At 65.8% G+C, this 57,671-nt stretch carries 44 protein-coding genes (2 of these 44 cut by a window edge); 22 read left to right on the top strand and 22 right to left on the bottom strand.

Annotated features, from left to right (window positions below):
• Positions 1–566, top strand: the 3' portion of a protein-coding gene (locus tag EDF57_RS20620) for a DPP IV N-terminal domain-containing protein (RefSeq protein WP_243841175.1). 1,633 nt of this gene lie to the left of the window's left edge; the window shows 566 of its 2,199 coding nt (coding positions 1,634–2,199); its start codon lies off the left edge, out of view; its stop codon occupies positions 564–566.
• 137 nt (positions 567–703) lie between these two features.
• Here EDF57_RS20620 and EDF57_RS20615 read toward each other — a convergent pair whose 3' ends face one another.
• Positions 704–1,165: an EF-hand domain-containing protein gene (locus EDF57_RS20615; RefSeq protein WP_134095604.1), complete on the bottom strand. Its 462-nt coding sequence runs from the start codon at positions 1,163–1,165 to the stop codon at positions 704–706.
• Positions 1,166–1,176: 11 nt separating this feature from the next.
• Positions 1,177–2,001: a DUF4198 domain-containing protein gene (locus EDF57_RS20610; RefSeq protein ID WP_166675332.1), complete on the bottom strand. Its 825-nt coding sequence runs from the start codon at positions 1,999–2,001 to the stop codon at positions 1,177–1,179.
• 185 nt (positions 2,002–2,186) lie between these two features.
• Here EDF57_RS20610 and EDF57_RS20605 point away from each other — a divergent pair, with 185 nt between their 5' ends.
• From EDF57_RS20605 to EDF57_RS20580, 6 genes are all read left to right on the top strand, one after another.
• The gene (locus EDF57_RS20605) at positions 2,187–2,900 is read left to right on the top strand and encodes a 2OG-Fe(II) oxygenase (protein WP_134095602.1); all 714 of its coding nucleotides are present in this window, start codon (positions 2,187–2,189) and stop codon (positions 2,898–2,900) included.
• Positions 2,890–3,546 (top strand): DNA oxidative demethylase AlkB, encoded by a 657-nt coding sequence (alkB, locus tag EDF57_RS20600; protein WP_134095601.1) that lies wholly within the window; start codon positions 2,890–2,892, stop codon positions 3,544–3,546. The genes EDF57_RS20605 and alkB overlap by 11 nt, the downstream gene beginning before the upstream one ends.
• Complete coding sequence (locus EDF57_RS20595) at positions 3,528–4,121, top strand: DNA-3-methyladenine glycosylase I (protein WP_132265861.1); 594 nt, start codon at positions 3,528–3,530, stop codon at positions 4,119–4,121. The genes alkB and EDF57_RS20595 overlap by 19 nt, the downstream gene beginning before the upstream one ends.
• Before the next feature lie 65 nt (positions 4,122–4,186).
• Positions 4,187–4,531, top strand: coding sequence for a DNA-directed RNA polymerase subunit omega (gene rpoZ, locus EDF57_RS20590; protein WP_132265859.1), 345 nt, complete (start codon positions 4,187–4,189; stop codon positions 4,529–4,531).
• Between the two features lie 286 nt (positions 4,532–4,817).
• Positions 4,818–5,606, top strand: coding sequence for a ParA family protein (locus EDF57_RS20585; protein ID WP_134095727.1), 789 nt, complete (start codon positions 4,818–4,820; stop codon positions 5,604–5,606).
• Between the two features lie 74 nt (positions 5,607–5,680).
• Complete coding sequence (locus tag EDF57_RS20580) at positions 5,681–6,721, top strand: DUF3667 domain-containing protein (protein ID WP_134095600.1); 1,041 nt, start codon at positions 5,681–5,683, stop codon at positions 6,719–6,721.
• 4 nt (positions 6,722–6,725) lie between these two features.
• Here EDF57_RS20580 and EDF57_RS20575 read toward each other — a convergent pair whose 3' ends face one another.
• The 12 genes from EDF57_RS20575 to EDF57_RS20520 form a co-directional block, all read right to left on the bottom strand.
• Entirely contained in the window at positions 6,726–7,109 is a 384-nt protein-coding gene (locus tag EDF57_RS20575; protein ID WP_134095599.1) for a hypothetical protein, read from the bottom strand.
• Positions 7,110–7,338: 229 nt separating this feature from the next.
• The gene (locus EDF57_RS25850) at positions 7,339–9,897 is read right to left on the bottom strand and encodes a TonB-dependent receptor (protein WP_208324913.1); all 2,559 of its coding nucleotides are present in this window, start codon (positions 9,895–9,897) and stop codon (positions 7,339–7,341) included.
• A gap of 459 nt (positions 9,898–10,356) precedes the next feature.
• A complete protein-coding gene (locus EDF57_RS20565) occupies positions 10,357–11,484 on the bottom strand; it encodes an alpha-hydroxy acid oxidase (protein ID WP_243841174.1) in 1,128 nt (375 codons plus the stop codon).
• The gene (locus EDF57_RS20560; protein WP_134095597.1) at positions 11,481–12,161 is read right to left on the bottom strand and encodes a Fe2+-dependent dioxygenase; all 681 of its coding nucleotides are present in this window, start codon (positions 12,159–12,161) and stop codon (positions 11,481–11,483) included. Before EDF57_RS20560 ends, EDF57_RS20565 begins: the two co-directional genes overlap by 4 nt.
• A gap of 101 nt (positions 12,162–12,262) precedes the next feature.
• Positions 12,263–14,668, bottom strand: coding sequence for a TonB-dependent receptor (locus EDF57_RS20555; protein WP_134095596.1), 2,406 nt, complete (start codon positions 14,666–14,668; stop codon positions 12,263–12,265).
• Between the two features lie 125 nt (positions 14,669–14,793).
• Positions 14,794–15,693 (bottom strand): FAD:protein FMN transferase, encoded by a 900-nt coding sequence (locus EDF57_RS20550; RefSeq protein ID WP_134095595.1) that lies wholly within the window; start codon positions 15,691–15,693, stop codon positions 14,794–14,796.
• A 137-nt stretch (positions 15,694–15,830) separates the two neighbouring features.
• Complete coding sequence (locus EDF57_RS20545) at positions 15,831–16,706, bottom strand: DUF4198 domain-containing protein (protein ID WP_134095594.1); 876 nt, start codon at positions 16,704–16,706, stop codon at positions 15,831–15,833.
• Between the two features lie 57 nt (positions 16,707–16,763).
• Entirely contained in the window at positions 16,764–17,249 is a 486-nt protein-coding gene (locus EDF57_RS20540; protein WP_243841173.1) for a DUF2271 domain-containing protein, read from the bottom strand.
• 33 nt (positions 17,250–17,282) lie between these two features.
• Positions 17,283–17,930 carry a PepSY-associated TM helix domain-containing protein gene (locus EDF57_RS20535; protein ID WP_134095592.1) on the bottom strand — a complete coding sequence of 216 codons (648 nt, stop codon included), beginning with the start codon at positions 17,928–17,930 and terminating at the stop codon, positions 17,283–17,285.
• Between the two features lie 370 nt (positions 17,931–18,300).
• On the bottom strand, positions 18,301–19,815 hold the full coding sequence (locus EDF57_RS20530; RefSeq protein WP_243841172.1) for a glycoside hydrolase family 27 protein: 1,515 nt from the start codon (positions 19,813–19,815) through the stop codon (positions 18,301–18,303).
• 56 nt (positions 19,816–19,871) lie between these two features.
• Positions 19,872–21,290, bottom strand: coding sequence for an amino acid permease (locus EDF57_RS20525; protein WP_134095591.1), 1,419 nt, complete (start codon positions 21,288–21,290; stop codon positions 19,872–19,874).
• Positions 21,291–21,310: 20 nt separating this feature from the next.
• Positions 21,311–21,967, bottom strand: coding sequence for a GntR family transcriptional regulator (locus tag EDF57_RS20520; protein WP_132265838.1), 657 nt, complete (start codon positions 21,965–21,967; stop codon positions 21,311–21,313).
• A gap of 264 nt (positions 21,968–22,231) precedes the next feature.
• On the opposite strand from EDF57_RS20520, the gene EDF57_RS20515 reads away from it, so the two are divergent.
• Positions 22,232–23,452, top strand: coding sequence for an FAD-binding oxidoreductase (locus EDF57_RS20515; RefSeq protein ID WP_134095590.1), 1,221 nt, complete (start codon positions 22,232–22,234; stop codon positions 23,450–23,452).
• Positions 23,453–23,464: 12 nt separating this feature from the next.
• Entirely contained in the window at positions 23,465–24,655 is a 1,191-nt protein-coding gene (locus tag EDF57_RS20510; protein ID WP_134095589.1) for a Xaa-Pro peptidase family protein, read from the top strand.
• A gap of 15 nt (positions 24,656–24,670) precedes the next feature.
• Here EDF57_RS20510 and EDF57_RS20505 read toward each other — a convergent pair whose 3' ends face one another.
• The gene (locus tag EDF57_RS20505; protein WP_132265832.1) at positions 24,671–26,443 is read right to left on the bottom strand and encodes an SLC13 family permease; all 1,773 of its coding nucleotides are present in this window, start codon (positions 26,441–26,443) and stop codon (positions 24,671–24,673) included.
• A gap of 270 nt (positions 26,444–26,713) precedes the next feature.
• On the opposite strand from EDF57_RS20505, the gene EDF57_RS20500 reads away from it, so the two are divergent.
• The 6 genes from EDF57_RS20500 (at position 26,714) to EDF57_RS20475 (ending at position 34,335) form a co-directional block, all read left to right on the top strand.
• Complete coding sequence (locus EDF57_RS20500) at positions 26,714–28,435, top strand: GGDEF domain-containing protein (protein WP_243841171.1); 1,722 nt, start codon at positions 26,714–26,716, stop codon at positions 28,433–28,435.
• 116 nt (positions 28,436–28,551) lie between these two features.
• On the top strand, positions 28,552–30,153 hold the full coding sequence (locus tag EDF57_RS20495; protein ID WP_208324912.1) for a hypothetical protein: 1,602 nt from the start codon (positions 28,552–28,554) through the stop codon (positions 30,151–30,153).
• 101 nt (positions 30,154–30,254) lie between these two features.
• Positions 30,255–30,779 carry a spore coat U domain-containing protein gene (locus EDF57_RS20490; protein ID WP_132265828.1) on the top strand — a complete coding sequence of 175 codons (525 nt, stop codon included), beginning with the start codon at positions 30,255–30,257 and terminating at the stop codon, positions 30,777–30,779.
• Positions 30,780–30,814: 35 nt separating this feature from the next.
• Complete coding sequence (locus EDF57_RS20485) at positions 30,815–31,540, top strand: fimbria/pilus periplasmic chaperone (protein WP_166675331.1); 726 nt, start codon at positions 30,815–30,817, stop codon at positions 31,538–31,540.
• 12 nt (positions 31,541–31,552) lie between these two features.
• Entirely contained in the window at positions 31,553–33,859 is a 2,307-nt protein-coding gene (locus tag EDF57_RS20480) for a fimbria/pilus outer membrane usher protein (protein ID WP_134095586.1), read from the top strand.
• Positions 33,856–34,335, top strand: a complete 480-nt coding sequence (locus EDF57_RS20475; protein ID WP_134095585.1) for a spore coat U domain-containing protein — start codon at positions 33,856–33,858, stop codon at positions 34,333–34,335. The genes EDF57_RS20480 and EDF57_RS20475 overlap by 4 nt, the downstream gene beginning before the upstream one ends.
• A gap of 15 nt (positions 34,336–34,350) precedes the next feature.
• Here the strand turns inward: EDF57_RS20475 and EDF57_RS20470 are convergent, their stop codons facing one another.
• The 4 genes from EDF57_RS20470 to EDF57_RS20455 all read right to left on the bottom strand — a co-directional run bounded on the left by EDF57_RS20470 (position 34,351) and on the right by EDF57_RS20455 (position 42,816).
• Entirely contained in the window at positions 34,351–35,577 is a 1,227-nt protein-coding gene (locus tag EDF57_RS20470; RefSeq protein WP_134095584.1) for a glycoside hydrolase family 27 protein, read from the bottom strand.
• 23 nt (positions 35,578–35,600) lie between these two features.
• Positions 35,601–38,039, bottom strand: coding sequence for a glycoside hydrolase family 3 protein (locus EDF57_RS20465; protein WP_134095583.1), 2,439 nt, complete (start codon positions 38,037–38,039; stop codon positions 35,601–35,603).
• 9 nt (positions 38,040–38,048) lie between these two features.
• Complete coding sequence (locus tag EDF57_RS20460) at positions 38,049–39,602, bottom strand: tryptophan halogenase family protein (protein ID WP_134095582.1); 1,554 nt, start codon at positions 39,600–39,602, stop codon at positions 38,049–38,051.
• 97 nt (positions 39,603–39,699) lie between these two features.
• Positions 39,700–42,816, bottom strand: a complete 3,117-nt coding sequence (locus tag EDF57_RS20455; protein ID WP_134095581.1) for a TonB-dependent receptor — start codon at positions 42,814–42,816, stop codon at positions 39,700–39,702.
• A 216-nt stretch (positions 42,817–43,032) separates the two neighbouring features.
• On the opposite strand from EDF57_RS20455, the gene EDF57_RS20450 reads away from it, so the two are divergent.
• Both EDF57_RS20450 and EDF57_RS20445 read left to right on the top strand, forming a co-directional pair.
• On the top strand, positions 43,033–44,277 hold the full coding sequence (locus EDF57_RS20450; protein ID WP_132265812.1) for an ROK family protein: 1,245 nt from the start codon (positions 43,033–43,035) through the stop codon (positions 44,275–44,277).
• A gap of 171 nt (positions 44,278–44,448) precedes the next feature.
• On the top strand, positions 44,449–45,363 hold the full coding sequence (locus tag EDF57_RS20445) for an ROK family protein (protein WP_134095580.1): 915 nt from the start codon (positions 44,449–44,451) through the stop codon (positions 45,361–45,363).
• 4 nt (positions 45,364–45,367) lie between these two features.
• On the opposite strand, the gene EDF57_RS20440 is transcribed toward EDF57_RS20445, so the two are convergent.
• Genes EDF57_RS20440 through EDF57_RS20430 form a run of 3 tightly spaced genes read right to left on the bottom strand, consistent with a single transcriptional unit; the run spans position 45,368 to position 50,981 of the window.
• Complete coding sequence (locus tag EDF57_RS20440; protein ID WP_243841170.1) at positions 45,368–46,819, bottom strand: carboxylesterase family protein; 1,452 nt, start codon at positions 46,817–46,819, stop codon at positions 45,368–45,370.
• The gene (locus EDF57_RS20435) at positions 46,816–47,604 is read right to left on the bottom strand and encodes a GDSL-type esterase/lipase family protein (protein WP_347876959.1); all 789 of its coding nucleotides are present in this window, start codon (positions 47,602–47,604) and stop codon (positions 46,816–46,818) included. Before EDF57_RS20435 ends, EDF57_RS20440 begins: the two co-directional genes overlap by 4 nt.
• A gap of 2 nt (positions 47,605–47,606) precedes the next feature.
• The gene (locus EDF57_RS20430; RefSeq protein WP_208324911.1) at positions 47,607–50,981 is read right to left on the bottom strand and encodes a sugar-binding domain-containing protein; all 3,375 of its coding nucleotides are present in this window, start codon (positions 50,979–50,981) and stop codon (positions 47,607–47,609) included.
• A gap of 248 nt (positions 50,982–51,229) precedes the next feature.
• Between EDF57_RS20430 and EDF57_RS20425 the strand changes: the two genes are divergently transcribed.
• From EDF57_RS20425 to nirB, 5 genes are all read left to right on the top strand, one after another.
• A complete protein-coding gene (locus EDF57_RS20425) occupies positions 51,230–51,811 on the top strand; it encodes an ANTAR domain-containing protein (protein WP_132265806.1) in 582 nt (193 codons plus the stop codon).
• On the top strand, positions 51,808–53,022 hold the full coding sequence (locus EDF57_RS20420) for an ABC transporter substrate-binding protein (RefSeq protein ID WP_132265804.1): 1,215 nt from the start codon (positions 51,808–51,810) through the stop codon (positions 53,020–53,022). The genes EDF57_RS20425 and EDF57_RS20420 overlap by 4 nt, the downstream gene beginning before the upstream one ends.
• A gap of 276 nt (positions 53,023–53,298) precedes the next feature.
• The gene (locus tag EDF57_RS20415; RefSeq protein WP_134095577.1) at positions 53,299–54,576 is read left to right on the top strand and encodes a nitrate/nitrite transporter; all 1,278 of its coding nucleotides are present in this window, start codon (positions 53,299–53,301) and stop codon (positions 54,574–54,576) included.
• 67 nt (positions 54,577–54,643) lie between these two features.
• Complete coding sequence (locus EDF57_RS20410) at positions 54,644–55,849, top strand: hypothetical protein (protein WP_134095576.1); 1,206 nt, start codon at positions 54,644–54,646, stop codon at positions 55,847–55,849.
• 220 nt (positions 55,850–56,069) lie between these two features.
• Positions 56,070–57,671 carry the 5' portion of a nitrite reductase large subunit NirB gene (nirB, locus tag EDF57_RS20405; protein WP_134095575.1) on the top strand. The gene runs 915 nt beyond the window's last position, so only the first 1,602 of its 2,517 coding nucleotides appear in the window; it begins with the start codon at positions 56,070–56,072; its stop codon lies off the right edge, out of view.

Genomic DNA, 57,671 nt, shown 5'->3' with positions numbered 1-57,671 from the left:
TCGTCGTGCAGATCGACGGCATGGGCACCGCCAACCGGTCCAAGGCTTTCCAGGACGTGGCATGGAAGAACCTCCAGGATTCGGGCTTTCCCGACCGCATCCTCTGGCACAACGCTCTCGCGGCGAAAGACCCGGCCTACGACATCGGCCGCGTCGGCATCTACGGCGCTTCGGCGGGCGGGCAGAGCACGCTCAACGCGCTGCTGTTCCATGGCGATTTCTACAAGGCCGGCGTCGCCATGGCGGGCTGTTACGACAACCGCATGGACAAGATCAGCTGGAACGAACAGTGGCTCGGATGGCCGGTGGACAAGAGCTATGCCGATGCCTCTGGCGTCGACAATGCCGCTCGGCTCCAGGGCAAGCTGTTCATGATCGTGGGTGAGCAGGACAGCAATGTCGATCCCGCCTCGACCATGCAGGTCGCCGATGCCCTCATCAAGGCGGACAAGGACTTCGACCTGCTGGTGGTGCCGGGCGGCGAGCACAGCGTCGGGCGGTCGACCGGCCCGATCGACTATGTGACGCGCCGCCTGTCCGAGTTCTTCATCCGCAGCCTGCAGTGAGGTGGCTCTGGCTGGCTTCGTTCCGCTCGGAATGATGGACCCGGACTGGACGCCGCCTCAGGCTCGGCGCGGTACCTCAGCGGAGCGGCGATAGGGCGGCCACCACGCCGCCCTATCGCGCCGCTTCGCCGGCCCGATCAGTCGGCGTCCTTGGCAGGCGTGTCGTCGGCCGAGACGAAGCCGTCGTGGTTCGTGTCGTGGCGCAGGAACATGCCCCAGCCGGTGGCGGCGAATTCCGCTGGGGAGATGCTGCCGCTCTTGTCGCTGTCGAGCACGCCGAAGCGCACTTCGGCCTGACGGAGCTGGCGGGTACGCTCTTCGGCGCGGTCCTTTTCGGGGCGCTGCGCCAGTTCGCGCTCCAGGCGTTCCCGGTAGTCGCCGACATATTCGTCATGCGAGAGCACGCCGTCGCGGTTGCGGTCCATCCGGGCGAATTCGGCGTCGCGGCCGCGCTGGAACTCTTCCTTGCTGACCTTGCCGTCACCGTTGAGATCCTGCTCCTTGATGAAGGTGGCGAGATCGTGGGAGGCAGCATGGGCCGCCGTGCTGCCAGCGAGGGTCGCGGCGATCAGGGAGGCCGCGCAGATGGCCGTCTTCATGGTATTCATCCTCAGTTGGTAACCGAATAAGTCAGGGCGTAAGTGTAGCTTCGCGCGGGCTGCGCGCCCATCACCCCGACGCGGTGGCGCGTCATCGCAAAGTAGAGACCAGGCTCCGGCGCGGTGATGGTGAAGCGTCCGCGGGCGTCGCTGGTGATGATCGGCAGCCTTCGGTTCTCGACCTGCCCGGCGCGGGCTTCTTCCACTTCGACATCGGCATTGGCGAGCGGCTTGCCGTCGAACAACAGCTCGAATTCGGCGGGCTGTCCCGCGCGAATGAGCGAGGGGTGGGTCAGCGCGCGATATTCGATGCCCTTGCCGGAAGGCGCGAGCGCGGCATCGCCGGGCTTGCCGCGCGTCACATAGGCTTCGGCCTTGGTCACGCTCTGCATGTCGACCGGGACGACGCCGGCAGGAAGCGGCCGGTTCGGCGCCACGAATTCCCATGTGCCGTCGATCAGCGCGGCCTTGGCGACGCGGCCCTGCCGCTCTCCGCTGGTCAGGCGGTAAGTGCCGTCAGCGGGCAGCGGGGCTTCCAGGATCACGAGATCGCGCAGGGCCACGGGTTTCAGCGGCACGGCCTTTCCGTCCGGTCCTACCAGGTGAAAGTCATCGGACTGCATGGCGATGGTCGGCACGAAGACGTGCTCGCTGAAAGAGGCTTCCACGGTGACGTGATCCTCCTTGTCGAGCGCGAAGCCGTTGGGCAGCAGGTATGGTGAATGGGCAAGGGCCGGCGAAGCCACGAGGGTGGCGGCGGCGAGACTGCCGAGGACAGGGGCGATCGTGCTGAAGCGGTGAGAGAAGGGCATCCGGTCTTTCTCGATGATAGGCATGGCGAACTCTTGGCCATATAATCTAATGCGAATCAATAGCGATAATTGTATCCGGAGAGCAATATCGCCTTGCGGTTGCGGCATCCTCGGCACCGGCAGGCAACTCCCGGCCCGGCCATCTGCAAAGAAGTTTGACCGCAAGGATCGGATCGCTATCGCCGGGCGATGAGCTTAGGCGCTGCCCGATGATCGAAAGCACGTACTTTTCCGAGGACGCCGCCGCCTGGGCGAATGCCGAGGCCCAGCTCGACGGCGAAGGATGGGCTTTGCTGCCTGGCCTCCTGGATCCAGCCGAATGTGCGCCGATCGCGGCGCTTTACGATGTTTCCGGCCCGTTTCGCAGCCACATTCACATGGCGCGGCATGGCTTCGGGCTGGGGGAATATCGCTATTTCGCTTATCCCTTGCCGGATCCGGTGCAAGCCTTGCGCAAGGCGCTCTACGCCCGCCTGGCGCCGCTTGCGAACCGCTGGAACGAGCGCATGGGCCTGACCACCTGCTTCCCGCCGGACCACGAGAGCTTCATCGCCCGCTGCCATGAGGCTGGCCAGCGCCGTCCCACGCCGCTGCTGCTGCAATACGGGCCGGGCGACTATAATTGCCTCCACCAAGACCTTTACGGCGAACATGTCTTCCCGCTGCAGGTAGCGGTCCTGCTGTCCGCGCCCGGCCGGGATTTCACCGGCGGAGAATTCGTCCTGACCGAGCAGCGACCGCGCATGCAGTCGCGGCCGATCGTGGTGCCGCTGGCACAGGGCGATGCGGTGGTCTTCGCCGTCAACAATCGGCCGCAGCGCGGATCGCGCGGGGACTACCGCGTGACCATGCGGCACGGCGTTTCCAAGCTGCATTCCGGCAAGCGGCATACTCTGGGGATCATCTTCCACGATGCAGCCTGACCTGTTCGCCGAAAGCCGCGAAGCTATCCCGCTCGGCCCCGGCGCCGTGCTGCTGGGCGGTTTCGGACTGGCCGAGGCTTCCCTGCTGCTTGCCGAGATTCCCCGCCTCGCCGCTATTTCACCGTTCCGGCACATGACGACCCGCAGCGGCGGGCGTCTGTCGGTCGCGATGTTCAATTGCGGCGAGACCGGGTGGGTCAGCGATCGCAAGGGCTACCGCTATCAGCCGCTCGATCCGGAAACGAGGTTGAACTGGCCGCCCTTGCCGCAGGCCTTCCTGTCGCTGGCCGGGCGTGCCGCAGCGAGGGCCGGATATGATGGCTTCCTGCCCGATGCCTGTCTCGTCAACCGGTACGATGCGGAGACGCGCCTCTCGCTGCACCAGGACATGGACGAGCGCGACCGGGAGGCGCCGATCGTTTCGGTGTCGCTGGGGCTTTCGGCCAGCTTCCTCTGGGGCGGCCTCGCGCGCGGTGACAAAGTCCGGCGGCACCGCGTGCACCATGGTGACGTGGTGGTCTGGGGCGGGCCCTCGCGACTGGTTTTCCACGGACTGGACAGCGTGGAGCGCGGGCACCATCCTGAGACAGGACCCTGGCGCTACAACCTCACATTCCGGAAAGCCCGATGCCGAGAGACCTCGTGACCGAAACGATCCACCGCTGCCGCTGGGCCGAGGGCGATGACCGCATGCGGGCCTATCATGACGAAGAGTGGGGCGTGCCCATCCGTGATTCCCGTGCGCTTTGGGAAAAACTGGTGCTGGACACGTTTCAGGCGGGGCTGTCGTGGCGAACGATCCTTCACAAGCGCGATGCCTTCCGTGCCGCTTTCGAGGGCTTCGATCCCCTTCGCATCGCCGCCTATGGGCCTGCCGAGATCGAGCGGCTGATGGGCGATGCCGGTATCGTCCGCTCGCGCGCCAAGATCGAGGCCACTATCCGCAACGCCCGCGGTTTTCTGGACATGCAGGAGCGGGGCGAGGATTTTTCGGCTTTCGTCTGGTCCTTCGTGGACGGCGATCCTGCCATGGGTGACGGGACCGGCAGCGCGGCGCGGTCGGCTGCGGGCGATGCGCTGTCGGCGGCGCTCAAGAAACGGGGCTTTGGCTTCGTCGGCCCGGTGGTCGTCCATGCCTGGCTGCAGGCGGTGGGCGTGGTCAACGACCACGAGACGACGTGCTTTCGCAGGGACGCTGTGGCCGGCGCGCAGATTTCTTGACTTTGCCCGGATCGGGGCTTATCGGGCCAGGTTCACCGATCCACCAGATTTTATACGGAGTGCCCATGGCGCGCGTTACCGTCGAAGATTGCGTCGACAAGATTCCCAACCGCTTCGATCTGGTCCTTCTTGCCGCGCAGCGCGCGCGCGAGATTTCGGGCGGTGCGGAACTCACCCTCGAGCGCGATCGTGACAAGAATCCGGTCGTCGCCCTGCGCGAAATCGCCGAGGAAACCGTCACCCCTTCGATCCTCAAGGAAACGCTGGTCACCTCGATGCAGCGCGTCCTGCCGGATGACGATGACGAGATGGACGAAATCGGCTCGCTCAGCCAGTCGGCCGAAGCCCTGCGCATCACGGCCTCGGCTCCGACCCGTAACACTTCGCTGGGCGGCGACTACGACGGCTGATTTTCCGGGCTGACCGGGAAACCGGATTCAGCCCTTTCAGTCGATCCCGCGGCATTTTCGGCCCGCGCTTCCTTCCGGTTCTCCCATGCAGTGCAGACTGCGAGAGACCGGATGAAAGCGCGGGCCGTGCCCGTTTGGCCGGGTGGCCATTCGTCCCGTTCAAATGCCCTGGGCCATAATACCAAGGTTCGCGGTTGACGGATGGGCCGTGACGGGCAACGATCTCCGCGTGGCTGGAAAGAAGAACAAGTTGCCCCGGATCGCCGGCGGATCGGCGCGGGCGCGGATGCTGTCGGCAGTCGCGCGTGAGGACGAGGATGAGGGGCCACGTCCGGAAAACAGCGCGACGATCGCCATCTACAGCGTGAAAGGCGGCGTCGGTAAAACGACGTTCGCTGCCAACCTGGCCTGGTGTTCGGCGCAGGACGGGCATTCGACCTTGCTCTGGGACCTCGATGCAGCGGGCGGTTCCGGGTTTCTCTATGGCCTCGAACCTAAGGGTTCGGGACTGGCCGAGGATGTTTTCTCGCGCGATCGATCGCCCACGCGCCTGATCCAGCGCACAGCCTGGGACGGGATCGACGTTCTTCCTGCAGACGAAAGCATTCGCGCGCTCGACGCCCAGCTGGTGCGCATCGGCAAACGTCGGCGCCTGGCCAAGCTCACGGAGGAACTGGCCGGAAACTACGCCCGGATCGTGCTCGATTGCCCTCCGGTGATGAACGAGCTGTCCGCGCAAGTGGTCCGCGCGGCCGATCTGGTGATCGTGCCGCTGCCGCCATCGCCGCTTTCGGCACGCGCCTTCGATCTGGTCGTGCGCGAGATTGCGGGCAATACCCGGCGTCATCCGCCGATCCTGCCCGTGCTGTCCATGCTGGATCTGCGGCGCGCCCTTCACAAGCAGGCGCGCGACGCCAACCCCAATTGGCCGACCGTGCCTTATGCCAGCGCGGTGGAACAATGCGCGGTGCACCGCCAGCCCGTCGGCGCGCATGCCCCGCAAAGCCCCGCGGCGCAGCAGTTCGCCCGGCTGTGGAATGCCATCGAAGCCAAACTCGCCGAGCGGCGGGCCTGACGCGGGCTTCTCTGGAACGACTGTTCAGGGCGGCGACAACGCGGTAGGTTCATCGGCGTTTCAGGGGGAAACGCATGAACGGGATCTCGGAAAGTCTCGCGGAAATCGGCCAGGGCACTTTGACTGCCTCTGCCGTGGACCCGGCGCAAGCGAGCCAGAGCCATACGCATGAGACGGCCTGCCTCAATTGCGGCACGCCTCTGATCGGTACGCATTGCCACGCTTGCGGCCAGGCGGCCCATGTCCATCGCAGTCTGGGCGCTTTCTTCCACGACCTGCTGCACGGCGTGTTTCATTTCGAGGGGAGGATCTGGCGGACGCTGCCGATGCTCGCCTGGCGGCCGGGGCGGCTGACCCGCGAATATATCGACGGACGGCGCGCCAGCTATGTCTCGCCGATCGCGCTGTTCCTGTTCAGCGTGTTCCTGATGTTCGCGGTTTTCCACGCGCTCGAAGGCAGTGAGGGCGGCGAAACGCCGGCCGTTCGCAGCGGCGATCTCGACAAGGCGATCACCGGCACCGAGGCCGAACTCGGCGTCTTGAAGGCACAGCGGCAGAAACTGAAGGACAGCCGCGCCGATACAGGCGACTTGGACCGCCGTATCGACGGCAGGGAGCAGGCGCTGGAGGCGATGAAGGACACCCGCTCCGCCATTGCCGAGAATATTCCCGATACGCGGCGGTTCAGCGATTTCCACCAGATCGACAAGGCCATCAGGAAGTTCAAGAAGAACCCCGAACTCGCCGCCTACAAGCTGCAGACTTACGCCTACAAGTACAGCTGGGCATTGATCCCGATTTCTGTGCCGTTCCTGTGGTTGCTGTTCCCGTTCAGTCGGCGGTTTCACCTATACGACCATACGGTTTTCGTCACTTACTCGCTCTGTTTCATGACGATGCTGGTGATTCTCGGCATGGTGATGGACTGGCTCGGCGCCAATGCACTGCTGGCCGTGCTGTTCTTTCTGCCGCCGATCCACATGTTCAGGCAGTTGCGCGGGGCTTACGGCCTGGGCCGCTTCGGCGCATTGTGGCGGACGGTGCTGCTCGTCTGGTTCTCCTCGACGGCGCTGATCATCTTCTTCGTGATGATCATGGCACAGATCAGCCTCTGATCGGTCAGGATGGGCTTTCGGTGAGCGCTCTGGCCCGGCGGGTCTGCTTGAGCGTCAAGGCGACCATGATCCGGGTCGAGCGGATCGCGAGATCCAGCAAGCGACCGCGCGGCTCTTCGCAGGGGAGGGCGGCGGCGCGGGTGGCCGGTCCTTCCAGCAGAGCCACCATCAGCCGTTCGTCCGGGGAGAGGCTATGCGACCTGCCCACCCGGAACGGGCGGCCGAGCGCGCCTTCGAACAGGAGGCAGAAACTGTCGATCACCGGCGCCAGCACGACGCAGTCCAGTGTATCCAGGCACGAGGCGAGGGACGGCTGTGTGGGGCGATCCTGTCGTCGAGCGTGCCGCCAGCACCGCGCCGCATCGACCAGCACGCTCGGTGGCAGCATGGCCGAGAGGTGAGCAGGTGCGAGCGGAGCAGGTGCAGGCCGGATTGGTGAAGGCCGGATTGGTGAAGGAAAGTGCAAGGTCATCGTCAGGCACTCCAGATCGCCAAATCAATGCTATTGCAAATCATTCGCAAATACCAGCCTTAACTTTCCCTTCCCGATGCCGTTCGCTTCAGGCCTCGATCCGGCGAGGCGAAGGCGGCGGATCGGGCCGCCTTCGCCCTGTCGTTCAGAACCGGGTGTTGCCGCCCGAGCGCTGCTGGCCTCCAGGAGGTCCCGTGAAGAAGAGCTTGCGGAACGTGATCTGGAAAGCCCGGCCTACCGGGTCGAGGTAGTAGGGCGAATAGGCCAGCGGCGTATTGCCGTTGCCGTCCCGCACTTTCTGGCGCGCATCGAACAGGTTGGCGACGGAGAACGTCACCCGCGCCCCGCGCAGGAAGGGTATCTTGTCCACCAGCTTGGGCTGCTGGCCCAGGTCTGCAAAGAGGCGCAAGTCGAACTTGGCGAAATCCTCGAAGCGGAGTTGGGTGGTGGGATAGCCGTCCACGCCGTCGACCGTGGTGCCGCTCTGCCAGCTGCCGGTGAGGCGCAGGCCCAGCCCGCTCTGGGAATAGCCGCTCTGAAGTTCCAGCTTGTGGCGCGGGGTGCCGCCGCTGCTGGCGCCGATCGTGCCGCCGTCGAGCAGGTCGATCTCGGGTTGCCCTTCGCGCAGCACGACGCGGTCCGAGAAGACCCAGGTGTGATAGAGCGAGAACGTCAAGCGTCCGCCGCGTCCGCCGCCACCGCCGAACCCGCCGCCGCCGAAACCACCGCGACCGCCGAAACCACCGCCGCCTGGGCCGCGTCCTTCGCCGCCACTCCGGCCTTCGCCGCCTCCCGCCTCGGTTCCGCCGTTGTTGCCGGGAGCGCTCGCCGCTGCATCGGGCGAGGCGCCGCCCGGCGCGTCACGCCCGGCTGCGGCGGTGTCGCCCTCGCCGGGCGGCGGCGGGGCATCGTTGTCACCCCCGCGGCGACCGGGAAAGCCGTTCGGGAAGCGCTTGCGCATGCTTTCGCGCATGGCATCGATCTGCGATTGCGGCGTCTTGAGCGACTTGGTGAAGGTGATGCCCATGCGCAGCTGGGACTTGTCCTCGCTGGCGATGTTGATCGGTCGCAGGTCCACGGCGACCAGTTCGCCGTCGGCATCGCGGGCGAAGCGTTCGGGGAAGGCGGCGACAACGGCCGGGGTCGCGCCGGGCAGGGCGGTCACCTGATTGCGCTGCCAGGTGCGGTTATAGTCGAGGTTGAGCGTGATGTTGGGATCGTTCAGCCGGAACGTCCCGCCCAATCTGAAATTGCGCATGCCCGCCGCCTTCAGGTCGGGATTGCCGCCGGTCACTGCCGTCACCCGCACGGATTCGCCGCGCGTATAGTCGAAGATGTCGACATTGGCCGTGGTGATAACGGCGCCGCCGAGCTGTGCGGCCGTGGGGGCGTTCTGGTCGTCGCGGTAGCTGGCGATCAGGCTGAACTGGCTCGTGGGGTTCCATGTCAGGCCGCCGCCGAACGTGCGCAAGGTCCCGAAATCGCCGATCTGGCGCACGGCGGCATTGGCGTTGAGCGAGATCCGGCCCGCACCCGGGAACAGCGGCACGGCGCGGCTGCTGAGCGGAATGTCGATGTTGATGGAGGCCTCGCCCTGGTCGCGGCCGACGCTGGTGGGCTGGGAGATGCCGAGGCGGGTCACCGTGCCGTCCGAACGGTCGAGATTGCCGCCCAGCTTCATCGTCGTGTTCACGGCGCCCGCGGGCAGTTGCAGGGGCGAGGTGGTGGCGACGAGGTTGAGTTCGGCGCTGTCGGTGGAATTGCGCGTCTGGTTCACCGGCAGGAAGTCGAGGAATTCCCCCGCAACCGGCAGGGAGGGATCGGCCAGCGGATCGCCCGCGGCTACGGCAGCAGCATAGTCGGCCAGGTTCAGCGGGCGCTGCTGGATCGAGCGGGTGTCGCTGTGGTCGTAGTTGCCGATGACGCTCCACTGCCATTTCTGGGTGGTGCCGTTCAGCGTCAGCCCGAGGTGGCCGGTCTGGGTGCTGTTGCTGTTGCGCAAGGGCGAAAGCCCGTCGACGGTCGGCAGGAAGGTCTCGTCCGCGGTGCCGCTGGCATAAGGGCTGCCGCCGGGGATGGTGACGTTGGGCACCGCGCTGCCGCGCAAAGCCTGGGTGTCGGTGGTGGTGGCCTCGCCGTTGAGCGTGGCGATCCAGACATGGGATAGCGGCTTGGCCCAGGTTCCGGTGAGCGTCAGCGCTTCCGATTCCGGGCGAAGCGTGCGGTTGTTGCCGTCGCCGCCACTCGTGGCCAGGCCGCGCTGGGCCTCGGTGATCGGATTGGCGTGCGAATAGTTGGCGTCGATATTGACGCGTTCGCCGCGGCGGATCGCCAGGAAATCGCCCTTGGTATTGACGCCCAGCCCGTCCCCCTGGGTGCCCAGCTTGCCGCCGCCTTCGACGGCGAAGGCGCGGAAACGCTGGCGCAGGATGATGTTGACGACCTTCTGATTGGCCGAATAGCCGTACTTGAGGGCCACTTCCTCGGGCAGGATCTCGACGCGCTGGATCGCCTCGGTCGGGATCGTTCCAACTTCGCGGAAGCTGGCGATGCGACGACCTTCCAGCAGCACGACCGGCGCACCGCCGCCTGCGCTCTCGGTTTGCGGCGCCAGTTCTTCGAGCAGCTCGGTGACACTGGAAACACCCAGGGCGCGCACGTCGCCGGCATTGAAGGTCACTTCGGGCGCGATATCGCCGATCACCGAGCCGCGCGGCTTTTGCCCTGCGACGACGATCTCGAATTCTTCGCCGCTTTCTTCGGGGGCGGCGTGGACCGGAGCGCTCGTTGCAGGGGTGCTCGCTACAGGGGCGCTCGTCGTGGGAGCATTCGCCGCAGGTCTATTCGTCGCAGGTGTTTGTTGGGCCGGTGTGGACGCCGAATTCGCGGCAGTGCCGGAAGTCGATTGCGCATGAGCAGAGACGACAGGCCATGCCACCAGGGCGGCCGACGCCAGCAGACCGAAACGGAGTCGCACCACTTTCGTAATTCCCTCATCTTGTTTTGTTGCTGCCATGACAAAGTTCGCGCCCTTTGGGGCGTCTCAATTTGTATTAATTGGTGACAGCGCCGCACCACTTGCCGCCTCGCCTAACCGAGCGGCGGAGGTGGCATGCCTTTGCGGAGATTTACGGGAGATGAGTGGGTGCAGGAAAGCGCGGTATCACGCGCCGGAAAGGGTAATGACTCGCTCCCGCGTGATATCGGCAAGCCTGGGGCAGCCGAGCCCTGCCATGGTCACTTCCAGCTCGGTGCGCAGCAGGTGGATCGCATGGGCGACCCCCGGCATTCCGGCGACTGCCAGGGCGTGCATCTGCGGCCTGCCGATCAGCACGGAGCGGGCGCCGAGCGCCAGAGCCTTGACCATGTCCGTGCCCGACCGGAATCCGCCATCCACCAACAGCGGTATGCAGCCGTCCACCGCGGCCGCCACATCCTCGATCATGTCGAGCGCAGTCGGCAGCCCGTCGAGCACCCGGCCGCCGTGGTTCGAGACAATCAGCCCGTCCGCGCCGAGGTCCACGGCGCGGCGGGCGTCTTCGCCCAGGACCATGCCCTTGACCAGGATCGGCAGGCGCGTCGCTTCGCGAAGCCAGGCCAGGTCCTCCCAGCGCGGCGCGGCATCGGCCAGCGGCGTGCCGAGCAGGATGCGCCCGCCCGGGGTGGCGGTATGGCGGGGCATAGGCATGCCGGCGAGGTTCGCCGCGGAGACCCCCGGCGGCAGGGTCATGCCGGAAAGCTTGATCGCCGCATCTATGGTGAGCACGATCGCTTCGTAACCGGCGGTTTCCGCGCGCCGGACCAGATCGAGGCTGTGGCGGCGGTCCGGCTGAAGGTAGAGCTGGAACCACAAGGGCGCTCCGTCCTTGCCGAGTTCCCCGGCGAAGGAACGGCCCGCTTCGGCAATTTCCTCCAGCGTGAAGCTGGCAAGCGTGCTGACGATCATGCCGGTGTCGAGCGCCGTGGCGGCGCGGACGATCGCCAGTTCGCCGTCGGGATGGGCCAGGCGCTGATAGGCCAGCGGGGCCAGCATCAGCGGGGCTGCGTGACGGCGTCCGAACAGGTCGAGCGCAGTCTCGCCGCCGCGCAGGTCCGCCATGGCGCGGGGGAGCAAACCCCGGCGGGCGAAGGCGGTGCGGTTGAGGCGCAGCGTCTGCCCTTCGCCCGAGCCTTCCTCCAGATGGTGCCAGGCCTCGACCGTGAAGTGATCGGCCGCGCGGCGGGCATAGTCGGCAAGGCTGCGCAAGTCCGCCGGGATCTGCGTCAACGGCGGCAAGGGCCCCTCGCTCACGTCGAGGACCATTGGCGCAGGAGGTTGTGGTAGACCTGCGTGAGCGTATCGACCGAGGCGTGTTCCGGATGATCGGCGGCGACGCCCTGGATCGCGCCGTCGAGTTCGAGCAGCAGCCGGCGGCGTTCGGGCGAGGCGACGAAGCTCTGGGTCCAGAAGAACGAAACGAGACGCGTGCCGCGCGTCACCGGGGCGACGCGGTGCAAGCTGCTGCCGGGATAGACGACCAGGTGCCCGGCCGGCAGCTTGACGCTGTGGGTGCCGAACATGTCCTCTATCACCAGCTCGCCGCCGTCATAGGTCTCGGGGTCGCTGAGGAACAGGGTGCCGGAGATGTCGCTGCGCAAGTGCTCGCCGGTGCCGGGGATCGGGAAGATCGCGTTGTCGACGTGGTTGCCGTAATGCCCGCGCCCGTCGTAGCGGCTGAAGCGGGGCTGGAGCACCCGCTGCGGCAGGGCGGCGGCGATGAACAGCGGCGTCTGCATGAGCCGCGCCAGCACGCGGTCGGCCAGCTGCTTTGCCAGGGGGTGGCCGAGCGGAAGCTGCTCGTTTTCCTTGACCTGCGCCGCGCGGTGACCGGCGGTGGCGCGGCCGTCCGCCCAATCGGCGCCTTCGAGTGCTGTGCGAATTTCGCGCACTTCCTGGGGCGAGAAAAGCTCTGGAATTTCGATGACCATGCGGCTTCTCTTGCCGAATTCCCGGGCGCTGGCAATCGCTGCGAATGAATTGCAGGAACCCGGCGGACGCCCGAGGGCGCCCGCCGGGCCGTTGGGACCTGTTACATCTTCGCGGTGAGGGTCAGTACTGCAGAGCGGGCATCGCCGGGCGTGGCCCAGCCTACACCGTTGCCGCGGATGCGGGTGTAGTAGAGCTTGTCGCCGATGTTCTTGACGTTGAGCTGCGCCGAGAAGTTGGGCGAGAAGTCATAGGCCAGGTAGGCCTGGTGGATCAGGAAGTCGTCGGACTTGACGGCACCTGCGGTCGGCGTTGCCACGGCGAGGACGAAGCCGTCCTGGTACGTGAGGCCGTAGCCCACGGTGAGGCCGAAGGGCAGGCGGTAAGTGGTGAAGAGGCTGCCCGAGTTCTTGGGCGTCTGCGGCAGGTACTGCCCGCTGCCCGGGTTCGAATTAGTAGGGCTGTTGGTGCAGGTTCCGGTTCCGGGGTTCGCGAGGCACGCATCGGAGACGGACTGCAGCAGCTTCGACTTGAGATAGGTATAGTTCGCCGTGATCGTCCAGGCCGGGGTAATCGTGCCCGAGGCGCCGAGCGCAATGCCGTCCACGCGCGACTTGCCATCGAGCTGCTGGTCGGGAACGGTCGGATCGCCGGAGATGACGGCGTATTTGTCGCGCTCGTTGCGGAAGGCCGAGGCGGTCAGCAGCAGGCCGCCGTCGAACAGCTCGCCCTTGACGCCGATCTCATAGTTTTTCGCCGATTCCGGATTGACGTTGCAGGTCGAGGAGGTCGCCCCGTTCTCGCCGGAATTCGTGCAGGCACCGTTGACCGAGTTCTTGGAAGGGGTGCGGGAATTGCCGTAGGCCGCGTAGATGCTGACGTCTTCGACCGGCTTGTAGTTCAGGCCCACGCGGTAGGAGAACAGCGTATCGGCGTTGCGGGTCCTGATGCCTGGCGTCACCTGGCCCTGGGTTACGGTCGCCGTGGTGGAGGGCGCTATCGCATCGGTGCGGGTGGTGCCCACATTGCGCTCCACGCGGGCACCCGCGCTGAGTTCGAACTTGCCCAGCTTCATCGTGTCGAACAGGTAGCCTGCGACGTTGGTCTGCTCCCCCACGGTGTGGCCGGTCCGGATGAAATTGACCGGGCCGGTGTAGACATTGCTGCCATACGTGAAGTTCGCAGAGGCCGGGCCGGCGATGACCTCGTTAGGATTGTCGATATTCATGAGCGGCAGGCGGGTGAAGGCGGCCGTGCCATCGGCATTGCGCAGGACATTGCCATTGTAGAGGTCGTACTTCTCCCAGGTCGCCGCGCCGCCGATGTCGATGGTGTGCTCGATCGCGCCGGTGTTGAACACCGCCTTGAGGTCGATCTGGTCGAACATCAGCTGGTTGCGGGTATCGCGCGTCGTGCCGCGCGGCCCGGTGGGATAGTAGTAGCCCGCCGGAACCGGTGTCGAGATCCCGGTGACCGTGCAGGCCGCGCCGGTCGGGGTCACGCCGCTGGCCAGGCACCAGGTGCCCTGCGGCGGATCGACTTGCGTCAGCTGGCGCGAATCCTGCCAGCGGGCAAGGTTGCGGACGGAGACGGTGTCGCTCACCTCATGCTCGAAGATCGCGGTGAGCTGGTCGACGTTGATGCGCTGCTTGTCGACATTGCGGAAGCCGAAATAGTCGCTGCGATGAACGCCCGGCAGACCTGATCCCGCGTAGTAGGGCACACCGTACTGGGGAATGTTCCGGTCTTCCTGGTGGTTGTATTGCAGCGTGAGGCTGGTCGGGCTGTCGATGCCGATCGTGACCGAGGGCGCCACGCCCCAGCGCTTGTAGTCCTCGACATCCCGGCCTGGCACGTCGTTGCGGTGCCACATGGCGTTGAGGCGGAAAGCCACGAGGTCGTTGACGCGCTTGTTGAGATCGACGGTGGCGCGATAGTAGTTGTCAGTGCCGATCCCGGCCGTCGCCAGGTACGCATCGTCAGGCTTCGGCCGTTTGGTGACGATGTTGATGTTGCCGCCCGTCGAACCGGCGCCGGAAATCACCGAATTGGCGCCGTTCGTCACCTCGATCTGTTCGAGATTGTAGGAATCGGTGCGGGTGATCTGGGCGCTGTCGCGCACGCCGTCGACCGTAATGTCGTTGCTGGCGCTGTATCCGCGGAAGGTGATGTTGTCGCCGGGGCCGGTGCCGCCTTCGCCGGCGCCGAAGGTGATGCCGGGAACCGTCGAAAGGACGTCGCGCAAGGTGAGCAGGTTCTGCTGCTCGATCACTTCACCCGAAAGCACGGTGATCGTCTGCGGCGTGTCGAGGACGGGGCGCGTGCGCTTCGGCGATTCCAGCACGCGACCGGGCTTCTCGTCGATTGCGGTATCGCTGACGGTCACGCCGCCCAGCACGCGCTGTCCATCAGCCTGCTGGGCCTGCGCGGCGGGGGCAAGAGCCGGGGCGATACACGAAAGCGCGAGGAAAGTGCGGCGCGCAGCCGCCGACGAAGGCTTGAAAGACATAATTCCCCTCATGACCGGATAATTCCGTTGCTGCGTCCGATAATGAGAGTCATTCGCATTCGCAATATGCTTTGTTACATTTGTATCGCTTTTGTTGCAAACGCGCCCCGGCGTTGGCTGACGCTTCAGGAAAGGGCGGCTTCGTTGTCGTCGACGATGAGTTCTTGAAGCGCCGGGCTGAGCCATTCCTCGATCCCATCGGCACTGCGGGTCAACGCACGGACCGCAAGGTTCTGCCGCAAGGCCAGAGCGCGCATGGCCTCCGCAGGCTCGACGCAGAGCGCGGTCGCCCAGGCATCGGCGAGCATGGCGGAGCGATGGACGACGCTGACCGCCATGGCCGTCTCGACCGGAATTCCGGTGCGCGGATCTATCGTATGACGCCCGCGAACGTAGTCGCCCGATGTGGCGACGGCGAGTTGGTGCAGGGCGATGCGCAAAGGCGCGACCCCGGCTGCGGGCGTCTCCAGGTCGACCCACCAGGGATCGCCGTCCGGCCGCAGCCCGGCGCCCACCAGTTCGCCGCCGATCTCGACGAGGAAATGGCTGCAACCCCGTCGCCGCAGGAGCGCGGCCAGCGCGTCGACGGCATAGCCCTTGGCAATGCCCGAGAGATCCAGGCGCAGGCCGCCCGGTTGCCGGAGCCGCTGCCGATCGTGGTCGAAGTCCAGGCGGCGATAGCCCGAGAGCTGGCGCGCACGGGACAAGGCCTCGGCAGAGGGCGGTCCGGCGACCCCCGCTGGCCCATGGCCCCAGAGATCGACGAGGCACCCGATGGCCGGATCGAAAGCGCCCGCGCAGACTTCGGCGACCGCCAAGGCCGCCGTCATCACGGCAGCGAAGTCCTGCGGCAGCGCGGTCCAGGTTCCGGCGGCAGAGCGATTGAAGCCGCCGAGCACGGAGTCCGCCCGCCAGTGGCTCATCTGCGCGAGAATGTCTTCAAGCCGGGCAGCGATGGCGGCGTCCAGTCCGGCCCGGTCGAAGCCGGCGGGAGCGGCGAGGCGCAGGCGCCAGTTCGTCCCCATCGTCTCTCCGGCGAGATCGACGACGGGAGCGTCCTGAAGCCAATCGGCCAGGCAGGCGGCGTCGATCTCGAGCGGAACGGCCAGGCGCGGGATCGTCCCCGCGCCTGATGCGATCGGCCTGGAAGTGTCGTTGCCGATCAGGGCGCGACGACTTCCACGGTGGCCGTGTAGCTCATCCGGCGCTCGCTCGCGCGCTTCTCGCTGGGCTTGGCGTCTGCGGCGCTGGCGTTGATCCAGTACATCCCGGCAACCGGCCACTTGACGTGCAGCACGCCGTCGGCGCCCGTCGTCAGTTCCTGCGCCTGCTCGGCCTCGCGGTACTTCTTGCTGCCCGGCACGACCGTGACTTTCACCCCGGCGGCGGGCTTGCCGTCTACCAGGAAGCGGAACTGGCCTTCCTCGTTGGAGACCAGTTCGTCGGGGTGCGTGATCGGCTCGATCTCGAGGCCCTTGGCGGCTGCCGTGAACACGGTCTTGGTGGGGGCGTCGGCAGTGACGTAGATGTAGTTGGCGGCAAGCGTCTCGACGAGCTTCACGTCGGTGGCATTGGCGGGGATGTCGGCGACATTCTCGATCCGCCGGGCAGGAGCGGCGCCCTGAGCGCCGGGGCCACCGGCGCCGGGCGCACCCATCGGCCTGCCGCGGCCGCCGAGGCGCCACTCCTCGCCATTCACTTTGAAGGTGCCCATCACGCCGGAGCGCTGAGTGCCGATCTTCCACGTTCCGGGCTTGTCGATCTTGACGTCGAAGGTCGAACGGTAACGCCCCGTGGCGGGGTTCTCGAGCTTGCCCACACTGCCGTCCGGTGCCCAGACGGTGACCTGGTCGGGGCTCATCGGGAAGTGATCGGGGTAGAACAGGTCGTTGGAGACGGCGGCGTCCACGGTCACGTATTCATCGGTTCCCGCTACCGTGGTCGTAGACGGCAGAAGCCACTGGCGATGGGCCGAGGCAGGCGAAGCGAGAACCGCAGCGACGGCGGCGGAGGCGATCAGGATATGGTTTCTACGCATTGAAAATCCTTGAAGATCGTATTCCATTATACTGGAAAATAGGGAAAATTGCGCTGATCAACGTACCGTGACGGCACCCAGCTCGCTGCTGCCGGAGGCCGAGCCGCCCTTCTTCACGGGAACCGAAATCGGCACCGAAACGAGTTCGCGTCCGCCTGTCTCGCGCGCAGCTTCTACCTTGAGGACATAATCGCCGGGCGCGAGGTTGGCGGGGAGAGGGACCTGATAGGTGCCCGGTGCGCGGGTGGCGCCGCTAAGGCCATCGGCGGGGAGCTGCATCGAGCGGCCGCCCTTGCGCCACCAGGTGCGCAAGTCGGCCAGCCACTTGGTGCCGGACTCGCGACCGGCCTTCTTGACGTCGTACCAGACGAAGACCGTTCGCGCGGCGCCTCCGGCGGCCGGTTCCAGCCAGCCGACCACGTAAGGCCGGTGGTATTCCGCGACATTGACGCGCGGGATGGTGATGCTGACCGTGGCGGCAGCGGCCGGGGCGGTCATCGTGCCGGCGACGAGCGCCGGGGCCATCAGGGAAAGCGCGGGCATTACCTTCGATGTCGTCATCGGTGCCTTCTTGTCTCAGTGGATGAATATCAGGGCGATCGCGAGCGGGATCAGCAGGCTCAGCCCCACCAGCGGCCAGGTCGAGGGCCGATGCCTGGCGTGAAGCTGGAGCAGGAACAGGCCCGTCACCGTGAAGATCACGCAGGCCGCCGCGAAGAGATCGATGAACCAGAACCACACGGAGCCGGTGTTGCGGCCCTTGTGCAGGTCATTCAGATAGGAAATCGCGCCGCGCCGCGTCACCTCGGCGGAAATGGCGCCGTTCGAACGGTCGATGCTGACCCAGGCATCGCGGCCCGGGCCGGGCATGGCGACATAGACCTCGTCTTCGGCCGACCAGTCCGCCGCGAAGCCCGAGGGATCGAGTGGAACGGCTGCCGCCACGGCTTTCGCCACCTCGGGGGGAAGTGCCCCGTTCCCGTCGCCCGGGGGCGGCAGGCGGCGCAGGAGTGAAGGGGCGATCTTGCCCTGGCTTTGCACGACTTGCGGTTCGGCGCCGATCGAGGCGGCGTGGTTGAGCGTGATTCCGGTGATCGCGAAAAGGAACATTCCGGCCAGCGAGACGGCCGCGCTTACCCAATGCCACGTATGCAGCTGCTTGAGCCAGAAGGCGCGCGCCTTCTTGTTTTTCTTCTTGCTCGAAGCGCTCTGCTGGGCAGGCATCGTCGAGCGACCGGAAGATGCGTGTGATGCGGGCGAAGATGCTCTGCCTAGCCCGTCGGAGGACTCCGAGTCCACCTTGTCCAGCACTTCGAGAGTTTCGCCCTGGCCGCCCAACTCGCTCGTTTCCCTCATGAAGAGGGGGCATGCGCGGCGATGCGAATATCGAATCCCGGCCCCCTCATGGCCGAGCCATTACTGCAAGTGCGAATGCCTCGCAATAACAAAGACTGCTGTGATGATAAGGATCGCTGCTGCGACCCTGGACCAAGGTGACATGCCGACCCACGCAGGGAGGGCTTGCTCCCGCGCGGGTCGGCATGTCAATTTTAGAAAGTCAGTTAGAAAACAACCTGAAATAACTGATTTGAATTCATTGTTTCAAAGTCAGCATCACGGCGCCGCGGGGTGGAACCGTGTAGCTGGAGGGTAGCCTGGACGATTTCGCGCCGGTCCAAAGATCCTCGACCTGAGAAACGGTAGCAAGAGCGGCATCGGCCGGGGTAAGGGCCAGCGAAGCGGCGGTATCGCCGCGGTTGAACAGGGCCAGGGCGACCTGACCATTGGCCAGCGGCTTGGCCCATACTTCCATGGAGCCCACTTTGCGCACGGCCTTGCCCTGTACGCCCTTGGCATCCTGGTCCACTGCGATGACGCGGCGATTGGTAAGCATCGCCAGCGTGGCGGCATCGGTTTCGCGCAAGTCATGGCCCATCATCAGCGGCGCGGCGGACATGGCCCAGAGCGTCATGTGGGTGCGATATTCGTCCGCCGACATCCCGCCATTGCCGACCTCCAGCATGTCCGGATCGTTCCAGCCATGCGGACCGGCCCATTCGGGCTTGCCGTTCTTGTCGAACCCGATCTTCGCCATCGTCGGATAGTCGTCGGTAATGTCGCCCGTCGTGCGCCACAGCTGTCCGCCAACATCGCGGCCCCAGCTGCCCACGTCGAAGCGGCCATATTCGCAGAGCGAGAAAATGAACTCGCGGCCCGTGGCCTGGAGCGCCGCGCCCATCTCATAGTAGCTGCGCTTCACGGTGTCCGCGTCGTCATAGAACCATTCGCCGGAGCACAAGTCGTACTTCAGGTAATCGAAGCCCCAGTCGGCGAACGTCCGGGCGTCGGTCTTGACGTGGCCGTAGCTGCCTTCGAAGCCTGCGCATGTGCGGGGCCCTTGCGAAGAGTAGATGCCGATCTTCAGGCCCTTGGAATGGACGTAGTCGGTCAGGGCCTTCATGTCCGGGAACTTGGCGTTGGGCTGGAGCACGCCATTGGCGTCACGCTTGCCTTGCCAGCCGTCATCGATGTTGACGTAGAGGTAACCGGCATCGCGAAGGCCCGATGAAACCATGGCATCGGCCATGGCGCGCACGGTCTTGTCGTCGATATGTTCGGCGAACTTGTTCCAACTGCTCCAGCCCATCGGCGGGGTGGCGGCGAGCGGGCTGGGGATCGGGGCGCCGAGCGGTGGCAGTGCCGCGAACTGGAAGGCGCGGGTTTTTGCCTCGGCAGCCTTGCCGCGACGGCCCTTGCTGTCGACGTCGGTTTCCCAGATCCGCCCCTTGAGGTGTGCCTGGCCGTCCTCCAGTGCGACGCTCCAGGGGCGGGTGAGGTGTTCCTTGTCGTTGAGGTTTCGGGCCTCGAACTTCAGCTCGCCGTTCTCGACGCGCGGGTTGATCATCTCGACCGGGCCGTACCACTTGGTGGTGACTTTGCCCTCGATCCTGCCGCCCCGGGAGGTGACTTCCATCATCGTCACGCCGGGTGTGGGCGGGGTATCCTCGAACACCCAGACTCCGTCATAGGTGGTCTTTGCCAGGGCTGGCGAGGCAAGGGAAAGGCTGGTGCCGAGAAGGGCAGCGGCCATGAAAAGGGCGCGTTTCATCGCGATCTCCTGGAGACTTGCAGGGAACTGTTGAGAAGGATTCGAGGTTCGCCGCGTCAGACGGTCGCGGCGGCTTCCCGGCCTGCCTCGCTGCGGCGACGGCCGTAGAGGAAGTAGACCAGCAGGCCGATCACGTTCCAGGCGCCGAAGCGGACGAGCGTGCTTTCGGGCAGGCTGAACAGCAGGTAGGCGCAGCCCAGGATCGTCAGGGTGCCGATAAGATAGGGCTGCGGGCAGCGGAACAGGCGGGTCAGTTCAGGCGAACGACGCCGCAGGATCATCAGGCAGGCACCGACCGAGATGAAGGCGATCAGCGTGCCGGCATTGGCCAGCTCCGCGATCTCGTCGAGCCGGAAGATGCCGGCGACGATGGCGATCGAAATGCCGGTCATCAGCGTGATGCGGGTCGGCGCACCGGTGCGCGGGCTGATCTTCGCGAGGCTGCGGGGCAGCAGGCCGTCGCGGGCCATGACGAAGAACACGCGGCTCTGGCCATACATCATGACGAGGATCACCGAGGGCAGGGCGAGCACGGCGGCCAGCGCGATCAGGTGCGCGGCGACGGGCTGGCCGAGCTGGCGCAGGACGAGAGCCAGCGGCTCGGGCGAATTGGCGAGCTGCTGGAAGGGCAGGGCGCCGATGGCAGTGATGGCGACGGCCATGTAGATGAAGGTGCAGACCACCATCGAGCCGACGATGCCGATGGTCAGGTCGCGCCCGGGGTTCTTCGCTTCCTCGGCCGAAGTGGCGACCGCGTCGAAGCCGTAGAAGGCGAAGAAGACGATGGCGGCGGCGGCCATCACCCCGCGCTTCTGGCCTTCCACTTCGGTGCTGCCGAAGCCGTAGGGCATGAAGGGCTCCAGATTGCCGCCATGGAAGGCCGGCAGGGCCATGACGACGAAGATCGTCAGCGCCACGAGCTTGATGATGACCAGGACGATGTTGAGCGTCGCGCTTTCCCGCGTGCCGGCAATCAGCATGCCCATCACCGCCAGGGCCACCAGCACCGCAGGCATGTTGACGATGCCGCCGCCATGCGGGCCGACCAGCAGCGCGTGCGGCAGGTGAATGCCTGCCGACTCTATCCAGCCGACCAGGTAGCCGGACCAGCCGACCGCCACCGTGGAGCAGGCCAGCGAATATTCGAGGATGAGGCTCCAGCCCACGATCCAGGCGATCGTCTCACCCATGGCAGCATAGGAAAACGTATAGGCGCTGCCGGCGGCGGGGATCATCGTCGCCATTTCGGCATAGGCCAGCGCCGCGCAGGCGCAGACGGCCCCGGCGATCGCGAAGGCCAGGATCACGGCCGGGCCGGCACGCTCGGCGCCGACGCCGGTGAGGGTGTAGATCCCGGTGCCGACGATCGCGCCGACGCCGAGTGCAATCAGGTGAGGCCAGCTCAGGGTCTTGGCCAGGGAATGCCCGGATTCGCGTTGTGAGAGTTTTTCTATCGATTTACGCGGTCCGAGCATGGATCCCCCTGGTTATGGTCTCAGCCTGTCTGGCTGGCGGTAAAATGAGCGCGCAAGTCGTCGAGCGTGCTGGCGATGTGCTGGGTGAGCAGTGTCTTCACCTGCTCCGCATCCGCGGCGAGCCAGGCGTCGAGCAGGTCACGGTGTTCCATATGCGCGCGGTCGCCGCGCCCGGCCGGTTCGAGGTGGGCGATGACATAGCGCTCCGCGAGCACTTCGAGGCGTTCGACGAGCTGCGTGGTCAGCAGGCGCTTGCCGGGGCGCACCAGCGAGACATGATATTCGCGGTTGCGGACGGCGACGTCGCTGAGATTGTCCTTGGCGGCCGCGTCGAGCACTTCGAAAGCCTTGACCGCGGCCTTGCGGTCCTCGTCGTCGGCCTGGGTGCAGGCATAGGCGGCGGCGGCCGGTTCGGTCGCGAGGCGCAGCAGGTAGATCTCCTCCGCCTGGTCGCTGGACATCGGGCGCACGAACCAGCCGCGATTGGCTTGGCTGGTCAGCAATCCCTCGTGTTCGAGCCGGGCCAGAGCCTCGCGCAGCGGTATCTTGCTGACGCCGAGTTCGGCGGCCAGGGCATCCTGCCGGACCGGCTCCATGACGGGGAGCTTTCCTTCGACGATCCTTTCGCGGATCACGTCGAAAATGCGTTCGGCAAGGGTGCGGACGACGATTGTCACCAGTGAATCTCCATACAGGTCTCGACGGCGCGAAACGCCGTCGATCTAACGTATACGGTAGATGATCGCCAATGGTGCTGCAATCGGACCTTTTCTGCCGAGCCATTGCCTTTTGTTAATCCCGACCGGACACCGCCCCGGCGAACCGGGGGGCGGAGATTTCGGTGGATCGAGACGTTCATGGCGCGGTGCAAAGCCTTGTGCGAACGGGCGGTGATTGATATATGGTATACGATATAGTCTGACTTATGCAACGGAGTTTTTGTGGCGTCGATTGGAATTGTCGGTGGCGGGGTGGTCGGGCTTTGCGCGGGCATCGAATTGCTCGATGCCGGGCGCCAGGTTGCGATCGTCGATGACGACGCCGCCGGCGCCTCGGCCTCCTGGGGCAATGCCGGGCATATCGCGGTGGAGCAGGTGGAGCCGCTGGCCTCCATGAGCATGGTGCGCAGTCTTCCGCAGCGGCTGTTCCTGCGCGGCGGCCCCTTGGCCTTTCCTCCGTCGGCTCTGGCGCAGTGGGTGCCTTTCGGCTTGCGATTGCTCTCGGCTGCTCGTCCCGCCAACTTCCGCAAGGGCTGTGAGGCTCTGGCACCGCTGCTGGCCGGATCGATGCCGGCCTGGGTCGCGACCGCCGAGCGCATCGGTGCACCCGATCTGCTGCGGCAGGACGGGCACTTCGTCGTCTGGCAAGACGCGCGCGCCGCACGCGAGGGCCATGCTTCGTGGCAAACGTCCGAGACCGGCTCGGCCGAGGTCCACGCCGCCACGGAGGCCGAACTGGCGCTGCTGTCCGGCTTGACCGATCGACCGGCGGCCGGCGCGATCCGCTTTTCGGGAAGCGGCCAGATCGCCGATCTCGAAGAGTTGCGGCAGGCCCTGCGCAAGGCCTTCACCGATCGCGGCGGTATCCTCGTAGCGCAGCGCGGCGAACTGCGCCTTGCCGGCCAAAGGGTGGAAATCGGCGGGGTCGATGCCGATCAGGTGCTGGTCTGCGCGGGCGTGCGCTCACGCGAACTGATGGAATACCTTGGCCACAAGGTGCCGATGATCGCCGAGCGCGGCTATCATGTCCGCGCCGATGCCAGCCGCTGGCCCGCGGATTTGCCGCCCGTGGTCTTCGAGGAGCGCTCGATGATCGTCACGCGCTATCGCGGCGCGGTTCAGGCCGCGAGCTTCGTGGAACTGGGCAAGGTCGACGCCCCGGCCGATCCGCGCAAATGGGAGCGCCTGGAGCGCCACGTTTCGGAACTGGGCCTGCCGATCGAGGGACCGTTCCGTCGCTGGATGGGCTGCCGCCCCACTTTGCCGGACTATCTTCCCGCCATCGGCCGCTCGACGAAGGCATCCAATCTCTTCTATGCCTTCGGCCATCAGCACCTGGGGCTTACACTGGCGCCGATCACGGCGCGGCTGGTCACGGCGATGGTCGCAGGCGGGCAGCCGGAACTGCCGCTCGCGCCCTTCGACATCCAGCGTTTCGCATAAAGGAAGAATGACATGATTGGCGGATCGACCGCAGACATCGAACTGGCCGGCCTCACGGCCTGGGCCGACCGCGCCCCGGCCATCGCCGTGCCGGAGCGCGAGGCGCGGATGGAGCGCGCCCGCGAACTGACCGACCGACTGGGCGCCGATGCTCTGCTCGTCAATGCAGGCGCCTCGCTTCGCTACTTCTCGGGGCTGCCCTGGGGGCAGACCGAACGCTTGGTGGCCATGATCGTGGCGCCCGGCCGCCAGCCGATCATGATCTGTCCGCATTTCGAGATCGGTACTTTGGAGGCGGATCTGGCGATCCCCGTGGACATCCGCTCCTGGCAGGAAGACGAGGATCCGGTCGCGCTGGTGGTCGGCGTCCTGGCCGAACTGGGCGCGAAGACGGTGGCGATCGATCCCGAGCTGCCGTTCCATTTCGCCGAGCGCATCCGCCAGGGCAGCCCGGCCCGGCCGGTCGACGCCATGCCGGTGATCAAGCAGTGCCGCATGGTCAAGTCGGCCGCGGAACTGGCGCTGATGCAGCAGGCGAAGAACATGACGCTGCTGGTCCATCAGGCTGCAGCCCGCATCCTGCGCCCCGGTATCCGGCAGAGCGAAGTGGTCCACTTCATCGATGCGGCGCACCGCAAGCTGGGCGCCAGCGGCTCCAGCTTCTGCATCGTCCAGTTCGGTGAAGCGACGGCCTATCCGCACGGGCTTCCGGGCGACCGCGAGCTTCAGGAAGGCCAGCTCGTGCTGGTCGATACCGGCTGCACCATCCAGGGCTATCATTCCGACATCACCCGCACTTACGCGTTCGGCGCGGTTTCCGACGAAATCCGCCGCATCTGGGATATCGAAAAGGAAGCGCAGCAGGCCGCCTTCGACGCCGTGCGTCCCGGCGAGCCTTGCGAGTCGGTCGATCATGCCGCCCGCTTGGTGCTCGAAAAGGCGGGACTTGGCCCCGATTACGCCCTGCCGGGCCTGCCGCACCGCACCGGCCACGGCATCGGGCTCTCGATCCACGAGCCGGCCTACCTCGTGCGCGGCGACAAGACGCCGCTGGAGCCCGGCATGTGCTTCTCGAACGAGCCGATGATCGTCGTTCCGCAGAAGTTCGGCGTGCGCCTGGAAGACCACATGTACGTCACCGAAACGGGCGCGCAGTGGTTCACCCGGCCGCAGGTCTCGATCGACCGTCCTTTCGCGGCGTGAGGATGGTGGCTGCGGTCACAGCGGCCAGCAATACATGATGAGGGGCGTCCCCAGCAGGAGCACGAGCACCGAAAGGGGCGCCCCCAGCCTGGCATAGTCGCCGAAGCGATAGCCGCCCGGCCCCATTACCAGCGTATTGCACTGGTGGCCGATCGGCGTGAGGAAATCGCATCCCGCGCCGATCGCCGTGGCCATCAGGAAAGCGTCGGGCCGGTAGCCGAGGTCCTTGGCGAAGACGGCCGCGATGGGCGCCACGACCAGGACCGTCGCGGCATTGTTGAGGAAGGGCGTCACCGCCATAGAGGCGGCGAGCACCATCGCCACGGCGCCCCAGGGCGGCATATCCCGCGCCAGGTGTGAGAGTTCGGTGGCCAGAATGTTCGAGGCTCCGGTGGTCTGCAGCGTCTCGCTGACCGGGATCAGCGCCCCCAGCATGATGAGGATCGGCCATTCGACGGCCTCGTAGGCATCGTTCACGGGCAGTGCCCCGGTGATGATCACGGCGCCCGCTGCGGCGAAGAACGCCACGGCCACCGGCACCAGCCCCAGCGCCGTGGTGAGCATCGCCGTGGCCAGGATGACAAGGGCCAGCCAACTGCTGCGATTCATGCCGAGCCGAATCTGCCTCTGCGCCAGCGGCAGGACGCCGAGCTGGCGCAGGCGGCCGGGCATCTCGCTGAGCACGCCCTGTAGCACGATGACGTCGCCGGCCTGGATCACGACATTGCCCGGCTTGTTGCGCAGGATCTGCCCGCGCCGAGAAATGGCCACGAGGCGCAGGCCCATCCTCTCCTTGAGCATCAGCCGTCCCGCGGTGCTGCCCACGAAGGCGGATTCCGCCATGATCACGCCTTCGATCACGCCGATCTCGTCTCGGGCGCCGGCATGTTCGTCGTCGTCCTCGTGGTCGTCGAGCGTGAGCTGCGAGCGGGCGATGGCGCGTTCCAGGGCGTCCGGATCGCCCGAAAGGATCAGTACGTCGCCTTCGACTATGTGCATGGCCGGATGAACGTCGCCGCGTAGACCCGAACGCAGCACGGCAGTGACTTCGATTTCGTTGTCGTGACTGGCAGTGAAGTCCTCGATGGTCTCGCCGATGGCCTTCGATTCCTCCGAGACGGTCGCCTCGGTGGTGTAGTCGGAAATGTTCAGCGCTTCGCCCATGGTCGCGGCGGCGCGGCGGTCGGCCGGGACGAGGCGGTAGCCGAAGCGCAGGAACAGCAGGCCCATCACCAGCATGCCCAGGCCGGTGGGAAGATAGTCGAACATGCGGAAGGGTTCGCCGGTCATTTCCTCGCGCACCCGGCTGACAATGATGTTCGGCGAAGTGCCGATCATCGTCGTCAGGCCGCCCAGCAGCGAGGCGAAGGCCATCGGCATCAGGAAGCGCGAAGGGTTGGTCTTGCTGCGCCGCGCGAGTTGGGACGCGGCAGGCATCATCATCGCCAGCGCGCCGATGTTCTTGATGAGGCCCGACGCCACGCCGACGGCCGAAGTCAGCACGAACAGCTGCGAGCCCGGCTTGTGTACCCATTGGCTGACGAGCGTGACCGCACGCTCCACCAGCCCGGTCCGCTGCACGGCCGCCGAGAGCACCAGCGCCGAGGCGATGATGATGACGATATCGTCCGCGAAGCCGGTAAACGCCTTTTCCGGTGGCACCAGCCCCAGCGCAAGGGCTGCCATCAGGGCTATGATCGCCGTGACGTCGTAGCGGAAACGACCCCAGATGAAGAGAATCATCATGCCGCATAGGGTGGCGACGGAAAGCCACTGGTTCAGGGTCATTCTATCTCGCTTTGGTTCGGCCGGTCGTCCGGTACAGACGCTAAATGCTCGAAAGCGCAGCCGGTGCCGCATGACGGAACGGCCTTGATGATATGGCGCAAAGAGGATGAGGGCCCAGGACAGATCCGAAGCCGGAACGCGGCAGTCCATCGTCATCGGCGGAGGCTGACAATTAGCCGAACCTGGTTAATCCGGTAACCTTGTTGAAGGCGCAAATGTGCCATAGGTCGCGGCGCAATGGTTTGCGACTCGCCCTTTTTGCGCTTTTTTATGCGTACCTTGACCCTCCTTTGCGCCGTGGCGGCCATGGGATGGACAAGCGCGGCTTCGGCCGAAGTGCTTCGTATCGGCCATCCCCTGTGCCATGCCGTGAGCCCTGCCGTGCCGGGCAGCGATGCCATTCCCGAAAATTTCGCCTGCAACGGTCAGCCCGAGGGGTACCAGAAGGGCACGCTCTGGCTTCATGCGCTCCTTCCGCCGGGGGCGGACGAGCGCGACGATCTTTCGCTGATCATTCACAGCTCCCGGTTCGACCGACTGGTCGTCTACTTCTCCTATGCCGATGGCGCGATCGAGCGACAGGATGTGCGCAGCGGCGATTTCGGCACGCACTGGCGCGCCGGCGGTCAGCTCGCCTTTCGCGCGCCGCACCGCGACGTGCCGCTGGTCGGCGTGACCATGCGTTTCGACAAAGTGGCGAGCGCCGGCCTGCTGCGGATGCGCCTGGTCGCACGCGGTGAAGAGAGCACGCAGACTACCGGCCTTGCCACGTCGATCGGTGCCGCGCTGGTTCTGCTCCTGGCGGGGGCGATCTACAATGCCTCGCTGGCGGTGGCGGTGCGGCGGCAGTTCTCGGCATGGCAGGCGGGCTGGGCGGCCTGCATGATTCTTTGGGGCGGCTGCTGGTCGCAGCTCCACCTGTTCTTCTTTCCGCGCATGGCCGGCGCGCTTTCCTCACAGATCTGCACGGGCCTGTCTTGCCTGGCGATCTGTCTGGCGACGCTGAGCGCCGTCACCGCGCTTGACAGCCAGAGCGTCAACCGCTGGTTGCGCCGCGCCGCACTCTGGCTGACGGGCGGGGTTGCCGCGCTGGGCCTGCCGCTCTCGCTCATGCGCTCCGGGCCGATCGAGACACTCGGAAGCCTGCTGGGGGTGCTGATCCTGGCCAACCTGCTCGCGGTGGCCTGCTGCATCGGCCAGGCCTGGAGGCGCGGAAGCGCCGAGGCGCGCAGCTTTGCAGGCGCCTGGTCGGTGCCGATGCTGGTGCTCGCCTCCACCGAATTCGTCGACACGGACAGGATGTTCTGGGGCGGGGGATCGCAGATCCTCGTGCTTTTCGCCGCAGCCTGGCAGACGCTCTGGCTCTCGATCGCGGCATCGCGCTCCCATGCCCGCCTGCGGATCGAGCGCGACATGGCGCGCCGCGCGGAAGCACAGGCCCAGGAACTGGCGCGCCGGGATGCGCTGACGGGCCTGCCCAACCGGCGCGGCTTCATCGAACGGGTCGGCACCGTTCTGGAAACCTCGCAGGAGCAGGGGCAGGTCGTAGGTTTGCTGCTGATCGACGTGGACTGGTTCAAGTCGATCAACGACGTCTACGGCCATGAGGCGGGAGACGTGGTGCTCGCAGCAATCGCGCGGCGCATCGCGCCTTACGAAAGCCCCAGTTGCACGGTCGCCCGCCTTGGCGGCGAGGAATTCGCGGTCATGGTCGCCGGGCTAGAGGGTTTCGCGCTGCTACGCTTCGCCGAGACGCTGCGGCAGGAGATCTCCGCTTGCGAGCACGGCGATCTCATCGGCCAGCGCAAGGTCACGGTCAGCATCGGCATCGCGGAAGCCTCGACGGGCGGCGATTTCCGCTCGCTCTATCGCTTGGCGGACGAGGCGCTCTACGAAGCGAAGCGACAGGGCCGGGATCAGGTCGCCATTCGCCTGCTGGACGAACCTGAGCCGGCGACAGACGATCTCGGCCAGGTCGCGCTCGGCAGTTGAGTCGGCGCCGCGCAGCAGATGCTGTTCAAACCGGATCCATCGCCGCTTGCATGCCTTCGACGGGTCGGTAAATAACCCACGGATATTACCGGGGGGTGATTCAAGTAATGCGATCGATGATCATGGCCTGTCTGCTGGCCCTGTTCCTGTTTCCGGGCACGGCGCGCGCGGAATGGCTGGAAGCATCCAGCGACCATTTCGTCATTTATGCCGAGGACAACGAGCGCGACTTGCGCAAGTTTTCCGACCAGCTCGAACGCTACCACGCCGCGATGGCGCTGCTGTTCCACGTCAAGGCGCCGCCGCCCAGCCCATCGAACCGGGTCACGGTCTATGTCGTGGGCAGCGAGCAGGCGGTCAGGAAGATCTACGGCGCCAACAGCAAGTACATCGGCGGTTTCTATCTTCCGCGCGCCGGTGGATCGCTGGCGATCATACCCCGGGTCGATGCCGCGAAAAGCGCTACTGACGGGTCGATGACCACACTGCTTCACGAATATGCCCATCACTTCATGATCTCGGCCACGGCGATGCAGCGGCCGAAGTGGTTTACGGAGGGCGCGGCGGAGTTCTTTTCTTCCAGCAGCTTTTCGTCGGACGGCAGCATGATGGTGGGCCGCCCGGCGCTCCACCGTGCCGGGGAACTGTTCTACGCGCCCGACGTCAAGGTGGCCGATCTTCTGGATCCGACCGCTTACGACAAGCGCACTCATCGCAACTATGACGCATTCTACGGCAAGAGCTGGCTGCTCTATCATTACCTGACCTTCGACCCGTCCCGCCAAGGCCAGTTCTCGCGCTATCTTCAACTGCTCGATCAGGGGAAGGGGCAGCGCGAAGCAGCAGCAGAGGCCTTCGGGGATTTCGAAAAGCTTGAGAAGGATGTCGAGCGCTACCTCATGCGGCCGAAGATGAGCGCTCTGCCGATAGCAGGGGACAGGCTCATCGTCGGCCCGATCACCGTACGCAGGCTGACTGCGGGCGAAGCCGCCATCATGCCGGTGCGGATCCGGTCCAAGCGCGGCGTGGACGAGGACAGCGCCAAGAGCGTGGTCGCCGAGGCCCGGGCCATCGCCGCCCAATATCCGCGCGACGTCGCCGTGCTGGGTGAACTCGCCGAAGCCGAATATGACGCGGGGAACGACAAGGAAACGATTGCCGCGGCCGATGCGGCCCTGGCGGTCGATCCGTCGCAGACGAATGCCTACATCCAGAAAGGCTATGCGCTGTTCCGCGAGGCCCAGGACACGGATGGAGACAAGGCGCTTGCCTATCGCCGTGCCCGGGCGCCGTTCGTGGCGCTCAACAGGCTGGAGAACGATCATCCCCTGCCGCTGATCTATTATTATCGCAGCTTCGTGGAGCAGGGGGAGCAGCCCCCGAAATTGGCCATCGACGGGTTGATCCATGCCGTGGAACTGGCGCCCTTCGATTTCGGCCTGCGCATGAACCTGGGCTGGGCGCTGATCCGCTTGGGGCGCGTTGATGATGCCAAGATCATTCTGGCGCCGGTGGCCTTCAATCCGCACGGCGGCGGCATGGCCCAGCGCGCCACGGAAATGATCGCGCGGCTGGACAAGGACCCCAGCTGGAAGGGCCCCGAAAGCAGTGCCGGTCTCGATGACGATGGCGAAGACGGAGAAGGCGAGGATTCCGGCGGCGCATCGAAGCCCGGGGCAAGCACACCCAAGGGGGCGACAGCGCCCTCCGGATCGTGAGCCGCGCGCCTTCGATCTGAAGCAAGTCCTACCGGGAACTCCGCAAAAGCCGAAATGCCGGCCCCACGGATTCTCAAGGGCTTTCCAATAGATGCGTCCTCATGAACAAGGACCGCATCTCACTTCGCCGAGGAGCCGGCGCCGCTGCGGCAGCATTCGCGGCCGTGCTCGCTTCCTCGATTTCGACCAATGCCTTCGCGGCGACGGCCACGGCCCCCATGGCCGTGACGGCCACGGTGCAGTCTGCCTGCATCGTCGCCGTCACCCCGCTGGCCTTCGGGGCCTATGACCCCACATCGGGTTCGGCCAAGGACGGCACCAGCACGATCACGGTAACCTGCACCAGCGGCACGTCCTTCACGGTGGGGCTGAATGGCGGATCGACCAGCGGCGCCACGGTCACGACGCGCCAGATGGTCAATGGCGCCAGCCGCCTGAACTACGCCCTCTATAGCGACGTCAGCCATTCGACCAACTGGGGCAACACCCCTGGCGGCGACACGCCGACTGCCACCACGGCCACCGCGGTGCCGAGCATTCTCACCGTCTATGGCCGTGTCGGCGCCTCCCAGAACGTCCCGGCGGGGGCCTATACCGACAGCGTTACCGTCACGGTCAATTATTGACGATGAATCCCGCCCCGTCCCGGTACTGGCGTCTCTTGCGGCGGTTGCTGGCTGCGCTCGCCCTCGCGGCAGGACTGTTCGCGCCGGGCTCGTCCGCGGTTGCCAGCGCCTTGCGGGTAACGCCGATCCGGATCGAGTTGCAGCCGGACAAGCGGTTCTGCGCCCTGACCCTGGCCAACGACGGTGACCTTCCCGTCAGCGTGCAAGTGCGCGGCTTTCGCTGGTCTCGCGGCGAGCAGGGAGAAGACCTGCTCGAACCCGTGGCAGGGTTTCTGATCAATCCCACGATCGTCACCCTGGCGGGACAGGAAACCCGCCTGATCCGGTGCAGCCTGCCCGCGGCCGAAGGGCCGGCGGAGCAGACGTGGCGCTTGTTGTTCGACGAACTCGCCACGCCTGACACGCCCGTCGGGCCGGGTGAAATTCGCACCCTTCTTCGCATCAGCGTGCCGATTTTCCGGGCGCCGCGCGGGGCCGAACCCGCGCTGGACTGGACTGTCCGGCACGATCCCGGTGGCGGGATTGTGGCCGTGATCGTCAATCGCGGACAGCGTCACGTCAGGGCGCTGTCCATCTCCATGACGGCGACTTCGGGCGAGACAGTCCGTCTCGACCGCGGCGGCTACATCCTCGCGGGCGGCCGCCTCGCCTTTCCACTACCACCTTCGTTCCCCGTCTCGATTGCGGAACTCCGGCTGCAGACGGATGAAGGAAACCTCATTCCGACCCGGCTCGCCGAAGCGACCGGCACGGGCCAGTGAGGACCAGCCGGCATGCGGCTGCCTTCGCGGCTATGGCCGGGGCTGGCGGTCTCGGCCCTCGCGCTTGGCGTCGCGGTTCCCGCGGTTCGCGCCCAGGAGAGTACCGGCCCCTTGCCGGTCGACGTCGTGCTGAACGGGCGTGACATGCAGCGGCCAGCGCTGGCCGTGTTGCAAGCCGGACGCGTGCTCGTGCGGATCGAGGATTTACGGGATCTCGGCATCGTAACGGTCTTCGACGCTGATCTCCTGATCGAGGGTGAGCGCTATCTCGATGTCGATGGGGAAGCCGGACTGTCGGCAAGGCTGGATCCGCAGGGCACCGCGCTGCTTCTCGACGTCGATCCTCGCCATTTGCCGCGCAGGCATGTTGCCGCGAAGGAACGAGGCGTGCCGGTGGCCGCGGCGGTTCCCGTGGCGTTCATCGACTACGACCTCAACTTCTCCGACCAACGAGGCCATACCCAGGCATCCGCCGTTCTCGATGCCGGTGTTTCCGGCGCCTGGGGAGTGATCGGCAGCAGCGCACTGATCGACAGCCAGCGTACGGGCGTGGTCCGCCTCGACACGGCTTTCGTCCGGGATTTCCCCGAGCGAAACTTGCGCCTCACCGTGGGCGATACATACACCCGCGCTTCGCCCTGGAGCCAGCCCGTCCGCTTCGGCGGCATCCGGTTCGGCACGGACTTCTCGCTGGACCCTTCGCTGATCACTTATCCGGTTCCGTCGCTGGCGGGCAGTGCGCTGTTGCCCTCGACCGTCGAACTGGCATCGCGCTCGTCCCGCCAGTCCCTGTCCGTCGAGCCGGGCCGCTTCGCCTTCGATTATCGGCCGCGCTTCACCGGGGCGGGCGAGGTGACCATGATCGTGCGCGATCTCACCGGAACCGAGCGCACCGTTACCCGCAGCTTCTATTCGAGCACCGCGCTCCTCCGTCCCGACATATCCGAGTTCTCGCTGGAGGCCGGCGCCCTCCGACAGGACTACGGCTGGAGCAGCCTTTCCTACGGTGCGCCCTTCGTGGCGGCGTCTTACCGGCGCGGGCTGTCAACGGTGGTGACGCTGGAAGGGCGCGCCGAAGCCGATGCTGCCACGCGCATGGCCGGGGCGGGCCTGACCTGGGCGATTCAGCCTCTCGGCGAACTGCGTGTGGATGCGGCGGGATCGCAAGGCGAGGCAGGGTGGGGTGGGCTCTATCAGGTGCAGTTTCAAAGGCTTGCACCGGGTTACTCGGTAACAGCGAGCTACCGCGGGGCGGGGGCCGGTTTTCGCCAGGTAGGCGATCTGCGCCGGGGTCGAGCGGCGACACGCGAACTGGCCATATCCGGCAGCATCGTGATGGGCCGGTTCGGAGGGATCAACGCAAGCTATCTGCGTAGTGAAGAAGGGAAAGACCGGCGCTCGATCGCCTCGGCCGGCTATTCGGTCAATCTCGGGCGCGCGTTCCTCTCCATCGGCGCGCAGCGTTTCGATCGCGGCGATGGCACCGACATGTCCGTTTTCGGCAGCCTTACCTTGCCGCTCGGGGGACGCCGACATGCCGGGTTCTTCGCCGACAACGACCGCATGGCCGCCATGTTCGAGAAAGTCGCTCCGGCAGGGACAGGGCTGGGCTATCGGGCGGCTGTCGGGCGCGAAACGGGAAGGGGGGCATGGTTCGAGGGCGCGGCGACCCTGCGTTCGTCGGCCGGACAGTTGGACATGGCGGCGACGCGGCGCAGCGGCGCCGTCATGACGCGCGTGGAAGCGCGCGGCGCGCTGGTGGCGACCGGCGGCCTGCTGATGGCGACGCCCAGTGTCGACGATGGACTGGCGATCGTCGAAGTGCCGGGAGGCGAGCGCATTCCGGTCTTCCTGGAGAACCAGCCGGTGGCCGCAAGAGCGGGCGGCGGCCGGCCGGCGATCGTCACCGGTCTCCAGCCTTATGTCGCCAACCGGATCTCGGTCGACCCGGAAGCCTTGCCGATCACCGGCGAACTGGGCGGGGTGGAACAAGTGGTGGCGCCGGGGTGGCGTCAGGCTGCCCGCGTCGTGTTCGGTGCCCGCGAGGTTCATCCCGCGCGGCTGCGGCTCGTGGACGAGAACGGCTCGACCCTGCCACCGGGCTTGGTAGTGAGCTTGGGATCGGGGGAGGAGCCGACCGTTACGGGCTATGACGGCGAAGTGTTCCTGAACGATTTCGAGCCTGGCGCCCCGCTGGTTGTGCAGCGCAGCGGCGTGACCGCCTGCCGTGCAGTGCTTCCCGCAGCGATGGTGCAGGATCCCCTGGCAAGGGCGACGCAGGTCATCTGCCGATCGCATTCGAAGGAGTCGCAAAAATGACGCGCAAGTTTATGATGATAATCGCATTTTGCGCCGTCATTGCACCTGCAGGCTCGGCTTGGGCCTTGTGCGTGCTCTGCTCGTGTTCGGCGTCGACACCGGGGCTTGCTTTCGGTCCTTACGATCCGACATCGAACAGTCCGCGCGATTCCAACGCGACGGTCTCGATCAACTGCACAGGCGTGGCGGCCTTGCTGGGGACGATCGATATTGCGCTGAGCCCCGGAGGATCGAACAGCATTCCGAACCGCAGGCTGATCCAGGGCGCGGACAGGCTGACCTACAACATCTATTCGGATTCCAACTATACCACACTCTGGGGTGACGGTTCAGGTGGCACCACCGGCGTGAGCCTCCCGTTCAATGGGCTGCTGACGTATGCCGCCACCGTCACGGCTTACGGGCGCATCCCCGCGCATCAGTATGTGCGCGCGGGGGCCTATACCGATACCGTGACGATCACGGTCACTTATTGAGCAGGCGCCGGCCGATCACGGCGTCAAGGTGACCATCACCACATCGTGGGGGGCGACCGTGGCAGAATAGCTGCCCTTCATCGCGCCCAGCTCCCTGTGGGCCCAGAGATCCCGCAGCTTGAGCGACTGGTCGGCCGGATAGTCCAGCTGCGCCCAGTTCACCGTCAGCTTTACAGGCGCCTCGCCGCGATTGAACAGCAGTGCGGCGCGCTTGCCGTCGGCCAGCGTGCGGATCCAGACTTCACCGTTCCCGTCCTTGGCGATGCGGCGGCCCTGGCGGCCCAGCTTGTCCTGATCGACGGCGATGACATCCCTGTTAAGCAGGATTGCCTTCGTCTCCGGGGTCATGTTTGCCACGTCGTTGCCGGCGATCAGCGGCGAGGCCATCATGGCCCAGAGCGAGAAGTGGCTGCGGTATTCGGTGGTGGTCATGCCGCCGTTGCCGACTTCCAGCATGTCCGGATCGTTCCAGTGCCCCGGCGCGGCATAGGGCCAGAGCGGCTCGTTGAGATCGACGATATCGAGCATGCCCAGCGCATAGCCGTGCTTGCCGGACCACTTGTCGGTAATGTCGCCGGTGGTGCGCCACATGTTGCCGATCTTCGAGGCCCAGAGCCACGGCTTGTTCGTGCCCCATTCGCAGAGCGAGAGCAGCACGTCACGCCCGGTGGAGCGCAGCGCGTCGGACATCAGCGCATAGGCTTCCTCGGCATTGCGGCTGCCGGTACTGCACCAGTCGTACTTCAGGTAGTCCACGCCCCACGACGCGTAAGTGATCGCGTCCTGATATTCGTGGCCCTGGCTGCCGGGGCGGCCGCCGCAGGTCTTGGTGCCGGCATCCGAATAGATGCCGAACTTCAGCCCCTTGGAGTGCACGTAGTCGGCCGTGGCCTTGATGCCCGAGGGGAAGGCCTTGGCATTGGCGGTGATGAAGCCCTTGGCATCCCGCTCGCCATGCCAGCAGTCGTCGATCACGAGGTAGTTGTAGCCCGCGTCCTTCATGCCGGTGGCGACGATCGCGTCCGCCGTATCGCGGATCGTCTTTTCCGAGATATTGCAGGCGAACTTGTTCCAGCTATTCCAGCCCATCGGCGGCGTCTGCACCAGGCCATTGGCCACGCGCGCCGGGTCCTGCGAGGGCGGAAGCCGGTTCTGATCGACTTCCTCCGCCAGAGCGGGGCAGGTGAGCGCCACGGGGGCAAGGCTCAGGGCGAGCGCGGCGAACTTCGCAAAACGCGACATGATAGGCGTTCTCTCTTTTCGGCTTAATTGGGGCAGATCGCGCCGGTGGGATCGGCATCGAGCTTGACGGTGGAGATGGCGATCGTCTGTCCCGCATTGCCTTGCAGGACGAAGGGGCGCGCGATCTTCGTCATGTCCGCACCGGCCTTGGCGAAGCACGAGAGCGATACTTTAACGCTGGCCCATTGGCCCGGCGCGGCGGTGAAGACCTTTCCGCCATCAACGAAAGTCTCGCCCACGCCCAGCTTCGGCGCCGCCGTGCCCCTGGCGTCGATACGATAATCGATGCGCAGGCTGAGCATCGCGTTGCTCTGGCGATTGAGATCGACCGTGGGCCCTTCGATACGCACTTCGCCGGGGCCGGAGAAAGTGAACTGGCGCGCACCTTCCTGCGTGCCGCCGCCGTCGACGTTCTTCACCGCGACCGCACCGCCGGTGGCGAGCTTCCACGGGGCGAGCACCTTGCCCGGCAGGTAGTAGACCGAAACGTTGGACAGCGAGGCATCGAGCCCGGCCACTTCGCTCAGCTGCGGGACCGTTGTCTTGTCCTTGTAGGTGAGGCCATAGCCGTAAGCGAACTGCGGGTCGTAGCCCGGCTGGCCCAGGTTGTTGGCGAACTGGCCCGCGTTCTTCGGCCAGGAATAGCTGAGTTTTCCGCGGAAATCCTTGTTCGGCGTGCCGTCCTTCCTGGCCACCAGCACGTCGGCAAGGCCTTCGCCTTCCGAGCCCGGTAGGAAGGCGGCGACGAATGCGTCGGACTGGTTGATCTCCGGATTTACCCAGAGCGCGCGGCCGGAGATGAAGACCGAGACGACCGGGATGCCCGCCGCCTTCAGCGCCTTCAACTGCGCCAGCGTCTGCTTGTCGCCCGGCTGGAATTCCAGCGTGGAGATATCGCCGACCATTTCGGCATAAGGCGTCTCGCCGAAGACGACGACGGCAACGTCGGGCTTCGGCCCGGTAACCTTGCCATCGGCGCTCAGCGTGGCGGTGCCGCCCGCCGCCTCGATCGCGGTCTTGAGGCCGCCCCAGATCGAAGTGGCGCCGGGGAAGTCGGCATTGGTGTTGCCGGTGCCCTGCCAAGACATCGTCCAGCCGCCCGTCTGCATGCCGATATCGTCGGCATGGGTGCCGGTGACGAGCACTTTCTGGCCCGGCTTGATCGGCAGCAGCGCGCCGTTGTTCTTCAGCAGCACCAGCGATTCCGCTGCAGCCTGACGTGCCACCGCGCGGTGTTCGGGCTTGCCGAGTTCGGTGCGCTGCTCATAGGGACGCGCGGGATCGAACAGGCCCAGCTTGAACTTCACGCGCAGGATGCGGCGCACCGCATCATCCACGCGCGCCATCGGGATCGTGCCGTCCTGAACCTGCTTCAGCGTATTGTTGAACAGGTCCTTCCAGTCGTTCGGCACCATCGCCATGTCGAGGCCGGCGTTGAACGTCTGCGGGCAATTGCCGTTGGTGCAGCCGGGGATCTGGCCGTGTGCGTTCCAGTCACCCACGGTGAAGCCGTCGAAGCCGAGGCGGCCTTTCAGCACATCGGTCAGCAGTGTCTTGTTGCCATGGTTCTTGACGCCGTTCCAAGAGGAGAAGCTGGCCATCACCGTCATCGCCCCGGCATCGATGCCGCTGACGTAGCCGGGTACGTGAAGCTCGATCAGGTCCTTTTCGGGGATCTGCGCGTCGCCCTGGTCGATGCCGCCATGGGTGCCGCCGTCGGCCAGGAAGTGCTTGATCGATGCGGCGACATTGCCGTTCTGGATGCGGCTCTTGCCCGGCGCCCCCTGAAGCCCGCGCACCATCGCGGCGGAATATTCGAGGGTGATTTCGGGCCGCTCGGAATAGCCTTCATAGCCGCGGCCCCAGCGGTCGTCCTGCGGCACGGTGACGGTAGGCCCGAAGGCCCAGTCGAAGCCGGAGGCGGCGCTTTCGGCGGCGGTGACCTGCCCGATCTTCTCCATCAGCGCGGGGTCACGCATAGCGCCCAGGCCGACGTTGTGCGGGAAGATCGTGGCGCCGAAGACGTTGGAATTGCCGTGGACCGAATCCATGCCGAAGATCACCGGGATCGGCACATGGCCGGGGCGCTTTTCGATCGAGATCTGGCGGAAGGCTTCGGCCGTCGCGATCCAGTCGCTGGCGGGGCCACGATCGTTGCCCGAAAGCGGCGGATCGTTGCCGCCGCCCAGGATCGAGCCGACCGGATATTCGCGCAGTTCTTCCGGCTTCATCGAGGCGATGCTGGGCTGGATCATCTGCCCGACTTTCTCGCGCACCGACATCTCGGCCATCATCCGGGTGATCTTCGCTTCGGTTTCCGGATCGACGAGGCCGGTGCTCCTGGCCTTGGGCCAGAGTTCGGGATGCGCAGTGGCGGCAGGCGATGCCTCCTGCGCGAGCGCGCTGGCGATCGGCAGGCTCGCAGCGCCAAGGGCAAGAAACACGGCAAGAGTACGAGGCATCGAGTGGTCCTAGATTATGGAGACGGGCGCTGGTTGTGCGGATCGTGCAATGTCCGTCTGCATGGCGCAATGTTCGGCGATGAATTCGTCGTGCGGAATGCCGAGCGCCGTGGCCCGGCCGATGGCTTCGCGCATCTTGGCGAAAGACGCGCCGAGTTCCTCGGCGCTGAGCTGGTCTGCCAGAGGATCATGGCGTGGGGGCAGGATGTCCAGCCCGGCGTACATCGACAGCCAGCTCGGCGGCTGGAAGGAGTCCCATTCGTAGCGCGGCAGCTTCCCGCCGCCTGCGAAGGCGCGCACGCGGCTGGCCAGGGTCTCGGGCAGTTCCAGCGCGCGGCATGCGTCCCACATCGGTTCGCCATGCCGGCGATTGCCCCAATAGTGCAGCAGCAGAAAATCGCGGATACGCGCATATTCGAGACTGGTGATGCGGTTGAACTCGTCCGCCAGCGAGGGTTCGAAATCCCGGTCCGGGAAGTGGGCCAGCAGCCGCTCGACCCCGCTCTGGATCAGGGTGATCGAGGTGGATTCCAGAGGTTCGAGGAACCCCGCCGCCAGACCGATCGCCACGCAGTTCTTTTCCCATACGCGGGTGCGATGGCCGGTGCGGAACCGCAGCATGTTGGGTTCGGCCAGTTGCTCGCCTTCAAGGCGCGAGAGCAAGGTGGCGGTGGCCTCGTCGTCGGAAATGTGGCGGCTCGAATAGACGTAGCCATTGCCGACGCGGTGCTGGAGCGGAATGCGCCATTGCCATCCGGCGGACAGGGCCGTGCTGCGGGTATAGGGCGTCAGTGCGTCGCCATGGGTGCAGGGCACGGCCACGGCGCGGTCGCAGGGAAGCAGGTGGGTCCAGTCGTCGTAAGGAACTTCGAGTGCCTGGCCCAGCAGCAGGCTGCGGAAGCCCGAGCAGTCTATGAACAGGTCCGCTTCCAGAGTGTCACCACCGGTGAGGGTGACGGAAGCGATGCGTCCGTCGTCGCCGCCGCGATGGACGCCGGCAATGGTGCCTTCGACATGGGCGACACCCAGTTCCTCGCGGGCGCGCTGCGAGAGAAAGCGGGCGAAAAGCCCGGCGTCGAAATGGATGGCCCAGTCGAACACGCCCAGATCGTTGGCGGGTTGCTCGGGCGGCAGGACCACGAGATTGCGCATGGCCGCCTCGGTCGCCAGGCAATAAGCCGAGAGCGGCGTGTCGTCACCGGCCATGCGCCGTTTGAGCCAGAACTGGTGGAACGGCACCGAGAAGGCATCGACGCCGTAGCGGCCGAAGGGATGGAAGAAGTTCGTGCCTGGCCGGGACCAGTCGCGGAACTCGATGCCGAGCTTCACCGTGCCCTGGGTCGCGCGCATCACGTCGAATTCGCTGACGCCGATGGCGCGGAAATAATCGCGGATCGCCGGGACCGTGGCCTCGCCCACGCCCACGGTGCGGATATCGGGAGATTCCACCAAGGTGATCTGCACGGGGAGGCGCCGCAGCCGGGTCGCCAGGAGATTGGCCGTCATCCATCCGGCGGTGCCGCCGCCGACGATCAGGATGGAACGGATCGCATTGTCTGTCATCGCAGGAAACTCCCCGGGCTGGGTCTACCCTGTCGGGCCGAGCCGGAAAAGGATCCCCCCCGCCCGGAGGAGGTGGGCGGGGGAGAAAGGGAGGAGCCTAGAACTTGACGCGCGCGCCCATGGTGAAGCGGCGTTCGAAGATATTGTTGTAGGCCTTCTGGTCCTTCCAGGTGAGATAGTACTTCTCGTACTCGCCCGTCAGGTTGGAACCCTGGCCGTAGATCGTGATGTTCGGCGTGATGTCGTAGCTGACCGAGGCATCGACGTAGTTGGTGGGCGCCTGGTACAGTTCGAGGCCGGTGATGCCGCCGAAGTTGGACTGGACCGCACGCTCCGAACGGTAGTTCCAGGCCACGCGCGCCTGGAAATGCGAGTCCTGGTAGAACAGCGCAGCGTTGGTCTGGATCTTCGAGTTGTCCTGGAACGGGATCTTCTTGCCGGCCAGGTCCTTGTCGCCGGTGTTCGAGGGCGAGAAGGTGAAGTTCGTGTCGATGCCGAAGTTCGACAGGAACCCTGGGACGAAGCCGAGATCGGTGAACGAGATCTTGGCGCCGGCCTCGATACCCTTCAGCGAGCCGCCGGATCCCTGGACCGGGGTGCTGATGGAGACCGTGCGGCCGCGAACGACGCCATCGTTGTCCGGCAGGTCGGTACGGTTCTCGTTGCCGGCCTGGATGAAGCTGTCGACGTCGATGTAGAAGGCGCCGACGCTCAGCAGGCTTCCCCGGCCGAGATAGTATTCGAGGGAGCCTTCCACATTGGTGGCACGCCAGGGATCGAGGTTGGGATTGCCCGTCTGGCTACCGCCGGTCACGCGGAAGATCGGCGTTCCGGGTACGCTGGTGTCGATGGCGTAAGTGGGGTTCAGGCCGCCGCCCCACTGGTTGAGGTCCAGCAGGGTCATCGTCTTCGAGAAGGCGAAGCGGAACTTCAGGTTCTGCGCGAAGTCGAAGGCGACGTTGAAGGCCGGAAGGATGTCGGTGAAGCTGCGCTTGGTGTCGACCGAGCCTCCCAGCTCGTTGGCCAGACCGTAGGGCTGCGGCCCGCCGGTGACGTACTGGGTGATGTCGAGCCGGGTGTTGATGACCTTGACGCCGCCGTTACCCGAGAAAGGCACGCCGAAGAAATCGCCGTGGAAGTCGGTCTGGACGTAGCCCGAGATCTGCTTGACGCCGACGTTGAAGGAAGCGCCGGGGTTCATGACTTCGACGTTTCCGGGGTAGAACTCGTTCTGGAAGGCCAGCGCGTTGTCCATCGCCTTCGGGTCGAGCACATACATGTTCGGCACGCCGGCCACGCCCGGGTTGAACAGCTTGACGCGGCCGCCCAGGGTCGGGTCGTTGGCAAGGCGCGTCAGGCCCGCCGTGTAGAAGCCGGAAGCGTCGCCCGCGCTGCAGGAGCTGTCGCTCATCGGCACGTCGAAGGCCTTCCACTTGACGAGGCAGCCGTTGGGATCGCTGGCCTGCCCGGCATAGAGCGGTGCCGCACGGTCGAATTCGTAGTCGTTCACCGAACGCTCGGAATAACGGCCGCCGAAGCTGACCGTCAGTTCGGGCGATGCTTCATAGGAGCCATCGGCGCGCACGACCTTGAGGTCGCCGTTGCGGCGATAGTTGCCTTCGGAAGACATCGTCTTCAGCGCATAGTTGCTGATGTCGCCCAGTTCGCTCAGGAGCTGCGAGGGCAGGGTGAAGACCGGCTTGTTGCCGGTGAAGTCCACCACGGCCGGAAGCGAGTTCAGGCCGGCGATGGTATTGACCGTGTAGCCGTTCGGGTTGAACACCCGGTCGCCGCCCGGATAGTGGCCGATGCCGCCCGGCTGCCACTGCTGGCCGTCCGACATGCTGAACTGCAAGTAGCTCTGGTCGTAATACTGGTGAGCCTTGCCATAGATGCCGCGCAGGCTGCCCTTGAAGGGGCCGCCGTTGTCGAACTTCAGTTCCAGGTTGTAGTTCTGCGACTGCGACTTGTAGCGGTCGGTCTGGGCGTAGGAATCGAAGTTGCCGAGGTCGTAGTTGTAGACCTGCGTGGTGTTGAGATTGTAGGTCCGGCCGTCCTTGCCCACCACGGTCGTTCCCGTGTCGCGCGACTGGCCGGGAACGAATTCCGCCGCCTGCCAGTTGACGTCCTGCATCTGGAAGCCGGCCGTGCGGTCATGCTCGGTCTGCTTGGTGAAGAAGGCGTCGCCCGTCAGGGTCAGGGCGTCGTTGATCATCCATTGCGCCGAGCCGTTGATGCCCAGTCGCTGGCGCTGGTTGATCTTGTTCCAGCCGGTGAAGCCCTGGGGAACGATGAAGGCGTCGTTGGAATTACCGTTGCCGTTGACGTCCACGCCGCCGGCCACCACCGTGCCGCGCGGGCGGTTTGCGGGTGAGAAGCCGTTTGTGGAGGTGGCGTCCTGCGTGCCTTCGTCATGCAGAGTGGCACCGTAGCCTTCCTGGATGCCGTTGTGGGAATTGGACAGGCGCACGTCGGAATAGGCGGCCGAAACCATCACCCCGAAGCGGTCGTTGTGCCAGGACAGCAAGCCGTTGAAGTTCGGATCGAATTTGTGCTTGGTCTTGTCCCCGTAGGCGCCCTCCGCAGCAAGAGCGACCGTCACGCCCTCCTTCAGGTCGAAGGGGCGCCGCGTGCGCAAGTTGACCGTGCCGGTGATGCCGGCATTGAGCGAATCGGCCGTGGCGGACTTGATGACATCGGCGCCGGCGAAGAGCTGCGAGGGGATGTCGTTGAAGTTCGGCTGGATCGTGGTGATCGACTGCGCGCCGAGGTAGGCTTCGCCGTTGAGCAGCGTGGTCACCTGCGGCAACCCGCGGATGTTGATGGTCGAACCTTCGCCCGCGCTGCGCAGGATCTGCACGCCCGGAATGCGCTGGAGAGAGTCGGAAATGGTGACGTCGGGCAGCTTGCCGATGTCTTCGGCGGAAATGGAATCGACCACCGAGGTCGCATTGCGCTTGATGTTGACGGCGCGTTCCTGCGAGGCGCGAATACCGGTGACGACGATGTCGCTTCCCGTGGGCTCGCTGCCCGGTTGGGCGGTGGCGGGGCTACCGGCCTGTTCCGCCACGGCCAGCCTGGTGGCCGATCCAGTGACGACGGGCGCGCCCTGCTGCGCGGCGTCCTGAGCCAAGGCGCCATGCGCCGAACCCAGGGCGACCATCGACGTCGCGGCCATCAGGACACTGCGACGCACGAAACTGTGCTGATTCATTCCCCTCATTTCCTCTCCTCTCACGCGCTATGCGTGCCTCGCTGGTTCGGAGAGGGGCGTCGACCCAGCGGTCATGAGCGCCGCTTTCCTCTCCTGGTACGAGCATTCTTTGTGACTCGTGTTGCGGTACACATCCGCTCAAAGCAAAAAGCGGTCAACTTAAATTTTTTCTTTTTTGTTAGTTAGGGGACCGATCCGGTTGTAGTCCTTGGCACCATGAAAAGAGAGGATCGCACTGTAACCGCTCCCGATTCGGGAGAAACCCGCGGCAAGCGACTGGCCGTTTCGCTTTCCGGTACCAATTTGGCCCGGGCCAGCGACTACAATCAGCGCATCGTGCTCCAGGCCATTCGCCTGAGCGGAGAGACTACGCGTATCGCCCTGGCGAAGCAGACCGGGCTGACGGCGCCCACGATCGCCAACATCACCTCGCGCCTCGGGGAGATGGAACTGATCGCGCATATCGGCCGCAAGCATGGCGGCCGGGGGCAGCCGGCGCTGCGACTTGCCATCAACCCCGACGGCGCCTTCGCCATCGGCCTCAATGTCGATCGCGACCATATCACTCTGGTGGCGCTCGACCTCGCCGGAGAAGTCCGCAGCCGCGTGACTCGAGAAGTCCGTTTCGCCATGCCGTCCGACGTGGTGGACATCATCTCGGCCGAGCTGGAAGGCGTGCTGACCGCGGGCAAGATCGACCGTGAACGCATATTGGGCGTTGGCGTCGCGCGCCCTGACGACCTGGGCGGGATCGTCCTGCCGCACAAGCCCGAGGGTTACGAAAGCTGGTCGCAAGTCGACTTTTCCGCGCTTTTGAAGGAGGTTCTGCCCTGGCCGATCCACGTCGACAACGACGCGGCGGCAGCCGCACTGGGCGAGGCGCAAGGGGTGGGCGGACAGGAGCGGCCGAGCTTCTTCTATTTGCTCATCAGCGCCGGTCTGGGCGGCGGTCCGGTGGTCGACGGCAGCTACTATCGCGGTGCGCGCTCGCGCAGCGGAGAGATCGGGCTCATGCCGGATGCCGGCGGCGCGGAGCCCGGGGCGGTGGTGCAGGATACTGTCTCGTTGTCCGCCATCGAGGAGCGTCTTCTGCGCGAAGGTCGTCCGCTGAAATCGCTTGATGACCTCCTCGCGCTCGATCCGGTCATGGCGACCACGGTGGATCAATGGATCGCCGATGCCACCCGCGCGCTGACCGGCCCGTTGGTGGCGGTGTCCTGCCTGCTCGATCCCGATGCGGTGGTGATTGGTGGGCGCCTTCCGGTGCCGCTGATCGAGCGGCTCAGCGCCCGGATCGACGCGGCCCTGGCGCAGGTTCCCATGCCCAACCGGGTGCCGGTCCATCCCGGGCAGATGCCTGCAGAGGCCCCTGCGATCGGCGCGGCGATCCTGCCCTTCCTCGATCAACTGCTTCCTTCGGATGCCATTCTGATGCAGGCGGGTCGATCCGAAGAGTTATAAAAAAGAAATTGTCTTATTCATCCGCCATGCCATCATGCCGCGACATCGAAGCGGTGTGGGGCATGACCGGGTGAACCGGCGCGCCAGCTCCATCTCCGTCCCATGACATGATCCAATGCCGGAGAGGAATATGCCGAAGATCCCACCCATGCAGCGGGCTGCTGCGTGACCATGCGGATTGGAATCGATTACGGTGGGACGAAAATCGAGGCTGCCGCTCTCTCGGAGGACGGTGAGGTCCTGCACCGCCGCCGCATACCGACACCCGACAAGTACGATCTGGCGCTGACGACGCTGCGCGATCTGGTGGCGGCTGTGGAGGCGGAAGTTGGCCGCCGGGGAACTGTCGGGATCGGCACCCCGGGGTCTCTCACGCCGGGTACGGGACTGATCCGCAATGCCAATTCGGCGTGCCTGAACGGTCAGCCTTTCCAGCGCGATCTCGAAGCCGCGCTCGGCCGGGAGGTCCGGCTTGCCAACGATGCCAATTGTTTCGCCCTGTCCGAAGCCATCGACGGCGCGGCAGCGGGGAAAGCCTCCGTTTTCGGGCTGATCGTCGGCACGGGTTGCGGCGCGGGCTATGTGCTGGACGGCAAGGTGGTTGGCGGTGCGCATGGGCTGGCCGGCGAAGTCGGGCACATGCCGTTGCCGGACCCCGGCCCGGATGAACTGCCGGCGCCCGCCTGCTGGTGCGGGCTGCGCGGATGCCTTGAGAACTGGGTCTCGGGAACGGGCTTCCAGCGCGCATTCAAGGCCGCGACGGGGCGCGATCTCGATCCTCCCGCAAGCGTTGCGGCCGCGCGGGATGGCGATGCAGCGGCGCAGGAAGCACTGCGGCGCTACCGAGACAGACTGGCGCGCGGGCTGTCAGTGGTGGCCAACCTCATGGATCCGGACGTGATCGTGCTGGGCGGCGGAATGTCGAATGTCGGCCAGATCTACGAAGGATTGGCCGAAGCCGTTCAGGCCCGAACGTTCTCGGGCGCGTGGGCCGGAGCGGTGGTTCCGGCGCGCTGGGGCGACAGCTCAGGCGTGCGCGGCGCGGCGCTGCTCTGGGATCCGGAGGAAGTACCGGCGCCTTCGTGACGTGTCAGGGCGCCGTGCGAAGGGCGCAGACTTCGGCCGAGAGCTTCTCAACGACCCTGGCTCCGGCGGCGGTGAATTCCATTGAGCGGGCCTCGTTTGAGAAGCGCGGCCATGCGGGCAAGGCGCCGCCGTTGGGATCGCCGCTGCGGGCAAAGTTCACCCAATAGGCGGCCAGCGGCGCGAGGGCCTGATCGGAAGCGCCTTCATCGCCGAGCACGTAGCGGATTTCGGAGCCATGGGTCACGGGCTTGGCGTCCGGCCCATCGAGGTCGAACTGGTAGTGCCACGTTGCGCCGCCCGATCGCCCGCGCTCCGCGGCAACATGGAGCGAAGGGCAACGGAAGGTAAGGTCGTTGGCCAGCCGCAAGTTGAGGTCGGCCGGAGGTGCCTTGCCCTGGACAAGCCCGTAGGCCTCCTTGGCCCTGCCGGCATTGGCGCCGAAACCCCGTGCGATGGCACGCTCCGGTGCGCCGTAGAGCCCGAGTTCGTAGAGGTTGTTGCCGATCAGCAGGGGAATTTTTCGCCCAACGCCGCGCGACAGGGCGGCCGCGGGCGTCTCGGTCAGGACCGTGCCGTCCGTCACGGCCTGCAGCCAGATGAAGCTCTTGTCGTCCAGGCCGGGAACGTCGGCGGTGTCGCTGGCCCGGAGCAGGGCCTCGGCGGGAAGCGCGCGAAGCTGCCGGGCACTGGCGTGAGGCGGCGCTCCGGCCGCGCGCACGATGGTTTCGCCCAGCGCCTCGTTCTGCGCCAGGCTTCGCGGCGGCAGACCGAAACCCGGCGTGCCGCTTTCGGCGATGGCCTTGCTGAAAAACCCCTTCGCGCCGGGTGAGAGCATCTGCAGCCCGACATCCTGAGCGCCTGCCGATTCCCCGAAGATCGTGACATTGGCCGGGTCCCCGCCGAAGCGGGCGATATTCGCGCGGACCCAGCGCAGGGCGGCCTGCTGGTCCATGAGGCCATAATTGCCCGAATGTGCGCCCAAGGCGGCATGCGAGAGGAAGCCGAACGCCGAAAGGCGGTATTGCAGGCTCACCAGCACAACACCGCGGCGCACGATGGGAGAGGCCAACGTTCCCGCGCCGCTACCGGCGCGGTTGCCACCGCCATGGATCCACACCATGACCGGCAGCGGCGCCTTCGGTTTCAGGGAAGGCGTGGCGACGTCCAGGTAGAGGCAGTCTTCCGACTGGTTTGCGGCCGCCCCGTGGTTCCACCCATAGTCCACCTGCATGCAGGCCGGAGCCGCGCGCACCGCTTCTCGCACGCCTTGCCACGGCGTGACGGGTTGGGGCGGCTGCCAGCGGAAGTCGCCGATCGGCGGAGCGGCGAAGGGAACACCGCGGAACAGGCTGCGACCGTCCGGCGTCGCTTCGCCCTGGATCGTCCCGACATCGGTTTCGACGACCGGGGCGGGGGTGCTCGCAGCCGCAGCCGCGAGCAGCATTGCGGCGATCACGGTATGCGGGCGGCGGCTAGCGGCCGCGGGGCGGGTAGCGCGAGCGCCTGGGTGAAGGCGGCCTCGGCCACCTTGTTCATCACTTCGTAGCCGGCCGGGGTCGGGTGGACGTGATCCGACGTCAGCCCTTCGCGTGCGCCGAGACCGGTGCCTTTCATGGCCGTCCAGTAATCCGCATAGACCGATCCGGTTTTGGCAGCATAAGTCCTGAGCCAGGCGTTGATCCGCTGGATACGCGGACCCGTATCCAGGCCGGGGCGCCAGGGGAACAGATCGGCGGGCGGGATGGAAGCCAGGATCACGCGGATGCCGTGAGCCTGCGCCATTTCCACCATGGAGCGGAAGTTGGCCTGGATCTGCTCGTCGGTCATCGGTCCGGTATTTCCGGCGATGTCGTTGGTTCCGGCCATGATCTGGACGACTTGCGGATTGAGGTCGATCACGTCCTGCCGGAAACGCAGCAGCATCTGGGAGGTGGTCTGGCCGCCGATGCCGCGCCCTATCCTGCCGGGCGTGAAGAAGGCGCGATCGAGATCGTACCAGCCCTGCGTGATGGAATCGCCCATCAGGACGATACGGGGCTTGACGGTGCCCACGACATCGGTGGCATTCGCCTCGCGGTAGCGCGCGCTCCAGGCCCAGTCCGTACGCAAACGCAGGTCCGCGGCCTGCGCGGCGGTCTGGACCGGCAGGGTCGAAACGGCCGGGGCCTGGGCCAGGGCGGGGGGCGCGATGGCAAGGGCGGCGACGGCAGCGGAAAAAGCGGGCAGGGTCTTCAGTCGCAAGGTCATTTTCCTGTGGCGATGGTCCGGGGTGCGACGTTCCAACCGCGGAGCTTGACGGAAGGTGAACTTCCGGCTGCATCCCTGGGGGCCGTGATCGTCACGTTACGCGTCTCGCCTGGCAGGAGCGAGATGTAATTGTCTGAAAAATAGGCCGGCAGGACCTGTTTGCCGGCAGCGTCGAACAAGGTCAGCTTGGTCTGGATTGCAGCCGTCTTGCCCGGATTGCTCAAGGTGACCTCGATTTTCGCTTCGTCGCCAGCTTGCGCGGCCCGCGCTTGCGCCGTGAGCGGGACGGGGGCCATGGTGCTGAGGGCCTGAAGCGCCTCGTCGCTGGTGGCCTGCCAGTAGAAGTTGTCGGAAAGGCGTGTTCCCGTTGTGTCGAGCGCTTCGAGGCGGATCAGGACCGGCCCGGATGCCGTCAAGGGCGCCAGGTCGAGCGTGAAGGCATCGCCGACTTTGCCGCCGACGAGGTCGAGCTTCTTTTCCTGCGCCGCGAGCTGCCGGCCATCGAGCGCCTGGACCACCGCGCGCACCGTAACGCCGCTCAGTGCCGTCATCCGGTTGTTTACCAGGATCACCTTGTGATCCGGCAGGTTCATCTGGACGTGGACCGGCTCTGAGGCCTTCTTCATCCCGTAGAATGCGCCATGGGTGTCATAGTCGGAAGACAGGATCTGCCAGGCCGAACTTGGCCATGCGGGCTGCGTCATCCAGAGCATGCGTCCCGAATTCTCGGTCCAGAGCCCGGCATTCATGCCCTCGAAGATCGCACGGTAGCTTTCGTACTCCAGCATTTGCGCCTTGCGCTCGAAGTCCGGCAGGCTGGTGGCCTTGCCGAATTCACGGTCCATGGCATCGGTGAAGCTCTTCACCGCGCCGTTCCCGGTCTGATGCCAGTCGTGATAGGCCCAGGTATCGCTGATCGGCCAGCGCTCGCTCGCCGGGATGGCGCGTTCCCAGGATTCCAGCGTCGGGAAGGAAGGCGTGCCAACTTCGACCGCGAAACCCTTGGAATATTCGGTGAAATACTTTTCGGGTGCGCGCCAGTTATAGGGCCCGGAATCGTGCAGGTTGATGCGATTGGAAGAGGCCATGTAGAGCCGGGTGCCGTCTTCCTTGCGCAGCATGGCATCCAGGCCCTCGTTGAGGATCGGCTGCGGCACGCCTTCGTTGCGGCCGAACCACAGGATGATCGAAGGGTGGTTGCGGAAACGCTGGACCACGTCCGTGGCATTGCCGAGGAACAGCTCGGCGTCCTCGGCCTCGATATTGTAGTCCTGCGTCGATTCCCAGAAGTCGCTCATGACCATCAGGCCGTATTCGTCCGCCAGGTCGAAGAAGCTGGCCTGGGTGTTCTGGCCCACCCAGTTGCGGATGACGTTGACGTGGGCGTCCTTGTGGAGCTTGAAGAACGGCTCCAGCCGCTGGCGGTCCACCCGCTTCATGAAATCGTCCATGCCGATCGAGCCGCCGCGCGCGGCGACCCGCACGCCGTTGACGCGCAGGACGAGGAAGGGCGAGAGCGCTTCGTCGCCCTGGATCGGCGTGACGGCTGGGGACTTGTCGGCGCCGGGAGCGAAGGAATAGGCCCAGCCGCCGCGCACCTGCCGGATCGCCTCGTGTCGCTCGTCGACGATCTGCTGGCCAAGCGCGCGGGCCTTTTCGAAGTCTATGACGACCCGGTCGAGGTTGCCGGTGTCGTCCACCAGCGACATCTCGTACGTTACCTGCCGCATGCCGAAACGCAGATCCTTCGCGTCGGACCTGGCGCCGTCCACCGAAGCGGTCAGATGCAGCGTGTGCAGCGCCGGGTCGCCGTAGCCGTTCGGCCACCACAGCTTCGGATTGCGTACCGCAAGGGCCGCGTCGCTGTCTGGCGAGAAGCGCACCGCCGCGGACTGATGCGCGGGAATGGTGATCGACCGCTCGACCGCCACGTCATCGAAAGCGGCGCGCACGGTTGCCGTGCGGGACTGGTCGGACAGGTTCTCGACAGGTACCGTGATCTCGACATTCGCCACGGAATTGTCGGCGCGGGGCAGGGTGGTGACGACTTGCGGATCGCCGATCTGGACGTCGCCCGAGGCGAGCAGCTGCACGTCCTGCCAGAGACCTGTCTGTCGGTCGCGAATGGTGGGGATCCAGTCCCAGCCTTCGGAAGCGCCGAAAGTCGGGCCGTCCAGCATCATGGCGCCGCCGTTCTCGCCCACGCCGGACGTCAGCGATTCCTCATGGGCGTGGCCCGGATGGGGCGGCGGCGAAACGCGGATCGCCACGGCATTGCGGCCGGGTTTCAGGTAGGCCGAAACATCGAAGCGGCCGCGCACGAAAGCGCCTCGGGTCGTGCCGACCTCGACACCGTTTACCCATACCTGCGAACTGAAGTTCACGCCATTCAGCAACAGTTCCAGATGCTTGCCCGATGTTTCTGAGGGCAGTTCGAACTCGGTGCGGTACCAGTAGTCCTGCCGCGCCAACTTCTCGGGAATGACGAGGTTGTTCAGGCCATGGGCCGGGTCGGGATAGACGCCGCGATCCACCAGCGTGGTCAGCACCGTGCCGGGAACGGTTGCGGCGTACCACTTGCCGTTGGTGAAGCCGGGGCGCGAGATCGTGCTGCCGTCACCGGACACGGCCGGCGCTTCGGCGAGCGTCCATTTCTGCAGCGTCCACGCGGCATCGCCCTGGGCGACGAGCGCGGACGTTGGCGCGACGGGCTTCGCGATGGGCTTGTCCGGGGCTGCCGCGCTACGCGGGAGTGTGGCCGGGGGCTGGGGCGTCAATTGCCCTTGCATTTGCTTGACTTGAAGCGGCCAGCGGGCACTCGTTTCGGTGAACTGGACCAGAGCCGGATCGCGGCCCTCTACAGCAGCATTGCGCAAGTCGGCCGGGGACATCGCTCCGGCATCGATACGGAGCTCGACGAGGCGCGCGGCAATACCGCCAGAGGGCTGGGTCGATGGCGCCACCAGCAGCTTGCCGGGTGCTCCCGCAAGCGGCTGCGTCAGCGTCGCGGCCAGGCGTCCGTCCACGAAGAGGCGCTGGCTGCCGCCTGCCGAGACGATGGCGTAGTGGTGCCAGGCGTCCGCTTTGCTCAAGCCGCCGCCTCGCGCGGTCTGCCCGCCGGCGGAAAGAACGGGCCGACCCGCCGCGATGGAGAGCGAAAGCTGCGCCGCCGTCTCGTCTCCCAATGCGACCAGAGTGCCTTCGCTGCCGGCCTCAAGGGCGGCGCGGAAAGAGAGCGTCCAATCGCCCTCGGGCAGGGAGAGGTCGCTGGACCATGTCGGCGCCGCGGGAATAAGCCGAAGATCGAAGGGGCCGGCCACTTGCGCCCCTGCCGAAGCGGACACCGCCAGCCAGGAAACCGCGCATGCCATGCCCAGAACTGCTTGCGCAGAACGCTTCGTCCGTTTCATCATCCCCTGCCCCTCTATGCCGCTTCGGCCTTGTTTGACCAAGAAACACGGCTTCCGGGAAAAAGACAAATGTTTTTACATATTGCGGGACGGCTTTTTAACGGGAAGACTGTTCGCCGCTATTTCTGCTCTGTCGTTGACGTGGCAAGCCGCCTCGGCAATGTGCGGCGCGAAAGACGGGCTTCACTTCGATGGAATTTGGGCACTCGATGAGAATCGTCATCATCGACGACAGCGGATTGCGCGCGACGGTTCTCGAAGAGGGCCTGCGCGAGGCCGGGTATGACGATATCCATATCGTCCCGCCGCGCGGCGCCTTCGTGGCCCGCCTCGAACGGATGGCGCCCGACGTGGTGCTCATGGACCTTGGCAGTCCCAGCCGCGACACTCTGGAGGAAATGCTCAGCGTCAGCCGTGCGCTCGCGCGGCCCATCGCGATGTTCGTGGACCAGTCCGACGAAGCGATGATCGGTGCGGCCATCGATGCGGGCGTCTCGGCCTATGTCGTCGACGGGTTGCGCAAGGAGCGGGTGAAGCCGGTGCTTGAGCTGGCGGTGCGGCGCTTCAATGCTTTCGCCCGGATCCAGGCCGAATTGGACGAGGCGCGCAATGCGCTTTCGGACCGCAAGGTGATCGATCGCGCCAAGTCCATCCTGATGGCGCAGCGCAACCTGTCGGAACAGGACGCCTATACGCTCCTGCGGTCGAGCGCGATGAACCAGGGGAAGAAGATCGTGGACGTGGCGCAGGCCCTGATTACCGCCAGCGACCTTCTGGGAGGGGGACTATGACGACGAACTTGCGCATTGCCTTCCTGCCGCTCACCGACGTGGCGGTGCTCGCCGTGGCGCAGGAGCGGGGCTTTGCCGAGGAAGAGGGGCTTTCGCTCGACCTCGTTCGCACGACAAGCTGGGCGACCCTGCGCGATCGTCTGGTCTATGGCCAGGTGCAGGCCGCGCACATGCTGGCGCCGCTGGCCGTGGCGGTGACGCTGGGCCTCAGCCAGCAACCCGCCGCGCTGGCCGCCCCTTACAAGCTGAACGTGAACGGCAACATGCTGGTCATGGCCAAGGACTTCGCGGCCGCGCTGGACCCGGACCTCGCCGGACGTCTGGCCGATCCGCTGGGCACGGCGCACGATTTTGCCGCTGCGATCGGCCTCTGGCGGCGCAAGCCGGTGATCGGCGTGGTCCATCGTTTTTCGAGCCATGCCTTGATGCTGCGCTACTGGCTGGCCAGCGCCGGTGTCGATCCCGACCGCGATGTCGTCTTGCGGGTGCTGCCGCCGTCGCTGACGGTCGAGGCGCTCCACGCCGGGGAGATCGACGGCTTCATCGCAGGCGAACCTTGGGGCAGCGCGGCGGTAGAGGCCGGGCTTGCCGAAACCGTGGCCGTGGGCGAGCGGATCTGGCGGCGCGGCGTGGAGAAAGTGCTCGCCTTCCGCCAGAATTGGATGGAGGAGAACCCCGAGACCGTCGATCGGCTCCTGCGGGCGCTGGTCCGCGCGGCAGCCTGGTGCGACGAGCCGGACAATCACAGCGCGCTGGCGGATCTGCTCGCCGCGCCGCGCTATGTGGATCAGCCTGCGGACCTGATCCGCCGCGCTCTGGCCGGTGAAATGGTGAACCGGGCAGGCGAACCGGCGATCCCCAATCCCGACTTCATGCTGTTCTCGCGCGAGGCTACGCCGTTTCCCTGGCGCAGCCAGGCGCTCTGGATCTATTCGCAACTGGTGCGCTGGGGCATGGTCGAGCACTCGGCCGACAGCGCCGCGCGCGCCGGAGCGGTGTTCCGCCCCGATGTTTTCCGCCGTGCCCTGGCCGGAAGCGATGTGCCCATGCCGGGCGCGAGCATGAAACTGGAAGGCGCCGTCCATTCGCCGCTGGCCGTGGGATCGCGCAAGGGCGACCTGACATTGGGGCCGGACAGGTTCTTCGACGGGCGCGTATTCGATCCCGAGCGTATCGACGATTACCTTGCGGGTTTTGTGCAACTGCGTTGATCGCCTTGCCGAAGGCAGTGGAAAGTGGCGGATTCGCTGCCTGGGCAACGCTGGTCAGGCATCCTTTGACCAGGCGCCGAATTTTGTGCCTTGCAACATGACGCGAATCGCATGATGATGAGGGCCTCACGCGAAGACGCGTGACTACCGGATGCGCTGCTCCAAGGGCGGGGCGCCATCCTCACCGATATTCGCAGCAAAGCCGCTGACCGGGCTCACCCAAGGGTGACGTCCGGCCTGCGGCTTTTTTCGTGCCCGCTCTATGGGGAACCGACGATGGCAACCGCTTACTGGAAACGTGACGCAGAGGGCCGGCAGGCCGACGACGCATCGGCCGATCTCGGCGGCGCATCGGAGGCCGGGACCAGCTTCTGGAAGGCCGGTCACGCGCCGACCTTGATCGCAGCCTTCCTCTATTTCGACCTTGCCTTCATGGTCTGGGTCTTGCTCGGCCCGCTGGCGCCGGAAATCGCCAGGACGCTGGGGCTGACTTCGGCCGAAAAGGGACTGATGGTCGCCACGCCGACGCTTGCCGGCGCCTTGCTCCGGGTGGTCAACGGGCTGCTGGTCGACCGTATCGGACCCAAGCGTTCAGGCGCGATCAGCCAGCTTATCGTCATTGCCGGTCTGTTCTTCGCCTGGTTCATGGGCGTGAACAGCTTCGCGGGAACCCTGGCGCTCGGCGTGATCCTGGGCTTTGCAGGGGCGAGCTTCGCGATCGCGCTTCCGCTGGCGAGCCGCTGGTATCCGGCCGAGCACCAGGGCAAGGCGATGGGACTTGCCGGCATGGGCAATTCGGGCACCGTGCTCGCTTCGCTTTTCGCGCCGATGCTTGCCAAGATGTTTGGCTGGAATGCCGTGCTGGGCCTTGCCTGCATCCCGCTGTCACTGGTCTTCGTCGTCTACATGCTCATGGCAAAGGATTCGCCTAACCAGCCGGCGCCGCGAAAGCTGGTCGACTATTTCGAACCGCTCAAGCAGGCCGACGCCTGGTGGCTCATGGCCTTCTATGCCGTGACTTTCGGGGGTTTCGTGGGTCTTGCCGCCTCGCTGCCGATCTATTTCACCGACCAGTTCGGCCTTACGCCGATCGTGGCGGGTTACTGCACGGCTGCCTGCGTCTTTGCAGGTTCGCTCGTGAGGCCGATGGGCGGCGCGCTGGCCGACCGCATCGGCGGGGTGAAGGCGCTGATGGCGGTATACTTCGTTGCCGCACTGGCTCTGGCGGGCGTAGCCAACGCCGTGAGCCTGCCGGGCGCACTGGGCATGTTCGTGTTGGCCATGCTGGCGCTGGGCACGGGCAATGGCGCGGTCTTCCAGCTGGTCCCGCAGCGTTTCCAGGCCGAGATCGGCGTGATGACCGGGCTTGTCGGCATGGCGGGCGGTATCGGAGGGTTCTATCTCGCCAGCTCGCTCGGCCTTGCCAAGCAGATGACCGGCAGCTTCGCGCCCGGCTTCCTGATCTTCGCAGGACTGGCCGTGATGGCACTGGCGAGCGTGGCCGCGGTCAAGGGCCGCTGGAGAGCGCGCTGGAACACCGCGGCACGCATCTGATCGGAGAGGAGGCGGCGGCCGGGCAAGGCCGCCGCCCCGTTCGTCTCGAAGGGGGGGCGTCAACTTCATGCGATATCTCATCGGAACGGCGGCCGCATTGGCCGCCGCGGGGCCGGCTTGCGCCCAGGAAATGACGCTGAAGCCCGTGGCCGAAGCCCGGGCGCGCTACGAACATGTCGATCAGGACGGGCTTTCCCAGGCAGCGGACGCCCTGACCTTGCGGGTGCGAGGCGGCGTAACTGCCGCCAGCGGCGCGATCAGCGCGACCGTCATCGGCCAGGGCACGCTGGCTGCGGTGGATCACTACTACGACGGTTTGAACGGCGCGGCGACGCGGCCGCTGGTCGCGGATCCGCAGAACGTGGCGCTCTATGTCGCGCAGCTGCAATATCGCACGAAGGCGTTGAGCTTCACGGCGGGACGTCAGAAGATCACGCTCGATGACGAGCGCTTCGTCGGCAATGTCGGTTTTCGCGACAATGCGCAGACTTTCGATGCGGTGCGCGCCGAGATCACCCCTATCAGGGGGCTGAAGCTGGATATCTCCTACGCCTGGAGCGTGCGCACGATCTGGGGCATCGACGGCGCGGGCGCACGTCAGCAGGCAGTCGGAGGCGACAACGTCCTCGGCAATCTCTCCTACGTCACGCCGCTCGGCACCTTGACCGGCTTTGCCTATCTCGTCGATCAGGACGAGGCGGCCGTGCAGGCATTCCGGCAGTCCAGCCAGACCTACGGAGCACGGCTCGCGGGAAGCCATGCGTTCGGCCCGGCGGTGAAGCTGGCCTATCAGGCCAGTTACGCCCGGCAGTCCGACTATGACCGGAACCCCAACGATTACGCGGCGGACTATTGGCTTGCGGACGGGCTGCTCGATGTGAAGGGCTGGAAGCTCAATGCCGGTTACGAGGTACTGGGCGCCAGCAAGGGCCTGCCTTTCACCAGTTTCCAGACGCCGCTCGGCACCAACTTCAAGTTCCAGGGGTGGGCGGACAAGTTCCTGACGACTCCGGCGAACGGCTTGCGGGATCTCTATTTCGGCGGTGGCTATGGCTGGAAACAGGCGGGGCCGCTCTCCGGCCTGTCGGTTCAGGCGACCTGGCACCGTTTCGACAGCGATCGACTGGGCCAGCATTACGGCAACGAGATTGATCTTCTCGCATCTGCGAAGGTGCGCAAGACGGCTGTTTCCTTGCGCTATGCCCATTACGAGGCGCGGGAAATGGCGACAGACACGGATAAGTACTGGATTCAGCTCGATTGGGCCTATTGACGTCAGGCGCGACGGAATCGCTTGAGCACCATGCCGTTTAGCCGTATGGTGCAGTGCAAAGGACGACGCTGTCCTTCCAAACCATAGCCGATGCGATCCACTGACGGGCCGCAGAAGCGCGAATGATGGCAAGGCCGCCATCCAGACTTTCGGTTTTCGAACCGAGGGTCCGGATGGCGGCCTTTTTCTTTTTCTCCCTCAGTTTTCTGGAGTCACGGGGATGGAATTTCAGGACGGGATCGAGCGTTCGACGGACTATGAGACCGCGCTTATCGTGCCTTCGGCCGATGTGCGCGAACATCTGGTGGTGGTCGGAAACGGCATGGCCGGGTGCCGCGCGGTGGAGGAACTGCTGGCGCGCGACGCGGGGCGCTACCGCGTCACCATCTTCGGCGCCGAGCCGCATGTGAACTACAACCGCATCATGCTCTCGCCGGTGCTGGCGGGCGAGAAGACCTTCGACCAGATCGTCATCAACACGCGCGAATGGTATGACGAGAACGGCATCGAACTGGTCACGTCCGATCCCGTCGTCACCATCGACCGTCCGGGGCGGACCGTCACCGCGCAGTCGGGCCGCAAGGTTCGCTACGACCGGCTGCTGATCGCCACCGGCTCCGATCCGTTCATCATCCCGGTTCCCGGCAAGGACCTGCCCGGCGTCATCTCCTTCCGCGACATGAAAGACGTGGACACCATGCTCGAGGCCGCGGCGGACGGCGGCGACGCGGTGGTGATCGGCGGGGGGCTGCTCGGCCTTGAGGCCGCGCACGGCCTGACCCTGCGGGGCATGAAAGTCACCGTGATCCACCTCATGCCCACGCTGATGGAGCGGCAGCTCGACGAAGCGGCGGGCTGGTTGCTCAAGAGCGCGCTCGAAGCGCGCGGGCAGACCATCCTGACCGGCGCGGACACTGCCGAGATCATGGGCGAGGGCAAAGTCGAAGGCGTGCGTCTGAAGGACGGGCGCGAGATCCCGGCCAGCCTCGTCGTCATGGCGGTGGGCATCCGTCCCTCCACGTCGCTGGCGCGCGAGGCGGGTCTCGACGTGGGCAGGGGGATCAAGGTCGATGACCACATGGTCACCAGCGACCCGCACGTCCTGGCCGTGGGCGAATGCGTGGAGCATGACGGCAACGTCTACGGCCTCGTCGCGCCGCTCTGGGACATGTGCCGCAGCCTGGCCGACGGCCTGACCGACCGGCACAGCGGCTATCGCGGCTCGGTCACGTCCACCAAGCTGAAGGTCGCCGGGCTCGACGTGTTCTCGGCGGGCGACTTCTCGGGCGGCGAGGGCTGCGAGGACATCGTGCTGCGCGACGCCTCGCGCGGGGTCTACAAGCGCGTGGTCGTGCAGGACGGCAAGGTCGTCGGCGCGGTGCTCTACGGCGATACGGCGGATGGAAACTGGTACTTCGATCTGCTCAGGAAGGGCGAGGACGTCTCGGAAATCCGCGACCTCCTCATTCTTGGCCAGGCCTTCGCTTCGGGCGGCAGCGCCGACCCGCTGGCGGCGGTCGCGGCGCTGCCTGACGATGCCGAGATCTGCGGCTGCAACGGCGTTTCCAAGGGGCAGGTCGTGGCCTCGATCGCGGCGGGCGCATGCAGTCTCGATGCGGTGCGCGGCACCTGCAAGGCCTCGGCCAGCTGCGGTTCCTGCACCGGCCTTGTCGAAAGCCTGCTGGCTCTGACCCTGGGCGAAGAGGTCAAGTCGGGGCCGAAGACGATGTGCAAGTGCACCAGCTTCACTCATGACGACGTGCGGCGCGAGATCGTGGCGCAGCACATGAAGTCGATCCCCGAAGTGATGCACAAGCTCCAC

The organism is Novosphingobium sp. PhB55 (genome assembly GCF_004368805.1).
Classification (GTDB): domain Bacteria; phylum Pseudomonadota; class Alphaproteobacteria; order Sphingomonadales; family Sphingomonadaceae; genus Novosphingobium.
The sequence above is the reverse complement of the archived record's forward strand: the minus strand, read 5'-3'. Positions and strand labels throughout refer to the sequence as shown.

Excerpts from the sequence above, each read along its gene's own strand:
- EDF57_RS20615 (WP_134095604.1), bottom strand. The coding sequence starts at position 1,165 with ATGAAGACGGCCATCTGCGCGGCCTCCCTGATCGCCGCGACCCTCGCT.
- EDF57_RS20610 (WP_166675332.1), bottom strand. The coding sequence starts at position 2,001 with ATGCCTATCATCGAGAAAGACCGGATGCCCTTCTCTCACCGCTTCAGC.
- EDF57_RS20605 (WP_134095602.1), top strand. The coding sequence starts at position 2,187 with ATGATCGAAAGCACGTACTTTTCCGAGGACGCCGCCGCCTGGGCGAAT.
- alkB (WP_134095601.1), top strand. The coding sequence starts at position 2,890 with ATGCAGCCTGACCTGTTCGCCGAAAGCCGCGAAGCTATCCCGCTCGGC.
- EDF57_RS20595 (WP_132265861.1), top strand. The coding sequence starts at position 3,528 with ATGCCGAGAGACCTCGTGACCGAAACGATCCACCGCTGCCGCTGGGCC.
- rpoZ (WP_132265859.1), top strand. The coding sequence starts at position 4,187 with ATGGCGCGCGTTACCGTCGAAGATTGCGTCGACAAGATTCCCAACCGC.
- EDF57_RS20585 (WP_134095727.1), top strand. The coding sequence starts at position 4,818 with ATGCTGTCGGCAGTCGCGCGTGAGGACGAGGATGAGGGGCCACGTCCG.
- EDF57_RS20580 (WP_134095600.1), top strand. The coding sequence starts at position 5,681 with ATGAACGGGATCTCGGAAAGTCTCGCGGAAATCGGCCAGGGCACTTTG.
- EDF57_RS20575 (WP_134095599.1), bottom strand. The coding sequence starts at position 7,109 with ATGCTGCCACCGAGCGTGCTGGTCGATGCGGCGCGGTGCTGGCGGCAC.
- EDF57_RS20560 (WP_134095597.1), bottom strand. The coding sequence starts at position 12,161 with ATGGTCATCGAAATTCCAGAGCTTTTCTCGCCCCAGGAAGTGCGCGAA.
- EDF57_RS20555 (WP_134095596.1), bottom strand. The coding sequence starts at position 14,668 with ATGTCTTTCAAGCCTTCGTCGGCGGCTGCGCGCCGCACTTTCCTCGCG.
- EDF57_RS20550 (WP_134095595.1), bottom strand. The coding sequence starts at position 15,693 with ATGGGGACGAACTGGCGCCTGCGCCTCGCCGCTCCCGCCGGCTTCGAC.
- EDF57_RS20545 (WP_134095594.1), bottom strand. The coding sequence starts at position 16,706 with ATGCGTAGAAACCATATCCTGATCGCCTCCGCCGCCGTCGCTGCGGTT.
- EDF57_RS20540 (WP_243841173.1), bottom strand. The coding sequence starts at position 17,249 with ATGCCCGCGCTTTCCCTGATGGCCCCGGCGCTCGTCGCCGGCACGATG.
- EDF57_RS20535 (WP_134095592.1), bottom strand. The coding sequence starts at position 17,930 with ATGCCTGCCCAGCAGAGCGCTTCGAGCAAGAAGAAAAACAAGAAGGCG.
- EDF57_RS20530 (WP_243841172.1), bottom strand. The coding sequence starts at position 19,815 with ATGAAACGCGCCCTTTTCATGGCCGCTGCCCTTCTCGGCACCAGCCTT.
- EDF57_RS20525 (WP_134095591.1), bottom strand. The coding sequence starts at position 21,290 with ATGCTCGGACCGCGTAAATCGATAGAAAAACTCTCACAACGCGAATCC.
- EDF57_RS20510 (WP_134095589.1), top strand. The coding sequence starts at position 23,465 with ATGATTGGCGGATCGACCGCAGACATCGAACTGGCCGGCCTCACGGCC.
- EDF57_RS20505 (WP_132265832.1), bottom strand. The coding sequence starts at position 26,443 with ATGACCCTGAACCAGTGGCTTTCCGTCGCCACCCTATGCGGCATGATG.
- EDF57_RS20500 (WP_243841171.1), top strand. The coding sequence starts at position 26,714 with ATGCGTACCTTGACCCTCCTTTGCGCCGTGGCGGCCATGGGATGGACA.
- EDF57_RS20495 (WP_208324912.1), top strand. The coding sequence starts at position 28,552 with ATGATCATGGCCTGTCTGCTGGCCCTGTTCCTGTTTCCGGGCACGGCG.
- EDF57_RS20490 (WP_132265828.1), top strand. The coding sequence starts at position 30,255 with ATGAACAAGGACCGCATCTCACTTCGCCGAGGAGCCGGCGCCGCTGCG.
- EDF57_RS20480 (WP_134095586.1), top strand. The coding sequence starts at position 31,553 with ATGCGGCTGCCTTCGCGGCTATGGCCGGGGCTGGCGGTCTCGGCCCTC.
- EDF57_RS20475 (WP_134095585.1), top strand. The coding sequence starts at position 33,856 with ATGACGCGCAAGTTTATGATGATAATCGCATTTTGCGCCGTCATTGCA.
- EDF57_RS20470 (WP_134095584.1), bottom strand. The coding sequence starts at position 35,577 with ATGTCGCGTTTTGCGAAGTTCGCCGCGCTCGCCCTGAGCCTTGCCCCC.
- EDF57_RS20465 (WP_134095583.1), bottom strand. The coding sequence starts at position 38,039 with ATGCCTCGTACTCTTGCCGTGTTTCTTGCCCTTGGCGCTGCGAGCCTG.
- EDF57_RS20460 (WP_134095582.1), bottom strand. The coding sequence starts at position 39,602 with ATGACAGACAATGCGATCCGTTCCATCCTGATCGTCGGCGGCGGCACC.
- EDF57_RS20455 (WP_134095581.1), bottom strand. The coding sequence starts at position 42,816 with ATGAATCAGCACAGTTTCGTGCGTCGCAGTGTCCTGATGGCCGCGACG.
- EDF57_RS20450 (WP_132265812.1), top strand. The coding sequence starts at position 43,033 with ATGAAAAGAGAGGATCGCACTGTAACCGCTCCCGATTCGGGAGAAACC.
- EDF57_RS20445 (WP_134095580.1), top strand. The coding sequence starts at position 44,449 with ATGCGGATTGGAATCGATTACGGTGGGACGAAAATCGAGGCTGCCGCT.
- EDF57_RS20430 (WP_208324911.1), bottom strand. The coding sequence starts at position 50,981 with ATGGCATGCGCGGTTTCCTGGCTGGCGGTGTCCGCTTCGGCAGGGGCG.
- EDF57_RS20425 (WP_132265806.1), top strand. The coding sequence starts at position 51,230 with ATGAGAATCGTCATCATCGACGACAGCGGATTGCGCGCGACGGTTCTC.
- EDF57_RS20420 (WP_132265804.1), top strand. The coding sequence starts at position 51,808 with ATGACGACGAACTTGCGCATTGCCTTCCTGCCGCTCACCGACGTGGCG.
- EDF57_RS20415 (WP_134095577.1), top strand. The coding sequence starts at position 53,299 with ATGGCAACCGCTTACTGGAAACGTGACGCAGAGGGCCGGCAGGCCGAC.
- EDF57_RS20410 (WP_134095576.1), top strand. The coding sequence starts at position 54,644 with ATGCGATATCTCATCGGAACGGCGGCCGCATTGGCCGCCGCGGGGCCG.